This is a genomic window from Coralliovum pocilloporae (genome assembly GCF_030845175.1).
GTDB lineage: Bacteria > Pseudomonadota > Alphaproteobacteria > Rhizobiales > Cohaesibacteraceae > Coralliovum > Coralliovum pocilloporae.
On sequence record NZ_CP132542.1, the window covers coordinates 3377647 to 3435317 of the forward strand.

Annotated in this window: 53 protein-coding genes (1 of these 53 running past the window's edge); 24 read left to right on the plus strand and 29 right to left on the minus strand. The window is 54.6% G+C overall.

Annotation, left to right across the window (positions count from 1 at the left end; genetic code table 11):
• From RA157_RS15285 to RA157_RS15310, 6 genes are all read left to right on the plus strand, one after another.
• Nucleotides 1-608: the 3' portion of a D-alanyl-D-alanine carboxypeptidase family protein gene (locus tag RA157_RS15285; protein ID WP_350333986.1), read on the plus strand. It extends 526 nt beyond the left edge of the window; 608 of the gene's 1134 nt are visible here — the last part of the coding sequence; the start codon falls outside the window, past its left edge; it ends in the stop codon at nt 606-608.
• A gap of 9 nt (nt 609-617) precedes the next feature.
• Nucleotides 618-1328 (plus strand): dTMP kinase, encoded by a 711-nt coding sequence (tmk, locus tag RA157_RS15290; RefSeq protein ID WP_350333987.1) that lies wholly within the window; start codon nt 618-620, stop codon nt 1326-1328.
• Nucleotides 1321-2394, plus strand: a complete 1074-nt coding sequence (locus RA157_RS15295; RefSeq protein ID WP_350333988.1) for a DNA polymerase III subunit delta' — start codon at nt 1321-1323, stop codon at nt 2392-2394. The genes tmk and RA157_RS15295 overlap by 8 nt, the downstream gene beginning before the upstream one ends.
• An 84-nt stretch (nt 2395-2478) precedes the next feature.
• Nucleotides 2479-4029 (plus strand): methionine--tRNA ligase, encoded by a 1551-nt coding sequence (gene metG, locus RA157_RS15300; protein WP_350333989.1) that lies wholly within the window; start codon nt 2479-2481, stop codon nt 4027-4029.
• Nucleotides 4029-4808 carry a TatD family hydrolase gene (locus RA157_RS15305; protein ID WP_350333990.1) on the plus strand — a complete coding sequence of 260 codons (780 nt, stop codon included), beginning with the start codon at nt 4029-4031 and terminating at the stop codon, nt 4806-4808. Before metG ends, RA157_RS15305 begins: the two co-directional genes overlap by 1 nt.
• Nucleotides 4805-5647, plus strand: coding sequence for an MBL fold metallo-hydrolase (locus tag RA157_RS15310; protein WP_350333991.1), 843 nt, complete (start codon nt 4805-4807; stop codon nt 5645-5647). Before RA157_RS15305 ends, RA157_RS15310 begins: the two co-directional genes overlap by 4 nt.
• Here RA157_RS15310 and RA157_RS15315 read toward each other — a convergent pair.
• Both RA157_RS15315 and RA157_RS15320 read right to left on the minus strand, forming a co-directional pair.
• Nucleotides 5644-5961: a bestrophin family protein gene (locus tag RA157_RS15315; protein ID WP_350333992.1), complete on the minus strand. Its 318-nt coding sequence runs from the start codon at nt 5959-5961 to the stop codon at nt 5644-5646. The two genes, RA157_RS15310 and RA157_RS15315, sit on opposite strands and share 4 nt — an antisense overlap.
• Nucleotides 5951-6814, minus strand: a complete 864-nt coding sequence (locus RA157_RS15320) for a bestrophin family protein (RefSeq protein ID WP_350333993.1) — start codon at nt 6812-6814, stop codon at nt 5951-5953. Before RA157_RS15320 ends, RA157_RS15315 begins: the two co-directional genes overlap by 11 nt.
• A gap of 264 nt (nt 6815-7078) precedes the next feature.
• On the opposite strand from RA157_RS15320, the gene RA157_RS15325 reads away from it, so the two are divergent.
• The gene (locus RA157_RS15325; RefSeq protein ID WP_350333994.1) at nt 7079-7975 is read left to right on the plus strand and encodes an alpha/beta fold hydrolase; all 897 of its coding nucleotides are present in this window, start codon (nt 7079-7081) and stop codon (nt 7973-7975) included.
• Nucleotides 7976-8864: 889 nt separating this feature from the next.
• Here RA157_RS15325 and RA157_RS15330 read toward each other — a convergent pair.
• Complete coding sequence (locus RA157_RS15330) at nt 8865-9743, minus strand: DUF1194 domain-containing protein (protein ID WP_350336221.1); 879 nt, start codon at nt 9741-9743, stop codon at nt 8865-8867.
• A gap of 156 nt (nt 9744-9899) precedes the next feature.
• Between RA157_RS15330 and mazG the strand changes: the two genes are divergently transcribed.
• A complete protein-coding gene (mazG, locus tag RA157_RS15335; protein ID WP_350336222.1) occupies nt 9900-10706 on the plus strand; it encodes a nucleoside triphosphate pyrophosphohydrolase in 807 nt (268 codons plus the stop codon).
• Between the two features lies 1 nt (nt 10707).
• On the opposite strand, the gene hflX is transcribed toward mazG, so the two are convergent.
• The 4 genes from hflX to trkA form a co-directional block, all read right to left on the minus strand.
• Nucleotides 10708-12072 carry a GTPase HflX gene (hflX, locus tag RA157_RS15340; protein ID WP_350336223.1) on the minus strand — a complete coding sequence of 455 codons (1365 nt, stop codon included), beginning with the start codon at nt 12070-12072 and terminating at the stop codon, nt 10708-10710.
• Nucleotides 12073-12176: 104 nt separating this feature from the next.
• Nucleotides 12177-12419 carry an RNA chaperone Hfq gene (gene hfq, locus RA157_RS15345; protein WP_350333995.1) on the minus strand — a complete coding sequence of 81 codons (243 nt, stop codon included), beginning with the start codon at nt 12417-12419 and terminating at the stop codon, nt 12177-12179.
• Between the two features lie 296 nt (nt 12420-12715).
• Entirely contained in the window at nt 12716-14125 is a 1410-nt protein-coding gene (locus RA157_RS15350; RefSeq protein ID WP_350333996.1) for a TrkH family potassium uptake protein, read from the minus strand.
• Nucleotides 14126-14195: 70 nt separating this feature from the next.
• Nucleotides 14196-15572 (minus strand): Trk system potassium transporter TrkA, encoded by a 1377-nt coding sequence (gene trkA, locus RA157_RS15355; RefSeq protein WP_350333997.1) that lies wholly within the window; start codon nt 15570-15572, stop codon nt 14196-14198.
• Between the two features lie 111 nt (nt 15573-15683).
• Here trkA and RA157_RS15360 point away from each other — a divergent pair, with 111 nt between their 5' ends.
• Complete coding sequence (locus RA157_RS15360) at nt 15684-16403, plus strand: hypothetical protein (RefSeq protein ID WP_350333998.1); 720 nt, start codon at nt 15684-15686, stop codon at nt 16401-16403.
• Here RA157_RS15360 and ntrX read toward each other — a convergent pair.
• The 5 genes from ntrX to dusB form a co-directional block, all read right to left on the minus strand.
• A complete protein-coding gene (gene ntrX, locus RA157_RS15365) occupies nt 16390-17766 on the minus strand; it encodes a nitrogen assimilation response regulator NtrX (protein ID WP_350333999.1) in 1377 nt (458 codons plus the stop codon). The two genes, RA157_RS15360 and ntrX, sit on opposite strands and share 14 nt — an antisense overlap.
• A 5-nt stretch (nt 17767-17771) precedes the next feature.
• Nucleotides 17772-20036: a sensor histidine kinase NtrY-like gene (locus RA157_RS15370; RefSeq protein WP_350334000.1), complete on the minus strand. Its 2265-nt coding sequence runs from the start codon at nt 20034-20036 to the stop codon at nt 17772-17774.
• Nucleotides 20037-20162: 126 nt separating this feature from the next.
• On the minus strand, nt 20163-21602 hold the full coding sequence (gene ntrC, locus RA157_RS15375; protein WP_350334001.1) for a nitrogen regulation protein NR(I): 1440 nt from the start codon (nt 21600-21602) through the stop codon (nt 20163-20165).
• On the minus strand, nt 21599-22756 hold the full coding sequence (locus tag RA157_RS15380) for a two-component system sensor histidine kinase NtrB (RefSeq protein ID WP_350334002.1): 1158 nt from the start codon (nt 22754-22756) through the stop codon (nt 21599-21601). Before RA157_RS15380 ends, ntrC begins: the two co-directional genes overlap by 4 nt.
• On the minus strand, nt 22753-23754 hold the full coding sequence (gene dusB, locus RA157_RS15385) for a tRNA dihydrouridine synthase DusB (RefSeq protein ID WP_350334003.1): 1002 nt from the start codon (nt 23752-23754) through the stop codon (nt 22753-22755). The genes RA157_RS15380 and dusB overlap by 4 nt, the downstream gene beginning before the upstream one ends.
• Before the next feature lie 166 nt (nt 23755-23920).
• On the opposite strand from dusB, the gene RA157_RS15390 reads away from it, so the two are divergent.
• Entirely contained in the window at nt 23921-25120 is a 1200-nt protein-coding gene (locus RA157_RS15390) for a bifunctional 2-C-methyl-D-erythritol 4-phosphate cytidylyltransferase/2-C-methyl-D-erythritol 2,4-cyclodiphosphate synthase (protein ID WP_350334004.1), read from the plus strand.
• Between the two features lie 115 nt (nt 25121-25235).
• Here RA157_RS15390 and RA157_RS15395 read toward each other — a convergent pair whose 3' ends face one another.
• From RA157_RS15395 to RA157_RS15430, 8 genes are all read right to left on the minus strand, one after another.
• Nucleotides 25236-26306, minus strand: a complete 1071-nt coding sequence (locus RA157_RS15395; RefSeq protein ID WP_350334005.1) for a BMP family ABC transporter substrate-binding protein — start codon at nt 26304-26306, stop codon at nt 25236-25238.
• 68 nt (nt 26307-26374) lie between these two features.
• A complete protein-coding gene (locus RA157_RS15400) occupies nt 26375-27304 on the minus strand; it encodes an ABC transporter permease (protein WP_350334006.1) in 930 nt (309 codons plus the stop codon).
• Nucleotides 27291-28391: an ABC transporter permease gene (locus RA157_RS15405; RefSeq protein ID WP_350334007.1), complete on the minus strand. Its 1101-nt coding sequence runs from the start codon at nt 28389-28391 to the stop codon at nt 27291-27293. The genes RA157_RS15400 and RA157_RS15405 overlap by 14 nt, the downstream gene beginning before the upstream one ends.
• Nucleotides 28381-29919 (minus strand): ABC transporter ATP-binding protein, encoded by a 1539-nt coding sequence (locus RA157_RS15410; RefSeq protein WP_350334008.1) that lies wholly within the window; start codon nt 29917-29919, stop codon nt 28381-28383. The genes RA157_RS15405 and RA157_RS15410 overlap by 11 nt, the downstream gene beginning before the upstream one ends.
• Before the next feature lie 339 nt (nt 29920-30258).
• Complete coding sequence (locus RA157_RS15415) at nt 30259-30855, minus strand: amino acid synthesis family protein (protein ID WP_350334009.1); 597 nt, start codon at nt 30853-30855, stop codon at nt 30259-30261.
• 54 nt (nt 30856-30909) lie between these two features.
• The gene (locus RA157_RS15420; protein ID WP_350334010.1) at nt 30910-31944 is read right to left on the minus strand and encodes an LLM class flavin-dependent oxidoreductase; all 1035 of its coding nucleotides are present in this window, start codon (nt 31942-31944) and stop codon (nt 30910-30912) included.
• 14 nt (nt 31945-31958) lie between these two features.
• Nucleotides 31959-33440 (minus strand): aldehyde dehydrogenase, encoded by a 1482-nt coding sequence (locus RA157_RS15425; RefSeq protein ID WP_350334011.1) that lies wholly within the window; start codon nt 33438-33440, stop codon nt 31959-31961.
• Nucleotides 33433-33969 (minus strand): flavin reductase family protein, encoded by a 537-nt coding sequence (locus RA157_RS15430; protein WP_350334012.1) that lies wholly within the window; start codon nt 33967-33969, stop codon nt 33433-33435. The genes RA157_RS15425 and RA157_RS15430 overlap by 8 nt, the downstream gene beginning before the upstream one ends.
• A gap of 110 nt (nt 33970-34079) precedes the next feature.
• Between RA157_RS15430 and RA157_RS15435 the strand changes: the two genes are divergently transcribed.
• Nucleotides 34080-34934 (plus strand): LysR family transcriptional regulator, encoded by an 855-nt coding sequence (locus RA157_RS15435; protein WP_350334013.1) that lies wholly within the window; start codon nt 34080-34082, stop codon nt 34932-34934.
• 42 nt (nt 34935-34976) lie between these two features.
• Here RA157_RS15435 and RA157_RS15440 read toward each other — a convergent pair whose 3' ends face one another.
• A complete protein-coding gene (locus tag RA157_RS15440; protein WP_350334014.1) occupies nt 34977-35975 on the minus strand; it encodes a GlxA family transcriptional regulator in 999 nt (332 codons plus the stop codon).
• Between the two features lie 109 nt (nt 35976-36084).
• Between RA157_RS15440 and RA157_RS15445 the strand changes: the two genes are divergently transcribed.
• From RA157_RS15445 to RA157_RS15500, 12 genes are all read left to right on the plus strand, one after another.
• Nucleotides 36085-37635: a trimethylamine methyltransferase family protein gene (locus tag RA157_RS15445; protein ID WP_350334015.1), complete on the plus strand. Its 1551-nt coding sequence runs from the start codon at nt 36085-36087 to the stop codon at nt 37633-37635.
• A gap of 29 nt (nt 37636-37664) precedes the next feature.
• Nucleotides 37665-38435 carry an SDR family NAD(P)-dependent oxidoreductase gene (locus RA157_RS15450; RefSeq protein ID WP_350334016.1) on the plus strand — a complete coding sequence of 257 codons (771 nt, stop codon included), beginning with the start codon at nt 37665-37667 and terminating at the stop codon, nt 38433-38435.
• Nucleotides 38436-38458: 23 nt separating this feature from the next.
• Nucleotides 38459-39202: an SDR family NAD(P)-dependent oxidoreductase gene (locus RA157_RS15455; protein WP_350334017.1), complete on the plus strand. Its 744-nt coding sequence runs from the start codon at nt 38459-38461 to the stop codon at nt 39200-39202.
• 34 nt (nt 39203-39236) lie between these two features.
• A complete protein-coding gene (locus RA157_RS15460) occupies nt 39237-40343 on the plus strand; it encodes a mandelate racemase/muconate lactonizing enzyme family protein (RefSeq protein ID WP_350334018.1) in 1107 nt (368 codons plus the stop codon).
• A gap of 92 nt (nt 40344-40435) precedes the next feature.
• The gene (locus RA157_RS15465; RefSeq protein ID WP_350334019.1) at nt 40436-41347 is read left to right on the plus strand and encodes a dihydrodipicolinate synthase family protein; all 912 of its coding nucleotides are present in this window, start codon (nt 40436-40438) and stop codon (nt 41345-41347) included.
• 2 nt (nt 41348-41349) lie between these two features.
• Nucleotides 41350-42867 carry an aldehyde dehydrogenase gene (locus RA157_RS15470; RefSeq protein ID WP_350334020.1) on the plus strand — a complete coding sequence of 506 codons (1518 nt, stop codon included), beginning with the start codon at nt 41350-41352 and terminating at the stop codon, nt 42865-42867.
• Entirely contained in the window at nt 42867-43631 is a 765-nt protein-coding gene (locus RA157_RS15475; RefSeq protein ID WP_350334021.1) for an NAD(P)-binding domain-containing protein, read from the plus strand. Before RA157_RS15470 ends, RA157_RS15475 begins: the two co-directional genes overlap by 1 nt.
• Before the next feature lie 14 nt (nt 43632-43645).
• On the plus strand, nt 43646-44986 hold the full coding sequence (locus tag RA157_RS15480; protein ID WP_350334022.1) for an NAD(P)/FAD-dependent oxidoreductase: 1341 nt from the start codon (nt 43646-43648) through the stop codon (nt 44984-44986).
• A 131-nt stretch (nt 44987-45117) separates the two neighbouring features.
• Nucleotides 45118-45873, plus strand: a complete 756-nt coding sequence (locus tag RA157_RS15485; protein WP_350334023.1) for a DeoR/GlpR family DNA-binding transcription regulator — start codon at nt 45118-45120, stop codon at nt 45871-45873.
• A 116-nt stretch (nt 45874-45989) separates the two neighbouring features.
• The gene (gene rimO, locus RA157_RS15490; protein WP_350334024.1) at nt 45990-47315 is read left to right on the plus strand and encodes a 30S ribosomal protein S12 methylthiotransferase RimO; all 1326 of its coding nucleotides are present in this window, start codon (nt 45990-45992) and stop codon (nt 47313-47315) included.
• Nucleotides 47316-47410: 95 nt separating this feature from the next.
• A complete protein-coding gene (locus RA157_RS15495; protein WP_350334025.1) occupies nt 47411-47908 on the plus strand; it encodes a CinA family protein in 498 nt (165 codons plus the stop codon).
• Between the two features lie 149 nt (nt 47909-48057).
• The gene (locus RA157_RS15500; protein ID WP_350334026.1) at nt 48058-48684 is read left to right on the plus strand and encodes a class I SAM-dependent methyltransferase; all 627 of its coding nucleotides are present in this window, start codon (nt 48058-48060) and stop codon (nt 48682-48684) included.
• A gap of 78 nt (nt 48685-48762) precedes the next feature.
• On the opposite strand, the gene RA157_RS15505 is transcribed toward RA157_RS15500, so the two are convergent.
• The 4 genes from RA157_RS15505 to lpdA all read right to left on the minus strand — a co-directional run bounded on the left by RA157_RS15505 (nt 48763) and on the right by lpdA (nt 51961).
• Nucleotides 48763-49209 (minus strand): type II toxin-antitoxin system RatA family toxin, encoded by a 447-nt coding sequence (locus RA157_RS15505; protein ID WP_350334027.1) that lies wholly within the window; start codon nt 49207-49209, stop codon nt 48763-48765.
• A 13-nt stretch (nt 49210-49222) separates the two neighbouring features.
• Nucleotides 49223-50182: a lipoyl synthase gene (lipA, locus tag RA157_RS15510; RefSeq protein ID WP_350334028.1), complete on the minus strand. Its 960-nt coding sequence runs from the start codon at nt 50180-50182 to the stop codon at nt 49223-49225.
• Nucleotides 50183-50287: 105 nt separating this feature from the next.
• Nucleotides 50288-50527, minus strand: a complete 240-nt coding sequence (locus RA157_RS15515; RefSeq protein ID WP_350334029.1) for a GlsB/YeaQ/YmgE family stress response membrane protein — start codon at nt 50525-50527, stop codon at nt 50288-50290.
• Nucleotides 50528-50566: 39 nt separating this feature from the next.
• Nucleotides 50567-51961, minus strand: a complete 1395-nt coding sequence (gene lpdA / locus RA157_RS15520; protein ID WP_350334030.1) for a dihydrolipoyl dehydrogenase — start codon at nt 51959-51961, stop codon at nt 50567-50569.
• A 91-nt stretch (nt 51962-52052) separates the two neighbouring features.
• On the opposite strand from lpdA, the gene RA157_RS15525 reads away from it, so the two are divergent.
• Nucleotides 52053-53261: an MFS transporter gene (locus RA157_RS15525; protein ID WP_350334031.1), complete on the plus strand. Its 1209-nt coding sequence runs from the start codon at nt 52053-52055 to the stop codon at nt 53259-53261.
• Here RA157_RS15525 and RA157_RS15530 read toward each other — a convergent pair.
• The 4 genes from RA157_RS15530 to RA157_RS15545 form a co-directional block, all read right to left on the minus strand.
• Nucleotides 53258-54598, minus strand: coding sequence for a pyruvate dehydrogenase complex dihydrolipoamide acetyltransferase (locus RA157_RS15530; protein WP_350334032.1), 1341 nt, complete (start codon nt 54596-54598; stop codon nt 53258-53260). The two genes, RA157_RS15525 and RA157_RS15530, sit on opposite strands and share 4 nt — an antisense overlap.
• Nucleotides 54599-54615: 17 nt before the next feature.
• Complete coding sequence (locus tag RA157_RS15535; RefSeq protein WP_350334033.1) at nt 54616-55995, minus strand: pyruvate dehydrogenase complex E1 component subunit beta; 1380 nt, start codon at nt 55993-55995, stop codon at nt 54616-54618.
• A gap of 17 nt (nt 55996-56012) precedes the next feature.
• A complete protein-coding gene (pdhA, locus tag RA157_RS15540) occupies nt 56013-57053 on the minus strand; it encodes a pyruvate dehydrogenase (acetyl-transferring) E1 component subunit alpha (protein WP_350334034.1) in 1041 nt (346 codons plus the stop codon).
• Between the two features lie 190 nt (nt 57054-57243).
• Entirely contained in the window at nt 57244-57558 is a 315-nt protein-coding gene (locus RA157_RS15545; RefSeq protein WP_350334035.1) for an FtsB family cell division protein, read from the minus strand.
• Nucleotides 57559-57671: the final 113 nt, after the last annotated feature.

A 57671-nucleotide genomic window follows, 5' to 3' on the forward strand; every position in this document is an offset into this window, starting at 1 on the left:
AATATCTGATCCGGGAGCATCCCGACTATTACAACATGTTCGGCGAACCCGAATTTACCTGGAACAAGATCAAGCAATATAACCGGAACCCGCTTCTGTCGCTCGGTATTGGTGCAGATGGTCTTAAAACCGGTTTCACCAAGGAGTCAGGCTATGGCCTGACAGGATCCGTTCTCCGCTCCGGCCAGCGGCTTATTCTTGTGGTCAACGGCCTGAAGACGAGAAAGCAACGGGCTGAGGAATCCCAGAAAATTCTCACATGGGGCTTCCGGGCCTTTCGCTCCATAACCCTGTTTGAAGACGGTGAGACTGTTGGCGAAGCCCGCGTTTTTGGTGGTGACAAACGCAAGGTAGCCTTGCGGGCAGAGGGTGCATTGAAACTGCTTGTCCCGCAGGCAGATCGTCACAAATTGCGCGCCAGGATCACATTTGAAGGCCCTGTACCTGCACCCGTTTCAGAGGGTGATCAGATCGGTGCCCTGAAAGTTTGGACCGGGGACAAGCTGGTTCAGGAAACTCCGCTTTATGCTGCCGAAGATATCGGCTCAGGAACGCTTTCCCAAAGAGCGCTTGATGGGTTACAAGAATTGCTTCTTGGATGGATATAGGCCGATTCCATGACAGCAAAGGCGGGGGCCGGATTAACACAAGCGGCCCAACCCTCAACTAGGTCCTCCCGACGGATTGCCCGCGGACAGTTCATTACGTTTGAAGGCGGAGAAGGCGTCGGGAAAAGCACCCAGATCCAGCTTTTGGCAGATCGTCTGCAAAAAGCCGGGATTACTGTGGTGCAGACCAGAGAACCGGGCGGATCACCAGCCGCTGAAGTTGTTCGCGAGGTCCTGCTGAGTGGAGCGGCCCAGCAGTTCGGCGAAGATACAGAAGCTATTCTGTTTGCCGCTGCGCGAGCTGATCACGTCTCAACCCGGATCAAACCGGCCCTGAATGTCGGCTATTGGGTTCTGTGCGATCGGTTCATCGATTCAACCCGCGCCTATCAGGGGGGCGACACCAAACGCAAAGCTCTTCTGGATACGCTTGAGAGAACGGCCATTGACGGGCTCAAACCAAACCTGACCTTCATTCTGGATCTGGACCCGAAGACAGGCCTGAGCCGCGCAGCAAAACGCGCGGATCTTGACCGGTTTGAGCAGGATGACCTCGCAGCTCACGAGGAACGTCGCCGGGTGTTTCTGGCTATTGCAAGGCGCGAGAAACGCCGATGCGTTGTTATCGATGCCGATCAGGAGATCAATAAGATAGCGGACGACATCTGGCAGGTGGTGAAAGATCGCTTCAAGCTGGAAGAGGGGACATCCGATGGCTGATCTCGCCCCTGATGATGACTATGATGCCCTTGAAGACATTCCATCTCCGCGTCACACAATGGCGTTGAAAGGCCATGAGGCCTCTGAGAAAATCTTCCTTGATGCCGTGCAGTCAGGCAAACTGCATCATGCCTGGCTGCTCACTGGCCCGAAAGGCATAGGCAAGGCCACCTTTGCCTATCGCGTGGCGCGGTTTCTGCTGAGTGGCGGCGAAGCAGAGCAGGGCATGTTTGACGACCTGAGCCTTGATGTTGACCAGGATCATCCTTCTGTTCACAAGATCTCAGCCGGTGCGCATCCCAATATTCTGAAACTGTCGAGACGATATGATCCGGAGCGCAAGCGCTTCACAACAACGATCCCCGTTGATGATGTGCGCAAAACCGTCGGTTTTTTCGGCTCAACCGCAGGCGAAGCCGGTTGGCGGATCTGTCTTGTCGATGCAGCCGATGATATGAATGCGGCTGCAGCCAACGCGCTGCTGAAGATACTGGAAGAGCCGCCGAAGCAATCAATCTTCCTCATCACCAGTCATGCACCGGGGCGCCTTTTGCCCACCATACGCTCCCGCTGCCGCCGTCTGCCATTCTCATCTCTGGATGATGACACCTTGAAATCCATCCTCGCAGATCTCGGGGCTCTGGACGGTGAAGACGACGACCATATTGCGGAAGCTATTGCCGCTGCTGATGGCAGTGTGAGAAAGGCAATTCTGTTTCTGAAGAATAACGGACCGGCTCTTGCACAATCCCTCTCGGTCATCATGCGGGCGCTACCAAACCCGCCCATTGACGCCGTACACCGCCTGGGTGATCTGGTCTCGGCCAGAGGCGCGGAAGAATCCTACGCCATTCTGATCGATCTGATCCTGCATCGCCTCAGCCATATGGTTCATGCAGGAAGCTCGGATCAGCCCGTTTCTGCGCTTGCCTCTTGGGCAGGGGTATGGGAAAAGACCACCCGTTCCGTCGCGCAGGCTGAAGCGCTGAATCTGGACAAGAAAGCCGTTATCCTGGGAATAATCAGAGACTTTCAGGATGCGTCCCGTTCCCTGTCCTCAGCGTAATGCTTCCGGAACATGGCCGTTTCATAACAGAAGCCCGGAAACCGGGCTGGTCTTGTGACCAAAAACCAAAAGAGTTCGTTTCGGATGTCGGAAAAGACCTTCTATATCACGACTGCGATTTCCTATCCCAATGGCGCACCGCATATCGGGCATGCCTATGAGGTGATTGCGACAGATGCAATCGCACGCTTCAAGAGATTGGATGGTTATCGTGTCCACTTCCTGACCGGAACTGATGAGCACGGCCAGAAGATGCACCAGACAGCCACCCAGCGAGGACTGACCGCGCGAGAATTTGCTGACGAACAGGCTCCGCTGTTCAAGGCCATGGTCAAGGCAGTCGGTGCATCAAATGATGATTTCATCCGGACAACGGAAGAGCGTCACTACAAGGCTTCTGCTGATATCTGGCAGCGTATGGCCGATAACGGCGATATTTATCTGGACAAATATGCTGGCTGGTACTCTGTCCGTGACGAGGCTTTTTATGCCGAGTCAGAGACTGAAGTCCGGGATGATGGCGTCCGCTATGGCCCACAGGGCTCTCCGGTTGAGTGGGTTGAGGAGGAAAGTTACTTCTTCCGTCTGTCCGCTTATCAGGACAAGCTCATGGAGCATTATGCCAACCATCCTGATTTTATCGGTCCGAGCGAACGTCGGAATGAGGTGGCCAGCTTTGTTAAGGGCGGCCTGAAGGACCTGTCCATTTCCCGTACCACATTTGACTGGGGCATTCCGGTTCCCGGTGACGAAAAACATGTGATGTATGTGTGGGTTGATGCGCTCACCAACTATCTGACGGCCACCGGTTATCCAGATCAGGAGAGCGATGGGTACAAGACCTTCTGGCCTGCCGATGTTCACGTCATTGGAAAAGACATTGTTCGCTTCCATGCCGTTTACTGGCCGGCTTTCCTGATGTCTGCCAACCTGCCTCTGCCCAAAAGGGTCTTCGGGCACGGCTTCCTGTTCAATCGCGGTGAGAAGATGTCCAAATCCGTGGGCAACGTGATCGACCCCCATGCGCTGATTGAAGAATACGGGCTCGATCAGGTCCGCTACTTCTTCCTGCGCGAGGTCCCGTTCGGTCAGGACGGCAATTACAGCCACGAAGCTATTGTCAACCGCACCAATGCAGACCTTGCCAACGATCTCGGCAATCTCGCACAGCGCTCTCTGTCCATGATTGCCAAGAATCTCGGCGGGGAGATGCCGGAACTCACCAGTCTTTCAGAGGCAGATCAGGCTATCCTGGCTGCAGCAGATGCTATCCTGCCGAAATGCCGTGAGGCTCTCGAAAGCCAGGCGCTTCATCATGCCTTGTCAGCCATCTGGTCTGTTGTTGCTGAAGCGAACCGCTATTTCGCTGGCGAGGAGCCATGGGCTCTGAAAAAGACCGACCCTGAGCGCATGGCGACTGTTCTGGGTGTCACTGCTGAGGTGGTCCGCAAGGTTGGCATTCTGGCACAGCCCTACATTCCGGGCTCATCCTCCCGGCTTCTCGATTGCCTCGCTGTTGGCGAAGATCAGCGCAGTTTTGCTCATCTTGATGAGACCGGTCGCGTTCCGGCCGGAACCGTTCTGCCCAAACCAAGCCCCGTTTTCCCGCGTTACGTGGAGAAAGAGACCGACTGATGCTGGTGGACAGCCATTGCCATCTGGACTTCCCGGATTTTGAATTCGAGTTGCCGGACATCATCGCACGCGCCGAAGACACAGGCATCAGGCGCATGGTGACCATTTCAACGCGGGTCAAGCAGTTTGACCGTATCCGTGCCATCGCGGAGCGGTTTGATCCGGTCTATTGTTCAGTCGGGACCCATCCACACAATGCTGATGAAGAGCTGGACATTGAAACCAGCGACCTGATCCGCCTGGCTGAACACCCGAAGGTGGTTGCCATCGGCGAAGCTGGTCTGGACTATTTCTACGACAAGTCTCCACGGGATGCTCAGGCAACCGGTTTCAGACGCCATATCGCAGCCGCTCGGGAAACCGGCCTGCCACTGGTCATTCATTCCCGCGATGCAGATGATGACATGATTGCCATTCTGGAAGACGAAACAGAGAAGGGGGCCTTTCCCGCTATTCTCCATTGTTTCTCATCCGGCAGGCGTCTGGCAGAGCGCGGTGTGGCGCTGGGTCTCTATGTCTCATTCTCCGGTATCCTGACGTTCAAGAAGTCAGAAGATATCAGATCCATTGCGGCAGACGTTCCAATGGACCGGTTGCTTGTAGAGACCGACGCCCCTTATCTGGCACCACCTCCCCATCGTGGCAAGCGCAACGAACCATCATATGTTGCGCATACGGCCAGGGTTCTTGCTGAGGTGAAAGGCGTGTCCGAAGAGGAAATCGCCCAACAGACGACCGAAAACTTCTTCAGACTTTTCAAAAAGGTCAGTTGTCCATGACACCTGAGGATCTGAAGCCGAAAAATCCGGGCCCTGATGAACTCAGGGTCACTATTCTTGGCTGCGGCTCTTCTCCGGGTGTTCCACGCCTTGGCAACGACTGGGGTGCCTGTGATCCCACAAACCCCAGAAACCGCCGTCGTCGCTGTGCACTCCTTGTTGAACGGTTCAGCACAGCCGGACGAACAGCCGTTCTCGTGGATACAGGACCAGACCTGCGCGAGCAATTGCTGACCACTGATCTGACTTGGCTGGATGGTGTTCTCTATACCCATGCTCATGCGGATCATCTTCACGGCATTGATGATCTCAGAACCTTTGCCATTCTCAACAGACGACGTGTGGACACCTATGCAGATGCGGCAACTGCAGAACGTATCTTCGCAGCTTTCGGCTATTGCTATGAGACGCCGGAAGGCAGCAGCTATCCACCCATTCTGACACACCATCAATTGACCGCCGGCAAGATGGTGACCATTGAGGGAGAGGGGGGCCCTATCCCCGTTCTGCCATTTGAACAGGTTCACGGCAGCATCATGTCACTCGGGTTCCGGTTTGGTGATCTCGCCTATTCAAGCGATATCAGTGATCTACCGGAAACATCATTTGATGCCGTCAGCAACCTGAATACCTGGATTGTCGATGCACTCCGGGATACTCCGCATCCAAGTCATTTCAGTGCAGATGAAGCTGTTGAATGGGCCAAACGGTTTCGCCCCAGTCACACCGTCCTGACACACATGCATATCGATCTGGACTACGCGACACTGCAGGCCAGACTACCCGATACCATAGAGCCGGCCTATGACGGCATGGTCCTGAAAGCATCACTCCGTTAGCGAAGCACATAATCATCCGGCAGAAGCGGTTCGGGAGCGGGATCACCCAGTGTTTCTGCCACTGAAATCTCGATTGTCCTGCACATGGCATCAAGCGGCAGTCCGTTCTCCACATTTGCAAACGGGTGCTCAAGTTCGTTGGTAACAGTCTGAAGACCAAAGAAAACATAAGCAACCACAGCTGCAAACAAGGGTGCAAACCAGCCCGTGGTCTCGATAAGCGCGAAAGGTAATAACGCGCAGTAGAGATAGGTGGTCCGTCGTACCAGAGGCGAATAGACGAACGGCAGAGGCGTGTTAGGGTCAAAACTCATTGCTCACGTCCATTCTGCGATAGTCATTTTTTCGTCCGGCGCGGCGGAGGTCCGCAGGAAACCTTCTGGTTTTCAAGGACCTCCAACAAAGCCGAGCGGTAAAATGGCCCCGCCCGTCGGGTTCATCAGGGAAGCGCAGCCTGACCACAAACAACAGCTTGAATAGGGTCCACCTGTCCTGCGCTCTTGTTTCTGCCCATTCTGTACTTCCCTGATGAACAGAATGGGCATGAGCAATGAGTCTTGGCCCTAAAATCCGTTCACATCCGGCCTGGGACATACCGATCGCTGACAATGTCTGCGCCATAGCCAATTGTCCGTATCCGCTGATCAGTTTCTGCTCACGCGCCCGCCGGAGGCGGCGGCCGATTGTCCGGAGCGCGGCGTCTGCAGCATTCCCTTGCTGTAGAAGGACCTCACCATCAGCTTCAGAAACCCATTTCACCACATCAGCCTTGACGGGGCAGGCTCGCAGGTAGCCACGGTGCAGATGTGCAAAGGCAGCTGAATGGGTCAGAACAAATCGTCTGGTATCATCATCACTGACAAACAGATCAAGCTGTCGGCCGAGCGTCCGGATATCACCAATCAGGGCGCCCCACAGTTTCCGCGCCTCCCACCAACGGTCATAGGCCGCATTATTGCGGAACCCCAGGAAAAGAGAGAGCGCCACACCAAAAACCCCCATTGCAGCTATCGAAATTCGGGGCAAGGAAACGAGCAGGCTATCAACCACAATGACGATGGTAGACAGAAGGGCAATGCCAAGGATCTTGCCGCCGATACGCGGCACGACCGAGCCTTTCATGACAAAGAAAAGTTCAAGAGATGACGGCTGCTTCATGACGATCATGGCGATCATCCTTCAGTTCCAGAAGAACCCGGACGGATTCAGACTTGCAGAGGCGGCTCGAGATGAGTATCGCCGACACAACGGATTGAAACTATGTTGAAAAAGCCGCTTTGTGATGCGTTCTCGACAAGCCACGCGAAACGCTCCCAGCGCAGGTTTGCTGCAGCTCTTGAAAGCGGATGGCCCTGGGTGTCCGTTCTCAGCCGAACTGGTCTATAGTGTCCTATCTGGCATAGGGATGATCAGCGAGGCTGCTATCGGGTTATGAGAAAGCACATCAAGACGGACAGACTGGATATTGCCTACCACGATACCGGACCTGAGAATGGGCCCGCTGTCATTCTGCTGCATGGCTTTCCTTATGATGCAAGCGCCTACTTTCAAGTGGCAGAAGCGCTTTCTGACGAGGGCCTCCGATGTATCATCCCGTATCTGCGCGGCTTCGGTGAAACGCGATTTCTGACAGCCAATATCATGCGCTCCGGACAACAGGCAGCAATTGCTCAGGATCTTCTGGATCTGATGAACACCTTGTCCATTAATCGTGCAGTCCTCGCAGGCTATGACTGGGGTGGCCGTGCTGCCTGCATAGTCTCCGCACTTTGGCCAGAACGCGTAACAGGCCTCGTGAGTTGCGGAGAAGGATACAATATCCAGAACATTCCAGCGGCGTCAGAACCAGCGTTTCCAGACGAAGAGCATCTGCTCTGGTATATCCACTATATGAACACCGAACGCGGTAGAAAGGGCCTGACGGCACATCGTGAGGCGTTTTGTCGAAAGCTATGGGTGCTCTGGTCGCCCAGTTGGGCTTTTGATGATGCGACATTCGCCAGAGCAGCTTTGTCCTTCGACAATCCGGATTTCATCGACATCGTCATTCATTCATATCGCCATCGGCTTGGAAATGCTCCAGGCGATCCGATTTACGCTGAGTTAGAACAGCAGCTGGCGAGGCAACCCAAGATCACCGTGCCAACCATCATTCTGCAGGGTCAGGATGATGGGGTCGACCCGCCATCTGCAAGCGCCATCAACAAAGCTCAATTCACATCTCTTATTCAAAGCGAGATTGTCCCAGGCACAGGCCATAATCTGCCGCAGGAGAGCCCGAAGAGCTTTGTGGAGGCCATTCTGACCATTCACCGACAGCACCTTTAGATTAAAGTGTAAAGCTCTTTTAGAACAGTAATCTGAGAAAGTTTCTTAAATGAATATCGCTATGTATGGAAATTGATTTTAAAATAAAAGTTCCATAATATATATTATGCGATAAATAGATGTAATCTCCCATGATACGCCAGATATCCAAAGGCATGCCTTCCCATACCCCGCCTCACTCAGACTAATCTCCAAATCAGCACTACTAGACCCACGCCGGAATGTAGTCCGGCACCAAGGCACATAAAGAAGCCTCAAATTTTGCAGGATGAGAACAACCCGGCAGCACAGATGCCTCAGACCCTGCTGCACCGCTACACATGACTGGATATCCAAACATCATCAGTTTGGGTAACGTCAAAGGTATAGACTGAGCAAGAGACAGACCCCATTTCAACAACCAAACAGCGCTATCACGCCACAAAACACATCATCCACAATATGAGATAACTCTGGCAGCCAACACGAATTCCACACGAGTCAAAACCGACCGTTCATCGGGTTCACTCATTATACGCAATTTCCTCGCTACAGCGTGCTTCTGAAAAGTTGATAGACTTTTCAGACAAAAGCTCACGCAAAAACAAACTCTTAAAGCACCGCCACCAATTCAGGTTAAAGGTCTGGTGTTTTAACAAAGGTTTGGGAGAAATACGGCTGGCTCTCAAAGGAATGCAGTGAAACCACGCAGTACAGTTACTCTCGCATGCCTGAAGCAATTTCTGTGACTGCCTTGTACAAAGACTGATCCACTTCACTGACAATCCATATCCACGCTAAAGGCTCTTTTCTTTTGCAATCGTACTGCACTCAAGCAGCTTCGAGAAAACATCAGAAATACACCATAACACACTGATAAATAAAAACATTAATTAGTTAAATCAATGCATTAATAATTGGACTTAAGCGAAGCAACTACAGGGGTTAATTCCCTCAGAAGTTTCCGTCTGATTGCTTGAGGATAATCGCTGAACCGGTTCGCTGTCACGATGAAAGCACCCTGCCCGCCAATCACATGGTCTCTGTAATAGCTTTGGAGTTCAGGTTCCTTTTCCAGAATGACCAGCCCATTGATCGTCACATTCTGACTGACCAGCATATCCCGGATCGGACGCGGCTGTTGCCCTTCATTGCTGGGGCCATCGCCTGAGACATCAATGATACGGCGCTGACAGACAGCTGGCGCACGGGCTTCCGGCCTGCCGATAAACGCCAACGCCTCACCAATGGCCGTAGAATAGATACCGTAGTGGCGTATCTGCCTGCGAATAGTGTCGGCCAAAGCCAGCATAGTGTCTGCATTGTGAACACGGGTCCACGGCACAGAAAACGTCTGATGAGCGTCGCCACTCCATTGGACCACACTGATCCACACATCATCCGGAGCATGAAGCATGATCGCCTGGATGATATCCGGTGATGAGAGAGCATCGGCCAGACCATCCACCTGCAGCCTGTATTGTGAGGCGTTGATACTTCCGGACACATCAATCGCCAGGGTCAACTCTATCGCACACCCTCGCGCCTGCTGAGCGCTTGCTGATGAAACAATAAAGCCCTCTTTTGCGCCCAAAGCCAGCAACAGCAACCCAGCTATGACTATGCTACTCTGTTTCTGCCGTATCAGCATCCTGTTCAGGACAGCCTGAAAGCACCCATAGAGGACAGACAAACCCCATTGAGAGATAACAAGCCCTGCAAGGCTCCCTCCTCTCTCTATAGACTGACCTGGCTTAAGGGTATCAGAATAGCGCATTCTAGGGAGCATGCCCCAGTTCGCATCAAGACGCCAGCCGCCAATACCCTCCAGGAGCCCGATAAGAAGCCTGCTTCTCTTCAAATGTTCGTTTGACACCGCACGGGCATCATGATCATGACTATGCCAGACAGATATGCACCCGGCCTCTATTCCATGGAATTCAAGATGAAACCATCACGTGATATCGCCCGACTGCTGGAGATCATGAAGGCCCTGCGGACGCCTGTGACCGGCTGCCCCTGGGATCTGGAACAGACCTTTGAGACCATTGCCCCCTACACGATTGAAGAAGCCTATGAAGTGGCTGACGCCATCCAGAGAGACGATCTCATAGATCTCGAGGACGAGTTGGGCGACCTGCTTTTGCAGGTCGTCTATCACGCTCAGATGGCGGAAGAACAGGGCCAGTTCGATTTTGGCGATGTGGTCATGGCAATCACAAAGAAGATGATCAGGCGCCACCCGCACGTGTTTGAGAATGAAAGAAGCGATATTAAAGGCATAAAAACCCGCTGGGAAGATATCAAAGCCATAGAAAAGCAAGAAAAACAGCAGCGAAAAAATCAGATTAACAAACCAGAAGAAAATGCTGAAGTTAAAGGATTACTTGAAGACATTCCGAATAATTTTCCGGCTAATATGGAAGCGCAGAAACTCCAGAAACGCGCAGGAACAGTTGGCTTCGACTGGAACGACCTCAGTCTGGTTCTGGATAAGATGGAAGAAGAAATAGCCGAAATCCGGGAAGCTTTGACCACGACCCCCGAAACGGTAAAGGAAGAGGTCGGCGACCTGATGTTCTGCGCAGTCAATGTTGCGCGCCACGCAGGGGTGGAAGCCGAAGACGCCTTGAGGGGGTGTAATAATAAATTTAGAAAGAGATTCAATTACATAGAAAGAAATATTAACTCCATAAATGATGCAACGCTTGAAGAGATGGAAGATTTATGGAAAAATTCAAAAAATCAATAAGTTATATAAATTTTTTAAATTTATATATAAATTCTTTTTGCCGCTTGGAGGAAACCCTCACATCAAACAGGATTGCATGATCATCATCGGCCCTGTCGAGAACCTCACAGTTCTGATAGAGCCATGCCATATCTGCACCATTCTCAGTCGGCAAGGAAACTTTGTAGATCGGCCGATGAGCATTCAACCGTTCTTCAATAACATCCAGAACCTTGTCCAGCCCCTGACCGGTCAGGGCCGAAACAGGCAAAGCTCTGAACGACGCATTCCGATTCATTGGCTTATCAAGGCCTGTGCCTTGAGGCTCACTGTGCAGCGGATCAAAACCTGATGGGCCGCTCTCGCCAGGCTGAACATCCTGACTGATCACGCCCCCCTGCTCTGCATCCCGATCTTCCGGAGCGCGTCTTTGATCCTCGGAAGACAGGAGGTCAATCTTGTTCCAGATCTCCAGAATAGTCTCTGGAGTGGACTTGATGCCCAGATCCTCAAGAACCTGTTTCACATCGTCCGCCTGAAGATTGCTATCTTCATGAGCAATGTCCCGCACATGAAGAACAAGATCAGCCTCGATCACCTCTTCAAGAGTTGCCCGAAAGGCAGCAATCAGATGCGTCGGCAGATCAGAGATGAACCCGACCGTGTCACTGAGAATGATATCAGTCCCGTTAGGCAGAGTTACCGATCGCAAAGTCGGATCCAGTGTCGCAAACAGAAGGTCCTTTGCAAGGACATCAGCTTCCGTCATCTTGTTGAACAAGGTCGACTTGCCCGCATTGGTATAGCCGACCAGGGCAACAACAGGCCGGGGCACCTTCTTCCTTTTGGCACGATGCAGGTGGCGGGTTTTGCGAACCTTCTCGATCTCTTTCTCAAGGCGCCCTATTTTCTCCTGCAGCTGGCGCCTGTCGGCCTCAATCTGCGTCTCACCAGGACCACCAAGGAAACCGACACCACCGCGCTGCCGCTCCAGATGGGTCCAGCTTCGAACAAGGCGGCCCTTCTGATAATTCAGATGGGCGAGCTCCACCTGCAGCCTACCTTCCTTGGTCTGCGCACGGTCGCCAAAGATTTCGAGAATGAGCGCTGTGCGGTCCAGAACCTTTGCCTTCCAGGCCCGTTCCAGATTCCGTTGCTGCACCGGTGTCAGAGCGTGGTCGACTATCACAAGTTCCGTCTCCAGCGCTTCCACGGCCTGCTGGATTTCGTCCACCTTACCACGCCCAAGCAATGTAGAGGGACGCGGGTCACGGACCGGCACAAGAACCACATCTTCGATTGAAAGGTGAATGGCTGCCGCAAGCCCGGTAATTTCCTCACATCGGGCAGCATCAGAACGCGCCTGACTAGATTGGCCAGGCGGCATAACCGGAACAACGATTATCGCTTTTGTTGTCTTGGACTGACGGTCAACTCCCGTCAGCCTCTGCACATCACGTTGCTTTTCAGTCAATCAACACCGACCAGGGATTAGCTCCCGTCAACCTCGGGATCAAACAACTGAACAGGCTGTCCAGGCATGATCGTCGAAATTGCATGTTTGTAGACGAGCTGGGAATGACCGTCCCGTCGAAGAAGAACGCAGAAATTATCAAACCAGGTTACAACGCCCTGAAGCTTGACACCATTGACCAGAAAAATTGTCAGCGGCGTTTTGTTTTTGCGAACATTATTGAGAAACGTGTCTTGAAGGTTTTGCGCACGATCCGCCATGTCTTGCCTTTTATTTTAATCCAATTATTGCGAATGAGACAAGGAACGGCCTCCGGTCCCTATCCATCCGATTCCCCAAACCCCGCTTGAATCACGGTCTTACAAGAGCTTGCAGAGCCCTTCAGCATATTAGAATTTCGAGAACTATTGCAACTCCCCAATTGATCGATCTGTCTACAAGAGCCTGAAAAACAATTCAATGGGGAAATAAGTCACATAAAGTGGTTCCGGAAAACGGCCACCCTACCAGGGTTGAACTCCCCTCTCCCTGTAGGGCCAAAATTCATTGCTGACCATCAGATCCTGGGAATTTTGACCTGTCCCAGAATTCCAAAAATCAGAACCACATCCAACCGCCCCGCAACCATCAGGGCTGACAGGGCCATCTTCCCTTCATGGCTGAGCTCACTGTAAGACGGCCAGTCCGCCGCCTGTATCCATCCGCTTGAATAGATCTGCCCGATCAGAGACAGATTGCTGATGGCCGCCGTCAATGCAGCAGGCATTGGCACCTGATCAACCATGGACAGAATGGCGGCAGTTGCAGCGACTAAGAGGACAGACAGGCAGAACGCGGTCCAAATCGCTTTCATCAACTGCATATCATAGGGCTGGCTGCCAAAACGGGAGGGCCTGATACTATGTGGATGAACCAGGCGCTCTACCTCACGCAGAGACTGAACCAGCATGCCACCGATACGATAAAGTTTCAAACCGCCTGCAGCTGAAAACGTGGTTCCGCCCATAAAACAGATCATCAGAAGAAGCGGCAAAGGCAGGACCGTCATACCGGCGGAGCGTGCATCAAAACCGGTACTGGTTACAATGGAGATTCCGGTGGTCACGCCTTCAGCAAGTGCCACAAACGGATGAAGCACCAGCGAACTGCCAGCCAGCTGATAGAAGGTGACAGCAAACAGCAGCCCAAGCCCCAGACCGAGAAGAAGCACCAGATAGCTCTCGCGATGTTCCATAATCAGCTGAATACGGCGGGACAGGATCATCCGGTGCCACAACAGACTGGTCGCCCCCATCAGCATGAACACTGACAGCACCAGCGAGACGCCTGTATTGCCGTAGACATCAAGGGTACCGTCCCTCGGCATGAAGCCGCCGGTCGACACCGTTGCGAAAGCCAGGCAAATGGCATCGAACGGGTCAATGCCCGATGCATAAAGCAGGATAGCACAGACCAGAGTAATCAGACTGTATCCGGCAACGATCTGCCGGATCACATGCACCGCATGCAGACTTTCTCTGTCAGCATGACGCGGGTCGATCAGACGGATATGCCGAGATGGCAACCCGCCCAGGCCACCCGGGGCAAGGATAAACAGGATTGTCACCAGGGTCAGCAGGCCTCCGAACCACTGAATTTCCGACCGCCAGAACACGAGAGACTTCGGCAAGGCATCAATGGATTGTGTCAGCGTGGCACCGCTTGTGGTCAGGCCCGACGTTGCTTCAAACAAAGCATCAACCGGCTGATATCCCCCTACAATCACAAAGGGCATGGACGCATAGAACGGCAGGATAAGCCATGTCAGCAGACAGAGGATAAAGCCCTGATATCGGTTCAGCTGCCGCTCATGACCGCGGATTGCCTGAAACACCATCGCAGACATAAAGGTGCCCAGGACCGACAGCATGATGAAGTCGACCATGGCCTGTCCCTCATCAAAGGACCAGGCGACAGCGGCAGGCATCACGGCACTCAACGACAGAGTGCCAAAAATAAATGAGATATAATAGAGGGTTCCGAACATCTGGTCAGGCTCAGAAGAACTCGATACTGACGCGGAACATGTGCTCGACCTTCCTGACCTGTTCCTTCAGCGCAAAGATAATCACCCGGTCATCAGGCTGAATAACCGTCTCACCCTGCGGTCTGATAAACTTGCCTTTCCGATAAATCGCACCGATGCGCACACCGGACGGCAGGTCAACAAGACGTAACTCCTTGCCCACCAGTGGAGAGGTTTCAAGCGCCTCTGCCTCAATCACTTCTGCAGCGCCATTCTGCACTGAGTGAACACCACGGATACGCCCTCTGCGAATGTGCCGGAGAATACGGGAAATTGTCACAGCGCGCGGATTAACGTGCGCATCAATCCCGAGAGTATGGGTAAAGGCCGGGTAGCTCGTATCATTCAGCAGGCTGAGATTTCGTCCGCACCCCAGCCGCTTGGCCATGACGCAGCCAAGGATATTGACCTTGTCATCATTGGTGAGTGCCACCAGCGTATCCGCATTGGGGACATCCGCCTCCCGCAGCAATTCCTGGTCAAGCGCACTGCCGTGCAGAACGATCGTATTCGGCAGGCTGTCAGCAATTTCGATTGCCCGTTCTCTTGAGGACTCGACAATACGAACGCGGACATTGGCATTCATCTCTTCCAGCCTGCGCGCCACATACCAGCCGATATTACCGCCACCCGCAATGACCACTCGTCTGGTTTCCGTCTCCTCGCGCCCGAAAATACCCAGCGCTCTTCGAACATGATCCTTTGATGCGATGAGATAAATCAGATCACCCGCCAGCATCTGGTCATCGGAATGGGGAACAAAAAGGGTCTCTTCCCTATGGATACCAACGACCACTGCCTGAAGGTCCGGGAAAAGGTCCGTAAGCTGATTGAGCGGCGTATCCACCACCGGACAGTCTTCATCACAGGTGAGCGCGACCATCGCCACGCCGCCATCAGCAAATTCGACTGTATCCACAGCCCCGGGCAGTGCAAGCCGCCGCAGAACCATGTCACCCACTTCGATTTCGGGCGAGATGATCACATCAATGGGCATGTTATCGCGGGAAAACAGATCCCGCCAATGAGGCGCCAGATAACTTTGCGCCCTGACGCGAGCCACCTTGGTCGGGACGTTGAACAGGGAATGCGCTACCTGACAGGCGACCATGTTCACTTCGTCATACAGCGTGACGGCAATGATCATGTCGGCTTCATCCGCACCGGCCTGAGCCAGAACGTCCGGATGTGCCCCATGCCCCACGTAACCGCGCACGTCCAGCGTATCCCGAATAGCACTGACCAGTTGCGGCGAGCTATCGATAACCGTGACATCGTTCTGCTCTGCAGCAAGCTGCTCGGCAATGCCGTAACCCACCTGCCCTGCGCCGCAAATCAACACTTTCATGGAAGCGATCTCTTTTCAGTACTATATCAGTCAGATAGGTTCGAACGACATTCTGCGGGAACCGGAATTTACACGAGTTGAGCTGATTAGGCCAGATATCAGGGAAATGCAATGATTCAGGACAAACCGGCCAACCCGTGTATCAGAACCAAAATCAACCGCTGGCATAGCCCGCTGTCTGATCAGGTTTTCTATCTTCTGGAAAATCTGCGCACCCGGATGATCAAGACTGAGGATTTCCAGACCAGGCTACATCAGCTGCTTTTCAATACCGATATCGAAGCGGAATTCTCCGAGGCCATGGAAGAAGCCTCAACAGCAGATGATCAGGTCTGGCTGCTGAGACGGCATGTGGACGGGTGTCGTTACACAGTCATTGTCTATCGTGTTGATGAAGGCGAAGTTCACCCGCCCCATCAGCATCACAATCTGATCTCAACACAGATCATCCTGCGCGGTCAGATCCACTTGCGTGAGTATGATCGTCTGGCGCGCACATCCAATGGCATCCAGTTGCGCCTTGCACGCGATGCAGTTCTTGGAGAGGGAGAGACATTTCAGGCCAGCGAATGGTCACGCAACGCCCATTGGTTCTGCGCTCACAATGGCCCGGCGCTTGTCTTCAACATCAACGCGCGAGGCTATGAGGCTGAGACCTTTGATCCAACAGACGATGGTTCGTTCGGACGTCGTTATCTGGATCCGACGCAGTTCAGCGAGAGGGGTCACATTAATGCGGAAGAACTGGACAGGGAGGACGCGGAGAACCGCTTCCAGGGGAAACTTCTGTCAGATTTCCCCATACCGGACCATGCTTTTATGAACCGGTGATTGCCAGGCTCTTCAGCTTGCGATGCAGCGCAGAGCGTTCCATACCGATAAAGCTCGCAGTCTTGGAAATATTTCCGCTAAAGCGGCTGATCTGGGCAGACAGATATTCCCGTTCAAAGACCTCACGCGCCTCACGCAAGGGCAGTGACAGGAACATCTCTCCGCCACTTCCGCCCGGCATATTGGGTAACATGGCGCCTACCTCTGCGGGCAGCATGTCGGTCGTCAGTTCTGTATCCGGGTCACCCTGCGCCAGGATAAGCAGACGCTCCACATTATTGCGCAGCTGACGCAGATTGCCAGGCCAGTCATGAGCCTGAAGAACCAGCATCACCTCATCACTGAGTGTCCGCTTTGGCACTCCGATATTGCGCGAGATCTGTTCAAGATAGTGATTGATGAGGTCGGGGATATCATCACGACGCTCGGCCAGCCCGGGTACACGCAGTGGCACTACGCTCAACCGATGAAACAGATCCTCCCGGAATGTCTGCTCTTCAATCGCCGCTTCGAGATCGCGAGCAGTCGACGAGATAATCCGCACGTCAACACGAACCAGCGTCGATCCGCCCACACGCTCAAAAGCCTGTTCAGTGAGAACCCGCAGAATCCGGCTCTGCGTCTCGCCAGGCATGTCGGCCACCTCATCAAGATAGAGCGTGCCACCATGCGCCTCTTCAAGAGCTCCGGTTTTGCGGCCACCATCGGGCCCGCCCTCGACGCCGAACAGCTCGTGTTCCATCCGTTCCGGCGTAATCGCGGCGGAATTGATGGCAACAAACGGACCGTTCTTGCGATCTGAGAGTCTGTGAATAGTCCGCGCGACCAACTCCTTGCCGGAGCCGGAAGGGCCAGTGATCATGATCCGGCTGTTGGTCGGGGCAAGGCGGGAAATCTGGGTACGAAGCTGGTTTATCGCAGAAGACGAGCCGATAATTTCCGTCTCAATATCGGAAGACCGTTCCTTAAGCTCCCTGACCTCCCGTTTGAGATGGGAGGTTTCAAGAGCCCGCTCCGCAATCAGGATAAGCCGGTCCGCATTGAACGGCTTTTCGATATAGTCATAAGCGCCGCGCTTGATCGCAGAAACGGCTGTTTCAATATTGCCGTGGCCTGAGATCACCACCACCGGCAGGTCCGGGCAGTCCCGGTGTATGGCGTCCAGCACTTCAAGCCCATCCATCCGGCTCCCCTGTAGCCAGATATCGAGAAAGACCAGAGAAGGCTGACGATCATTGATGGCGCGCAGGGCTGCATCGCTGTTGGCTGCCGTGCGGGTACTGTAACCCTCATCATCCAGAATGCCGGATACGAGTTCCCGGATATCAGCTTCATCATCAACAATCAGAATATCAGACGCCACTTTACTCAGTCTCCATCAGAGGAAGTTTCAACGCCTTCCCCATTCCCATCATCAGGTACTGTCATCTGCTTCGGCAGGGTCAGGCGAACAAGTGCACCTCGCCCGCCGTCAGCAACAGCGGGAGCATCAAGCAACTCAATACTTCCGCCGTGTTCATCAAGAATTTTGGCAACAATTGCCAGGCCAAGACCGGTCCCTTTCTCGCGGGTGGTCATATAGGGCTCCAGAAGCCTGTGTCTGTTTTCCTGCGGCAGGCCAATGCCGTTATCGATGATATCGATCCGGATTGTATCCGCATCGCCCGTATCAAGCGTCACATCAATCCGTCCCTGCCCCCGTTCATCAGACGGCACGGCCAAAACCGCCTCGCTGGCATTTTTTAGAAGATTGGTCAGGGTCTGCGACATAAGCCTCGGATCAAAGTCAGCCAGAACCGTCTCATCCGGCATATGCGCAGCAATCTTGATGTCTGGCGTTCCCACATCCATCAGGAAAACGCTCTGCCGAACCACATCACTCAGATCCTGCCGGGTGATGGTCGGCTTCGGCATGCGGGCAAACGACGAGAATTCGTCCACCATGCGTCCGATGTCCCCGACCTGACGAATGATAGTGTCCGTGCACTGGTCAAAAATCTCCCGATCTTCCGTCAGCTTGCGACCATAACGACGCTTGAGCCGTTCGGCAGAAAGCTGAATCGGCGTCAGAGGATTCTTGATTTCATGGGCAATTCGGCGCGCCACATCAGCCCACGCTGAACTGCGCTGCGCTGTAACCAGATCCGAGATATCATCAATTGTCAGAACATAACCGTGCTCCGACTGATCGGACAACTCAGATGTAATCCGGACAGCAACAGTTCGCTCTGTTCCCCCGCTGGACAGAACAAACTGACCCTGAACCATCCGATAACGATCGGTCAGGGCTGACGCCACAAGTTCGGATAATTCAGGGACAATGCTGTCGATAGACTGCCCGAGAATTTCCTGCTCACTGACGCTGAGCAAATCTTCCGCGATACGATTGACCAGTGTAATCCGGGCCTCTGGATCGAGACCGATCACGCCCGCTGACAGACCGGACAAGACCGCTTCAGTAAACCGGCGACGCTGATCAATCTGCGAGCTCGCCTCGAGAATCTCCTCACGCTGCCCGCGGAGCTGTTCCGTCATATTGTTGAATGTCTGGCTCAGATGGGACAAGTCACCTGCGGTTCCATCATCATCCACACGCGCTGTCAGATCACCACGGGATACCTTGTCAGACGCAGAAATAAGGCGGCGCACCGGAGAAACCAGTCCGTTGGCAAAACCAATACCAAGCCAGATTGCCATCATCAGAACAATCAGGGCAATACCGGAATAGAGGATGGCAAAGGCAATTTGAACCCCGTAGCGATTGGCCTCAAGCCTATGATATTCCAGTGCATTTTCTTCCGTTAAGCGGAGATAACGCACCACCTTCGGATCAAGCGCCCGCGCCACATAGACATAACCATTGTCAAAACTGGTAAGCTTCATGATACCGCCAACCAGATTGGCCTGTCCGGGCGCGATCAGAATAGCAGACCCGCCTTCAGCATCCGCCAGGGCACTATCAGGTGGAGAGGGTATATTGTTTGAAGACTGCGAAAATGACTCCGCCACCACACTGCCATCCCGACGGACAATACGGATAGTCGGCAGGCCTCGAACGCTGGCCTGCACATTCAGCAGGCGCTGATAACGGTCAGGTTGCCGAAGATAAAGCGAGTAAGCCCGGTCCAGATCACGGGATATGGCAATCAGATCGGCACGCAAGGTCTTTGCATGTTCCTGAACATAGGCCGATGCCACTGTGCGGGACGTCGCAATAATCGACTTTGTCCGCTTGGAGAACCACTGATCAAGCCCTCCACTCAGCGTCAGCGTCGCAAGAACAGCAACAATGATGGCCGGTAATGCAGCCGCAATCGAAAACAGCGACACAATACGGATATGGAGCTGGGCACCCGCAGCCCGATGTTTACGCGCCCGCCATAATCCCAGAATCTCAAGAAGGATTGTCGAAGACAAGATCGCTAACAGAATGCCGTTCACTACAATCGCCGCGAAATTGACCTGTTCTGTCGGCTCAATCGGCGTCAATCCCATGAGGATGACAAACGAGACAATTACCGAAAAAAGCAATAACAGGATCGTGGCAAAACCGATAACACGTGCCCCACGCGCATAGTTCTGACGCGGGATGAAACGCGGAAGGTTGATACGATGTCCAGCGAGTTCGATCATTCAGGCTTCTGACATTGAGTGGAAACGAGTCACTGACCACACTGTGCCGTGACAGGTGCAGCCTTTCAACAACAATGTGGCAAAAATGCTACGCCTGTCAGTTCAACCTGTTGATCGCACGTGTCTCTATGTGCGCATCACCGGAATATCAAGCTCACGGATTTTCTTCCTGAGCGTGTTTCGATTAAGCCCCAGCAGCTCTGCCGCCTTGATCTGGTTTCCATTGGTCGCAGCAAGGGTTATCGAAATCAGTGGTGCTTCCATTTCATGCAGAACACGCAGATAAAGCCCAGGTGGCGGCAGATCTGAACCAAACTCCTTGAAATAGCCGGTCAGATAAGATTCGACCCGCTGTTTCAGGGGAGCCTGCGGATCACTATCCGCCTGCTCGGCAAACTGCTCGCTGGCAAGGTCAAGCTCAGCGTCAATCACCGCTTTGGTAATCACATCCTGCGGATAGAGCGCCGACAATCGCTTTGTCAGGTTTTCGAGCTCACGCACATTCCCGGGCCAGCGATGGTTCTGAAGCCTGTCGAGACCGGCCTGTTCAATGGACTTGGCAGGCTGACCCGCCTGCTCTTCAAGACGGAAAAAGTGACGCGCAAGGTCCGGAATATCCTCCCTCCGCTCCCTGAGTGGTGGCAGGCGCAGTGGAACGACACTCAGGCGGAAATAGAGGTCTTCTCGAAACAGGCCCTGCTGAATAAGCTGCTTAAGGTCTTTGTTGGTCGCTGCAACAATCCGCACATCTGTCTTGATAGGCGTCCGCCCGCCAACCGTGGTGTACTCACCCTGTTGCAGAACACGTAGCAGGCGTGTCTGTGCATCCATCGGCATGTCACCGATTTCGTCCAGAAAGAGCGTGCCCCCTTCAGCCTGTTCAAAATGCCCGATGCCCCGCGCCTGGGCACCGGTAAAGGCCCCCTTCTCATGACCAAAAAGCTCGGACTCGATCAGGTCCTTGGGGATTGCGGCCATGTTGATGGCGACAAACTTGCCATTCTTGCGCTTGCCGTAATCATGAAGTGCGCGCGCCACCAGTTCCTTACCGGTACCTGACTCCCCTACAATCAACGCGGTCAGGTCAGTCTGCATAAGGCGCGCGAGAATGCGGTAGATCTCCTGCATGGCCGGAGACCGGCCAATCAACGGGATTGAATCACTGCCTTCCAGGTCTTTCGGGGGCTCAACACCGGAACGCGGCTCGGATAGAGCCCGGCCGATAACGGAAATCAGTTCCTTCAGGTCAAACGGTTTCGGCAGATATTCATAGGCCCCGGTTTCAGACGCCTTGATCGCCGTCATGAATGTGTTCTGCGCGCTCATCACGATAATCGGAAGGTCCGGCCTGATCCGTTTCATACGCGGCAGAAGATCAAAGGCATTCTCATCGGGCATGACCACATCTGTAACGACCAGATCCCCCTCACCCTCGCTCACCCAGCGCCAGAGTGTCGTCGCATTGCTGGTCAACCGGACCGTATAGCCTGCGCGCGACAGAGCCTGATTGAGAACAGTGCGGATCGCCGCATCATCATCCGCAACAAGGATTGTTTGATTGCTCATGCGCCTGCCCCCTTATCGCCCTGTGGCACTACCTTGTTGTTGAACTTCGGCAGCATCACCCTGAAATTTGTTCGTCGTGGCGCTGAGTCACATTCAATAACGCCCCCATGCGTCCCGACGATCTTGGCCACAAGCGCCAAACCAAGCCCTGTTCCATTGACCTTTGATGTTACAAACGGATCGAACAGATCAACCTTGATGTCTTCTGGAACGCCCGGACCATTATCCCTTACGGAAATTTCAAGCGGCAGGTTCACACTATTTTCAGCTCCAGGCACCGTTAGTCGGATACCTGGCTTGAAACCGGTCGCCAGCACAATCTCGGGATCAGGAGTATCAGACAGAGATTCACAGGCATTTTTCACCAGATTGAGAAAGATCTGGATAAGCTGATCCCGGTTTCCATAAACGTCAGGCAGGGACGGATCATAATCCTCAACGAAGCGTATGGACTGGCCGAAACCGCTTTGCGCCAGCCGCTTCACATGATCCAGAACCACATGGATGTTGACCGGCTCCCGGTCAATCGGTCGTTCATCTGAGAACACTTCCATGCGGTCCACCAGTTTGACGATCCGATCCGCCTCATCAGTAATGAGCTGCGTCAGCGCCTTGTCATCCGCCTCCACAACACTTTCAAGCAACTGCGCTGCCCCACGAATACCCGACAGCGGGTTTTTGATTTCGTGGGCCAGCATGGCGGCAAGACCTGTTACCGTACGTGCAGCGCCGCGATAACTGAGCTGCCGTTCGATCTTGTCTGTCATGGTCCGTTCCTGCAGGACCAGCACAATATGGCCCGGAGCTTCTGGTACGGGAGCCGCGTAGACATCAACAACACGGTGATCACCATTTCGGGGCGTGCCGATATCAATACGATATTCATTGATTGGGGCAGATCGCTCGAACACCTGACCGGTCAGAGCCAGAACCGGGCTCGCAAAAGGCAGAAAGTCAGACAGATTATTGCGACACAGAATTGTACGGCTGGCATGAAAGAAGAACTCCGCCGCCGTATTGGCTGACTGGATATAGTTATGACGATCCAGAAGCAGAACCGGATGCGGCAGGGCATTCATCATCAGATTCTCGGCCAGATCAGGCACAGGAGCCCTCGCCTCCACCTCACTGTCGTGGCCAGTCACATCACTCATGCCGCTTGCCTTTTCGGGGATTGCTGGAAGAACAGGTCGAGCCCTTTTCTCACCTTATCAGCATCCGACGAGGTAAGAATCTGGCGTCTCAGCTCCTTGAGACTCTCATCCGGCTCAGGACACTGATGGGTCATATACCAATCGAGATGCTTACGGGCCGCCCGCACTGCGTAATTGACAGGCGCGCTGCTGTGATACGCGAGAATGGCAGCATAGTGTTCCAAGACCAGTGCCAGCAGTTCCTCATCATAAGGCTCTGCCAGACGCTCACCGGTCGCGAGATAATGCGCCACATGGCCAGGCAACCAGGGCCTGCCATAAGCACCGCGCCCCACCATCACACCATCCGCACTGGACTTGGACAGCATATCCTCGACTTCCGCACAGTCATTCAGGTCGCCGTTGGCAATCAGCGGAATGGAAATGGCATTCCTGACGGCACGAATGGCGGACCAGTCTGCCTGTCCCTTGTAGAACTGCTGCCGCGTGCGGCCATGCACTGTAATCAGCTGCGCACCAAGACTCTCAGCCTCTCTGGCCAGGTCCGGCGCATTCAGGCTGTCGTGGTCCCAGCCAAGGCGCATCTTGACCGTTACGGGTACAGAAGACGCCTTCACGGTAGCTTCAATCAGGCTGCAGGCGCGCTCCGGATCTTTCATCAGCGCGGAGCCGGAATATCCGCCAGTGACCTTCTTGGCCGGGCATCCCATATTGATGTCTATGATATCCGCGCCGGCTTCCTGCGCCAGCTCGGCTCCTCGTTCCATCCATTCAGGTTCCCGCCCGGCAAGCTGAACCACATGGGGCCAGATCCCCTTGCCTTCTGCACGCATGACCGTTTCAGGGTGCCCGATGGCCAACTCATGGCTGGCGACCATTTCAGACACGACCATCCCCGCGCCATAACGCATGGCCAGGCGGCGGAATGGCAGGTCGGTCACCCCGGACATGGGGGCCAGGGCCACGGAATTACGAAGAGTGATGGAACCAATCTGCATGAGATATGATATCGCGATTAAAAAATATGCACAAAACATATATGCCTATAATTTATTCAATTACAAGCAATGAACCAAGACCAAACCGGTTTTCCCACGATCGTCTTGCACGTTCGCAACGATACGGCTAACCAAAGCCTCAGCATTGTGGAAGTGGATAATCTGAATGACCAAGGTCTCGGCCATCATTGTCGCCAGCGGACGCGGAACGCGTTTTGCACCTGGGCAAACCAACGCCCGCCCAAAGCAGTATCACGTTATAAACGGTTCTCCGGTTCTGTCCTGGACAATCAGACGCTTTATGGAACACAGCGGTATTGACGAAATTCAGGTTGTGATCAACTCTGATGACACAGAACTCTATGAAGAGGCTATTTCCTCGCTGCCCGGAACCAAGCTGAAGCCTCCCGTCTTTGGCGGCGCTACACGACAGGATTCTGTTCGGTCCGGTCTTGAAGCGCTGACAGATGCTGGTTCAGATGATCTGGTCCTTATCCATGATGCAGCCAGGCCACTTGTCAGCTCTGATATTATTGATGCTGTTCTGAAAGGACTTTCAGACCATGACGCCGTAACAGCGGCTGTTCCCGTTGCAGATACCATGCGACACGGGACAGATGACGGCGTCCTGACTGATGCGGTTGACCGAAACGGCCTGTGGGTTGTCCAGACCCCCCAGGCATTCCGGCACAGCTCCATTCTCGAAGCACACAGAAAAGCGGCTGGAGAAGGTCGCCATGATTTCACGGATGACACTCTGGTCTATCAGTGGTTCGGCAAATCCGTGGCGGTCGTCAACGGAGCGCGCACCAATCTCAAAATCACGCGGGAAGAGGACATGGCAATGGTTGCCTATCATCTGTCAGGTACGCCAATGGAGACGCGGGTCGGCACCGGATATGATGTGCATGCCTTCGATGATGGCGATGCCGTTATCCTGGGCGGTATCAGCATTCCTCACGACAGAAAACTGAAGGGCCATTCAGATGCTGATGTGGGCCTGCACGCTCTGACTGATGCCATTCTGGGCGCTCTGGGTGACGGAGATATCGGCACCCATTTCCCGCCCAGTGATCCACAATGGAAGGGTGCAGCATCCGATCAGTTTCTGATTGATGCGGTACGTCGCGTCTCCGCACTCGGAGGCCGGATCATCCATCTGGATCTGACTCTTATCTGTGAAGCTCCGAAAATCGGACCACACAGAGATGCCATGCGAGAGCAGATTGCCGGGATCTGCAGCCTGCCGGTTCATCGGATCAGCGTCAAGGCAACAACCAGCGAGCGGCTGGGCTTCACCGGACGGCGCGAAGGCATTGCCGCTATCGGCACAGCGACACTGTCCCTGCCCCAGCAGGATGACTGAAACGCAAAACGGGGTGCAAAAAGCCCCCCGTTTCAACATGTCTAAAACCACTTAAAGCACCAGACCTTTAACCTGAATTGGCAGTGATGCTTTAAGAGTTTATGTCTCCGCGAACTTACTGCGGCAGCTGTCCGTCAATCCCTTTGACATACCAGTTCATGCCGAGCAGCGTGCCATCATCAAGGCTCTCACCTTCACCGATAACCTGGGTGCCGTCCTGCTTGAAGATCGGGCCCTTGAACGGGTGCAGTTCACCGGATTCAATTTTGGCGGCCGTGTCTTTTGCTGCAGCGGCAACATCTTCCGGCAGGTTCGTGTAGGCAGCCATGTCAACCATGTCGTCCTTGAAACCACCCCAGACATCTTCCGAAGCCCAGTTGCCATCAAGCACAGCTTTCGTCCGAGCAACATAGTAGTCGTTCCAGTTGTCGATAATGGCTGTCAGCTGGGCTTTCGGTGCAAACTTGATCATGTCAGACGCCTGACCGAACGCATAAACGCCACGCTCTTCAGCCACCTGAAGCGGAGCCGGAGAATCCGTGTGCTGGGTGATAATGTCCGCGCCCTGGTCAATCAGCGCCTTGGCGGCATCAGCTTCCTTGCCCGGGTCAAACCAGGAGTTCACCCAGATAACTTTGACTTTCATGTCCGGATTGACGGACTGGGCGCCCAGCATGAAGGCGTTGATGCCACGCACAACTTCCGGGATCGGGAAAGACGCGATATAGCCGATTGTGTTGGTTTTAGACATCTTGCCGGCAATTTCGCCAAGCACATAACGGCCCTCATAAAAGCGCGACGAATAGGTCGAAACGTTCTTGGCGCGCTTGTAGCCGGTCGCATGCTCGAACTTCACTTTCGGGAACTTCTTGGCCACTTTGATGGTCGGGTTCATGAAGCCGAAGGAGGTGGTGAAAATCAGGTCATGGCCTTCACGGGCAAGACGCTCGATTGCACGCTCAGCATCCGGGCCTTCAGAGACATTCTCAACAAAGGAGGTCTCGACCTTGTCGCCAAACTTCTTCTCGATCGCGAGACGGCCCTCATTGTGCTGGTAGGTCCAGCCATGATCACCGACGGGGCCAACATAGATAAAGCCAATCTTGAGCTTGTCTGCAGCAAGAGAGGCAGACGCACCAAGCCCCAAAGCCAGGGCTGCGGCCGCAATGCCGAGAATTTTACGCATAGAGAACATCCTCCATCTGTTTCATTCAGCCCTTAGGGGCTCTGATTGATTTCCGGGCAGCTGAGCAATCAGCGGTCCGGTACGAAAGGTTGGCCAAGACAGGCCGGAGTATTGGTCCGGGCAACGGCACGATTCCTGGATATGACCACGAGAACCACAATCGTTGCAAGATACGGCAGGCTGGACAGGAATTGCGACGGGATCGGCCAGCCCGCTGCCTGAACATGAATCTGCAGAATACCAACCGCACCGAAGAGATAAGCACCAAGCAGCAGACGGCCAGGCAGCCAGCTTGAAAAGACCACCAGCGCCAGAGCAATCCATCCGCGTCCGGCAGTCATGTCTTCCACCCAGAGCGATGTATAGGCCAGAGACAGATATCCGCCGGCCAGTCCTGCACAGCCGCCGCCAAACATCACAGCAAGATAACGAACGCGGATAACAGAATAACCGAGCGCATGCGCGGATGTGTGGTTCTCTCCCACAGCCCTGACAATAAGGCCAATTCGGGTGCGAAACAGCACATAGGCCACCAGTGCCACGAGCGCAAAGGACACATAGACCAGGATATCCTGGCCAAACAGAATGGGCCCAATAAACGGAATATCAGACAGAAACGGGATATCGAGTTTCTGCAGCTTGACGCCGGGCGTCCCGACAAAGCTGCTCCCCAGCATCCCAGCCAGACCGAGCCCCAGCAAAGTCAGCGACAGGCCGGTCGCCACCTGATTGGTGACAAGAGACAAGGTCAGGAAGCCGAAAAGAATGGACAGCAATACACCTGCCAGAATGGCCGCCAGGATACCTATATACGGGTTTCCGGTCTGAAGTGTTGCAGCAAAGCCTGAAACGGCTCCCACAATCATCATGCCCTCGACCCCGAGGTTCAGAACCCCGGCACGCTCCGCCACCAGTTCGCCGACAGCTGCAATCAGAAGCGGCGTGGAGGCGGTGATCAGTGTCAGGATAATTGCCTGAATGACATCAAGACTGGCCATTGGTGCCTCCTGAAACAACCTGAGCCACCGAATTACGAACCAGCTTGATCCGGTAAAGGATCAGCGTGTCGCAGGCGAGAACAAAGAACAGCAGAACGCCCTGGAAAACCCTTGTGGTCTTGTCGGATATGCCGAGAGAAACCTGCGCTGCTTCTCCCCCCAGATAAGACAAAGCCAGAAGGAGCCCGGCCAGCAATGTGCCTATCGGGTTCAGGCGTCCGAGAAAGGCCACGATAATTGCCGTAAAACCATAGCCGGGAGAAATCACCGGCCTCAACTGACCAATAGAACCCGCAACTTCTGAAATCCCGGCAATACCTGCCAGTGCGCCAGAAATACAGAAAGCAAAGAGAACCATCCGCTTCTGGCTGAACCCGGCAAACCGGCCAGCACGTGGTGCCGATCCGATCACCTTGATCTCAAAGCCTTTCAGTGTCCCGGCAAGAAGAACGCCCAGAACGACAACGGCAACAACCGCAAAAACCGCTCCCCAATGCATACGCCCATCAGCAAGAGCTGGCAGGACGGCTGAATCAGAGAACAGTCGCGATTCCGGGAAATTGTAACCATCAGGATCTCGCCAGGGTCCGCGAACAAGCCAGTCAAGCGCCAGCCCGGCAACGTAGACAAGCATCAGGCTGGTCAGGATTTCATTGGCACCAAAGCGGTTCTTCAACAGAGCCGGTATAGCCGCATAGGCCATCCCGCCCAATGCTCCCATAAGGATCATCAGCGGCAGAATATATGGTCCTTCAAGATCATAGAACATGACAGGGAGAATGGACCCGGTGATCGCACCGACGGTAAACTGGCCTTCCGCTCCGATATTCCAGGTATTGGACAGGTAGCAGATACAGAGCCCACAGGCGATCAGGATCAACGGCGTTGCCTTCACCACCAGTTCCTCAAGCGACCAGAGCTCTGTAAGCGGGTCAATGAAGTAGAGATAGAGCGCCTTGCCCGGATTGATACCGAGCAAAGAGAACAGAATTGCTCCGAACAGCAATGTCAGAACAATCGCGATCAGAGGCGAGATCACCGTCATCAGACTGGAGTGCTGAGCCCGCTTTTCCAGTTCAAGCCGCATCAGTGGCACCTCCCTCTGATTCAATACCGCCCATCAGAAGGCCGATCTTTTCACGTGTGGCGTCATTGCGTGTCATATCCTCTGACAGCAGGCCGTCATGGATGACAGCAATACGATCTGCGATCTCAAAAATCTCATCCAGATCCTGCGAGATGACGATGACTGCAGAACCGGAACGAGCCAGATCAAGCAGCGCCTGGCGGATAAGAGCCGCAGCTCCGGCATCCACACCCCAGGTCGGCTGACTGACAATCAGCACGCCTGGCGCATGATCGATCTCGCGTCCAACGACAAATTTCTGCAGATTGCCGCCTGACAGAGACCGCGCTTCCGGGTCTGGCGTGCCTTTTCTCACATCATAGAGGCGACAGACACGATCCGAGATCATCTCCGCATTGCCGCGAGACAGAAAGCCACTCCGCGTGATTCCGTCATCTTCATTGCCATGACGTGTCAGGACAATATTTTCCGACAGCTTCAAGCCAGGAATAGCCCCGTGCCCCAGACGTTCTTCAGGAACAAAGGCACCACCAAGTCGACGGCGTGTTTCAATGCCCGAATTGCCGACAGCATTGCCATCAATCTTCACGGCATTGTTGTCATCAATACAGGCCTCGCCTGAAAGCGCGTCAAACAGTTCGGACTGACCATTTCCGGCAATGCCTGCGATAGCAAAAACTTCACCCGATTTGACGGCCATGGAAATGTTCTTCAGCTCTATGGAGAACGGACCATCCTGCGGCAGGCAAAGTGAGCTTGTCTCAAACCGCGTTACAGGTGCCTCAAACTCATAAGGAGATGCTGAAATCGTGTGGATCTCCGCTCCCACCATCATGCGTGCCAGACTGGCCGGCGTCTCCTGAGACGGATCGCAATCTGAAATAAACTGCCCATGGCGAAGGATCGTTGCCTTCTGACACAGACGTTCCACTTCCTCCAACCGATGACTGATATAGAGAATTGCGCGTTTTTCTTCTGCCAGCCGCTCAAGTGTTTCAAACAGCTGGTCAGCTTCCTGAGGTGTCAGGACAGACGTCGGTTCGTCCATGATGATGAGGGACGGATTCTGCAAAAGACAGCGGACAATCTCGACCCTCTGGCGCTCCCCGACAGAGAGATCGGCGATACGGCTGCTGGCTCTAAGCGGCAAACCATAACTCTCGGATACAGATTCAATCGACTCGCTCAGCTCTCGCAAGGAAACCGCTTTGGGAAGCGCGAGCGCTATATTCTCCGCGACAGTCAGGGAGTCGAACAGGGAAAAATGCTGAAACACCATCCCGATGCCCAATTCACGGGCAGCTGCGGGATTGGGAATGACGACCTTCTCATCCTTCCAGTACAGCGAGCCGGAATCCGGCTGCAGCGCACCATAGATGATTTTCACAAGAGTTGACTTGCCAGCTCCATTCTCTCCAAGAAGTGCGTGAATTTCACCAGGCTCGATAGAGAGATCAACAGACTGATTGGCAACGGTATCGCCAAACGTCTTGGTGATCTGTTTAGCCCGCAGAAGCGTTTCCGGCATACCCCCTCCCAAGGACAAGGTCTAACTGCCTTGCTCCCGTTTTTGGTCTACCGCCCATAGACTGGGCAGGCTTTTCTTTTAGTTTTAACCATTGTTGCCGAAGTCGCATACCAGCTTTATCCATTATTTCAGAAAGCAGCCTTTTCCATTTCAAGAAAATCAGCCGGTTTCTGCTGTTTTGTTTCCCTTTCTCAATCTGGTTCAATCTGGGGAAAACGAAGAAGGCACGGCCTTACGACCATGCCTTCTGCTCATTCCTGGGAAACGCCAGCCCGGATCTGCAAATCGGCTAGATTCACGATCCATATCGAATCATGATCCACAGCCTAGCCCAAACACCTAAACCCCGGCGGGATTGTCCACATCGTACCCCATCTCGCGAAGATCCTCATACCGGTCACCTATCCGGTGATGAGGATGGCCGCCAAGCGATGCACCGAGGGCCACAACAATCTCATCATCCGCTGGTGCGTCCTGAACGGCTGTATGGATCGTCTGATAATGTGACCGTCGGCCACCGTCATCCTTGTCCATAAGCGGGATCATCAGGGAACATCCGGCGGCACCACGGGAATTTGTGAACGCAAGATAGGACTTGGCATTCACGGCGTCGCGATATTGATTGCCGAACCAGAGCGTATGGGTCAAAGCTTGAGCATGCTCCAGCTCGCCGCCCATTCCGACAATCGAGGCCTTGCCGTATCCCTCAACCGTGCCACCTGTCACATCCAGGATCATCTCGGTCAAAAGCTTGCCAAGAACCGGCCCTGCTTCTCTGATTTCCGGGCGCAGGTTCTCAACAAAACCACGGCCATACCAGGGGTTTTTGACAATCGCCATCGCCGCGATCAGTTTGGTTGGAACAGCAACGGGTTTACCACCCTCAATATGGGTCGTCTGGATCGTCAGAAGCGTCCTGCGAATTTCAACAGGCATAATCACTCTTTCTTTTTATGGATGTCTATAAGGTTGGCTTCAGGGCGCAGGCGCTTAGGAGAACTCCGGCATCACCTTGTCAATAAAGGTTCGCAGAGACCGCTTCTGCTCTTCCATCCCCAGCCCCATGCTAGCGTAGTAGATGAACGCATCCACCCCGATGGCCTGATAACGTTTCAGCTTGGCAATCACCTGATCTGGGTCACCAAACATCAGATTCTGTTCGAGCATTTCAGGGTCGACCCGGACATTGCCGTCCAGTTTCTCCAATGGCACCTTTTCCGGAAAGCCATTGGTGACATCGCCTGCTTTCATCATCAGGTTTCCAAACATGGCCAAGACCTGACGCGCCGCATCCAAGGCCGCCTGACGGTCCGCCTCTGTCTCATAGACAGCGGTATGGCGCATCATGGCCCAAGTGCCTTCATAAGGCTTGCCGCTCCTGGTAATCGAGTCATTGAGCCGCTGCCGATATTCTTCAGCCTCTGAAAACGGCAGGGTGAGTGGCCAGCTCATAATGTTGCAGTCATTCTCTACGGCATAATCAAATGTAATCGGCGCACGGGCGGCAACCCAGACAGGCACGTCCTCCTGAACCGGTTTCGGGCAGGATGTCGCTTTCGGGAACTGCCAGTATTCACCATCATGCTCCACATCCCCTTGCCAGAGCTTCCTGACAAGCGGTAGCATTTCCTGCATGTAACGCCAGCCATCTTTCTGGTCGAGGCCGGGCTTCATCCGGTCGAATTCCCGCTGATAGGCTCCTGAGCCAAGCCCGAATTCAAGACGCCCATGGCTCATCAGGTCCAGCATGGCCGCTTCGCCAGCTAGGTTGATAGGATGCCAATAGGCCGCATTGGCCACCCCTGCCCCGAGCCGGATAGTCTTTGTATTCGCTGCCCACCAGGTCATGATCTGGAACGGGTTCGGCGCAATCGTCATCTCAATGGCATGATGCTCCGCAGCCCAGGCAATCTCAAAACCGACCTCATCCGCCATCTGCACCATCTCAAGAGTATGGTCACGCACAGCGGCCATATCCTGGCTGTCATCCATCCGTTCAAGATTGATAGCAATGTGAAACTTCATAGCGCAATCTCCACTCAGCGCGAGACAAACTGACTGCCAAGAGGCGTATCAGAGGTGTTCATCCAGACCGTCTTCGGTCTGGTGTAGTCGTAAACCGCCTGAAACCCGCTTTCGCGGCCATAACCCGAATGTTTCATGCCCCCAAAGGCTGCAACAGGTGAAATCACGCGATAAGTGTTGACCCAGACGATCCCCGCCTTCACCGCATCAGACATCCGAAGAGAACGGGCGCTGTCCCGGGTGAATATACCCGCAGCCAAGCCATATTTCGTCTCATTGGCCAAAGCCACGGCTTCTTCTTCGGTCCTGAACCGCAGCACGCTGACAACGGGGCCAAACAGCTCCGTATCCACAATGCGTAAATCCGGGCTCGGACAATCAATAATGGTCGGCTCATAGAAGAACGCACTGCCCGCATCAGCTCTCTTGCCACCGCAAACAAGCCTGCCGCCTTCAGACAAAGCATGCGCCACTTCCCGCTCGACGGTTTCCATCTGCCCGGATGTACAAAGCGGCCCCATGTCAGTCTCTTCCGCCATCGGGTCACCAATGCGGACACTTGCGGCGACAGCCGCCATCTTTTCAAGAAACGTATCGGCTATATCCTCGTGGAGGATCAGTCTCGACCCGGCGACGCAACTCTGGCCGGATGCACCGAAGATACCGCCAACAGCTCCGTTCACGGCGCTTTCAACATCAGCGTCATCGAACACAATAACCGGTGACTTTCCACCAAGTTCGAGAGAAACTTCGGCAAAGTTCTCGGCAGAATTATAAAGGACATGCCGAGCTGCAGATGGACCACCTGTGAAGGCCACACGCGCCACCAGCGGGTGACTGGTCAGGGCCTTGCCGCATGGATCTCCGTGTCCGGTGACAATATTGACCACGCCATCGGGAATTCCGGCCTCAGCAATCAGCTTGCCAAATTCCAGCATGGCCGCAGATGCATGTTCCGAAGCCTTGAGCACCACCGCATTCCCCGCCGCCAGCGCAGGCCCGATTTTAACGGCAGACAAAAACAGCTGGGAATTCCACGGCACCACAGCCGCGATCACACCAATAGGCTCCCGCTTTGTGAAAACAAACAGGTCGGGCTTGTCAATCGGCAGGGTTTCACCATGGATCTTGTCGGCGCACCCCGCATAAAACTGATAGAATTCCGAGATATATTTCGCCTGCCAGCGGGTTTCCTTGAACATCTTGCCGGTATCGAGCGTCTCAATCCGCCCGAGATCTTCTGAATGATCAACCAGCAGGTCTGCAAGACGACGAAGACAACGGCCCCGCTCTGTGGGTGACATACTCTTCCAGGGACCGGATGACATAGCTCTGTCAGCAGCCCTGACCGCACGGTCCACGTCTTCAGCGGTCGCCTCTGGTATCCGGGCCCAGTTCTCGCCGGTTGCCGGGTTGATACTGTCAAACAGAGCGCCATCAGAGGCCTGCACCCAGGCCCCATCAATCAGCATGTCATAGGTCTTGAGCTCAGTCATCGCTGGCCTGTTCCTCTTTAGCCTGCTCCACAGGCATCACTCGACGATAAGCCCCGTCAAAATAAGCCAACGGGTCCACAGAAGCATCACGCACCCCGTCCACACGACCAAACACAACCAGATGGCTACCCGCATCGAGAACACGGTCTACAGAGCAGATAAACACGGTTGCATGGTCAATGGCCGGTGGTTGGCCTGAACAGGAAACACCGCTAAACCGGTCTGAAACACGATCATCATCAAGACCTGCAAACCGGTTGGCGATGGCACTGGCCGTCTCCGGCAGAATATTGACGTTGAATACGCCGTTCTGCTCCACGGCTCTCGCCACGGACGGCTCTTTGTGCAGGCAGACCAGAACCATCGGCGGGTCAGCAGAGACAGACGAGAACGCACTGACGGTTGCGCCAAAGCGCCCTGACGGGCCATCTGTCGTGACCACAGTCACCGATGAGATCACCCGGCGCATGGCCTTGATGAAATCCGCTCTCAATACCGTCTCACCGGACGGCTCCACATGAATTGTCATTGCGACCCCTCCACTGGACAATGAACAGCATCAGTGTGGCAAACCTTGATCGATTTGAAAATTGAATTATTTTTAGAATTTAATGCACAAATATCGAATTGATACCAACCATGAACATCACTTCGCTTCAGACCTTCATCGCCATTGTAGAAACGGGTTCGCTCGTCCGCGCTTCCGAGCGCCTCAATGTGACACAATCAACCGTCACGGCCCGCTTGAAAACCTTGGAGCAGGATCTTGGGCAGACTGTGCTCAACCGGCAGAAATCCGGCATCACGCTCACACCGGCGGGAACCAAATTGCTCCGCTATGCCCGGGTCATGACGGGCCTGTGGCGTCAGGCCAAACTTGAGGCAGGTCTTCCGGCAGGCACACATTCAGTGTGTAATTTCGGATGCCATCGGGAGCTCTGGTACGGTCCGGGGAAACAATTCTTTGACCTTGCTGCAGAACGACATCCGGACATGGCACTATCGGTCTATCAGGGCAATGGCCATGATCTGGAAGACTGGCTCGCATCAGGTCATGTGGATGTGATCATGACCTATGAACCGGTCGCCCGCAGCCGCCAGTCCATCCACCCCCTGCCAGCGCAGGAACTGGTTCTCTATTCAGATCAAGAGGGAGCCCGGATCGTTGGCGAGACAGAATATGTCTTTGTTGATCACGGCGAGGATTACAGACGCTGGCATGGAGAGATCTATTTCGATGCAGGCACATCCCGCGCTACATTTGACAGCTCACTATGGGCGATCGACTATTTGCTGAAAAACGGCGGGTCAGCCTATCTGCCAGCACTCATCGTAGATCAACATCCCGCGCGCAGCAGACTTCATCAGGTCAATAATGCAGAGCGCTACAGAAGGACTGCCTATCTGGTTGCCAGCGAAACAGCCGTTGCCAACTGGCCCTGGTTCACCCCGTTTCTTGAAGAATTGCAACGGAATCGTACTCACGGGTTTTAGAGCTCATGTGACTGAGGTTTTCCACGGCCTGGCAAAAACCAGTCAACCCTGGAAAGATCCGGCCAGTTTATGATCTGTCTCCACATGCAGGCTCACCACGTGACGTGTCCTCTCGTAACGCGGGGTGACGCCATAGTGCTGTCGGTAACATTTGGTGAAATGCGATGCAGACTGAAACCCGCAGTTAAGAGCAATGACACCTATAGAATCTGACGTTGATTGAAGGGATTGCTTTGCCATTTTTAAGCGCAGTTCCCTGTAATATTTCATCGGCGAGCTGTTAAACTGCTGTCGAAACAGACGTTCCAGCTTTCTGGATGAAACATTCAACCGCCTCGAAAGATCCTGCGTCGAAAGCGGTTCTCTGACATGCTGGTGCATCAGCGCAAGCGCATCATCCAGGCATGGCATATACTCATCATGACTGACATTGGGCTGGTACCCCTGAAATTCGGCATTTGCATTCATCAGGCAGATATCCTGCACCTGAACGAGTACCGAGCGCTCTACATGCCGACCAAGATAGGCCAGCATCATTTCGAGCGCTGCGATACCTCCTGCAGAGGTCAAAACCCTGTCGTCAATTTCAAAGCGGCGCCCCGTCGGCGACAGTTGAGGAAAGTCAGTAGCAATCTCATCCAGGAGCCACCACGGCGCTGTTATGCAATGGCCATTGAGAAGACCGGCCTCAGCCAGCACCGACACGCCACCGCCGATACCACCAATAGCTCCACCGCGCATAAATCTGCCTGAGAGCGAGGCCCAGGTTTCAGATGCCCACACGGTCCGGTCAGATTCGGAATCAGAGCCAACGACAAGTGTCAGACCGGGGTCAAATGAACATGGCTCCTCGGTTTCGACCGCCAGTGTAAGGCGATCATAGATTCGGAGAGGATCGTCATTCGCGGTTCGTATTGTCCAAGAGAAAACCGGCCGCTCGAGAATGCGGTTACAGAGTCGCAGAGGCTCAATCACCAAAGACAGATCAAAAAGGGTCGCAGATCCAACAAGGATAAGCTCCACACCAAGCGGCCCGCTCATAATCCTGTATACTCCTCTGGGCAAATACCAGTCCAAGACAACAAAGGGGATTTACAAATGGTCCACTTTGCCATAATCGTACACATATTGTATAACAGGATTGTTGGTAATGACCAAGGCTGAATTGAAATCCCGTCGTGGCGGCCGGGCCGCACGGAAAGCGGTTCGGACGAGCCGTCCGATTGAAATGCTGCCAGCGCTCAAACGCGGCATCCCCTACACCGAGCCCATGGATCAGGAGCAGATCGAGAAAATCGATGATGCCTCCATGTCGATTCTCGAAGAAGTCGGCGTTATCTTCCGCGATCCGATTGCGCTTGATGACTGGAAAAAGGCTGGTGCCGATGTTCAGGGTGAGCTGGTCAAGTTCGACCGCGCCATGATCCGCGAGCTGATTTCGTCCATTCCATCACAGATCTCCTATTACGCCCGCAACCCGGCAAACAATGTGGAGATCGGTGACGGGAAGTCGATCTTCGTACCGATGACCGGAGCACCATTCCTGCGCGATCTGGAAGACAAGCGTCGCTGGCCGACGCTAGATGACCTCGGCATGTTCCACAAACTGGCACATATGTCTCCGGCCCTGCACTCCTCCGCTCACCATATTGTTGAGCCGATGGACCATCCGGTGCCGCATCGCCATCTGCGCATCACTTACTCGTCCATGAAACACTCGGACAAGATCTTCATGGGTATGACAACGTCGGGCAAGAACGGCGAAGATGTCATGGATATGTGCGAGATCCTGTTCGGCAAGGATTTCCTTGAAAACCACGCTGTAACCACAGGGAACATCAACGGCAATTCCCCGCTGGTCTGGGATGAGACCATGCTGGGTGCCATGCGCGCCTTTGTAAAACGTCGTCAGCCTGTACTCTGCTCGCCGTTTGTTCTGGGTGGTGCTAATACACCAGCCTCAACGGTTCCTGCGGTCGCTCAGTTGAACGCCGAAGCCCTGTCCGGCCTCGCCTATACTCAGATCATCCGCAAAGGTGCCCCGGCGATCTATGGCCATTACCTCTCAACCGTTTCCATGCAGTCTGGCGCACCGATGGCCGGAACGCCTGAGATCTCGCTGATGAATTTCATGATCGGCCAGATGGCACGGTTCTATGGTGTGCCCTGGCGCACATCAAACACACTGGGTGGCGCCAAAACCTTCGACGCCCAGTCCGGTTATGAGAGTGCAACAACTCTGATGGCGGTCCTCGGTGCAGGTGCAAACTACATCTGGCACTCTGCAGGCTGGAGCGAGGCCGGGATGCACTGCTCTGTTGCCAAGTTCGTTGTGGACGCTGAACAATGCGCTATGGGTCACCGCATGGCCTCTGGACCGCGCTGGGATGATTTTGACGAAGCGCTGGCCGCTGTCCGTGATGTTGGCCCGGGTGGACACTATCTCGGTCATCCACACACTCAGGAGAATTTCGAGCGGGCCTTCTTCATGCCACAGCTGTTCGACAACAACTCGATTGAGCAATGGATCGCAGAAGGCAGCAAGGAAATCACTGAACGTGCCCTGGCGCACGCACAGAAGCTGCTTCGCGAATATGAAGAACCCAAGCTGGATGAAGCCAAGAACGAAGAACTGATGGATTACATCTTGCGTCGTGAGCGTGAAATCCCGGAAAATGCAGGACTGAACGAAGAGTACTAGGCCTACCTCGAAGAAGAAGTGAAGACCGAATGACAAAGCGATTTGATGGCAAAGTGGCCCTGATTACCGGGGCCGGTGGTGGGATCGGACATTCGGTCGTCACAAAACTGGTTGAAGGCGGAGCCAGGGTTGCTCTCGCAGATGTCTCAGCTGAATCAGCTGAACGCATGAGTGCCGAGATACAGGCAGGTGGCGGCCAGGCAATCGCTCTCCCTGGCGACCTGACAGACGGCGATTATTGTGACAGTCTCCCCGGTCTGGTGGTCGAAGCACTTGGCGGGCTTGATATTCTTATCAACAATGCCGGGCTGATGCGCCGTGGTCCTGTAACCGAAGCCAGCGATGAAGACTTTGCTCTTTCCATGGCCGTCAATGTGGAAGCGCCATTCCGCCTCGTGCGGGCTGCCATTCCTCTGATGGAAAAAGCTGGCGGCGGTACCATCGTCAATACAGCCTCCTGCTGGGGGCTATATCCCGGCCCTGATCATCTGGTTTACTGCACCACAAAGGCAGCCATTGCTGCCATGACCCGCTGTCTGGGTCGTGACCATGCCCACCAGAATATCCGCGTCAATGCGGTCTGTCCCAACGAGGTCAACACACCGATGTTGCGAACCGGGTTTTCCATTCGGGGGCTTGATCCTGATACGGCTATTGCAGACCTGAACGCAACGGTTCCCCTGGGCCGGATTGCCGAGCCGGAAGATATTGCAGACGTTATTGCCTTCCTGGCCTCTGACGACTCCCGTTATATGTGCGGGGCACTGCTTGAAGTAAACGGGGCAAAACCGGTCTTCTGATCACAAATCCAAGGAACAGATCCATGCGGTTCAAGAACAAGGTTGTACTTGTCACAGGGGGCGGCCGCGGTATCGGTCGTGCTATTTCCGAGCGGTTCCTGGCGGAAGGCGCTGACGTTATCACTGCCCAGAGATCTGCGTCTGACATTGAGGGTTCAACCCATCTTACAGCTGACTTTTCCGATATCGACAGCTGCCTGAACACGGTGCACGAAGCGGTCAGCCGCTTTGGTCGGCTCGATGTTCTCGTCAACAATGCCGGCATGATGGAAGAAGCCAGCGTGGATGCTATGTCTGTAGAAGCATGGGATCGCATGATGGCGGTCAATCTCCGTGCTCCATTTCTTCTGGCAAAAGAAGCCATACCCATCATGCGGAAGCAGGAAACAGGCGGCGCAATTGTCAATATCGGCTCAATTGAAGGCCTGGGCTCAAACCCGGGTCATGCGGCCTATTGCGCGTCCAAAGCCGGCCTCCATGGTTTGACGCGCGCTATTGCAGTTGATGAAGGTGTACACAACATCCGCTGCAATGCAGTCGCACCCGGCTGGATTGATACGGATCTCAACATGGATTTCATTGACTCCATGCCTGACCCCAACGCCTTCCGGCGCGACATTGGCCGTATTCATCCAATTGGTCGAACCGGCAAACCGGAAGAAGTCGCAGCGCTGGTTGCCTGGTTGGCATCAGATGATGCAGCTTTTGTGACAGGTCAGGTTTATACGGTTGATGGCGGACGAATGGCAAAGCTCAGCCTGCCCTGACCCTGCCCGGTGAAAGACTTGAGGAACATGCCGCATGCGTATTGTATCTATTGATGTTTTCCAGAAAGACCTGCCCGTCAAGAACGGACCATATACGATGGCTTCAACGCAGATTCATGCGCTTGATTCAACGGTCGTCCGGATCAGGACAGATAGCGGTCTGGTCGGTTTCGGCGAAACCTGCCCGGTCGGCCCGGTCTATCAACCCAGTCACGCCCTCGGTGCACGCGCCGCCCTCGCTCAGATGGCTCCGAACCTGATCGGCCTGAACGCGCTGGCACTTGATCGAGCCTACGCTGCGATGAATGCGAGCCTGAACGGTCACGCCTATGCCAAGGCCGCAATCGATATGGCGTTGTGGGATCTGCAGGGCAAACATTTTGGTGTTCGTGTCTGCGACCTTCTGGGCGGAGCCGTTACGGAGCGCGTTCCATCCTACTATGCCACCGGCGTCGACGAACCGGACGTGATCGCAAACCTGGCCGAGAAGAAAGCCGCTGAAGGCTATCCTCGTCTGCAGGTGAAGGTCGGTGGCCGCCCCGTCGAAATCGACATTGAGACGGTCCGGAAAGTCTGGGAACGTGTGGGCGGCAAGGTCCGCCTTGCCGTTGACGGGAACCGTGGCTGGACAACCCGTGACGCTCAATTGTTCTCCTCGGCCTGTCGGGATATTCCCTGCATTCTGGAACAACCCTGCAACAGCCTTGAGGAAGTTGCAGCCCTTCGCGGGCTGGTCAGCCATCCGATTTTCCTTGATGAAAGCTCGGAAAATCTGGGCATTGTCATCAAGGCTGCCGGGCAGCGCCTGTGCGATGGGTTCGGGATGAAGGTGACCCGCATTGGCGGCCTTACCCAGATGCGCACCTTCCGGGATATCTGCAGAGTGTCCTCCCTGCCCCACACATGCGATGATTCATGGGGCGGAGACATAATCGCTGCTGCCTGCACCCATATCGGAGCAACCGTAGAGCCTCACCTGCTGGAAGGTGTCTGGCTGGCTCAGCCCTACATCGAGGGTCACTACGACGAGGAAAATCCGGTGGTCATCGAAAACGGCTATATCCCGGTCCCGAAAGGCCTGGGCCTTGGTGTGAATCCTACCGAAGAAAACCTTGGAACGCTGGCAGCCTGTTATGGTTAGATGAATCTGATTGGATGAATCATGCTCGCCTTGATGATTGCAAGACGAGTATTAGTTTGCTACAAGAGGCAAAATGTATACAGAGAGTGCACATGAAATTTGAAGGTATCTATACCCCGATCATCACGCCTCACGGCGATGACGGGAGCATCGATCGGGACGCCTTCGCGGCGATGATCGAACATCTGATTGAGTCCGGCATTCACGGAATTATCGTCGGTGGATCTACTGGTGAGTACTACGCACAGACATCAGAAGAGCGTATCGAACTGATGGGCTTTGCCAAAGAGCTCATTAAAGGTCGCCTGCCCCTTATTATCGGTACTGGCGCGATCCGCACTGAAGAATCTATCATGTATGCAGAGGCAGCCAGGGATATTGGCGCGGACGCCCTTCTGGTGGCCACCCCGCCCTATGCCGTACCTACAGAGCGCGAAAATGCCATGCATGCACTCGCTGTGGACCGGGCCGCCAACCTGCCCATCATGCTCTACAATTACCCCGGGCGCATGGGCGTTTCCATGGGTGAAGAATATCTGGACCGCGTCGGGCGCTCCAAGAATGTGGTGGCGATTAAGGAAAGCTCCGGCGACATCAATCGCGTCCACCTTCTGGCACGTGATTACCCGCACATCCAGATGTCCTGCGGCATGGATGATCAGGCTCTTGAATTCTTTGCCTGGGGCTCACGCAGCTGGGTTTGTGCCGGTTCCAACTTCCTGCCGAAAGAGCACGTGGCCCTGTATGAAGCCTGTGCGGTTCAGGACAATTTCCGTAAAGGACGCCGCATCATGTCTGCGATGATGCCGCTCATGCGGGTTCTGGAACAGGGCGGCAAGTTCATTCAATGCGTCAAGCATGGCTGTGAGATGAGCGGCCTTTATGCGGGCCCTCCACGTGCGCCGCTTCGGCCGCTGAACAAAGATGACAAACGTGCGCTTGAGCAGGTTGTCCGCACTCTGAAAACCACTATTGCGGCCATTGAAGCCGAAAGCGAGGGCTGATCATGACCGACCTTTTGACCCGCGAGGAATACGCCTCCATCGCTGCAGGCCTGACACTGCCCGTCAACAGCTTCGTTGATGGTTCATTCCGCCCAGCGCAGTCCGGCAAGACATTTGCTTCTGTAAACCCGGCAACCGGGGACGAACTGGCTGAGATCGCAGCCTGCGATTCGTCAGATGTGGATTTCGCCGTTCAGAAAGCTCGTGAATCCTTTGACGACGGTCGCTGGCGCTGTTTGCACCCGTCCGAACGGAAAGATGTCCTGATCCGTCTCTGCAAGCTGATCACCCGCAACCGGCGCGAACTGGCCGTGCTGGAATCACTGGACAGCGGCAAGCCTATCCAGGATTGCGAAACGATCGACATTCCGGAAGTCATTCACACAATCAAATGGCATGCGGAAGCCATCGACAAGCTCTATGATCAGACCGCTCCGGCGGGTGATGATGCGGTCGCCATGATCGTTCGCGAGCCGATCGGCGTCGTTGCCTGCGTCCTGCCCTGGAACTTCCCGCTGCTGATGATGGCCTGGAAAATCGGCCCGGCACTGGCCGCCGGCTGTTCCGTCATCGTCAAACCTGCAGAACAGACCTCCCTGACCGCCCTTCGCCTGGCCGAATTGGCCATGGAAGCGGGTATCCCGCGCGGTGTCCTGAACGTTGTCACCGGGCACGGCCCCGACGTTGGGCAACCGCTCGGCCTCCATATGGATGTGGACATGGTCAGTTTTACCGGCTCGACCGAGACCGGACGCCGTTTCCTTCGCTATGCAGCTGATTCCAACCTCAAGAAGGTTGTTCTGGAGTGTGGCGGCAAGAATCCTTGCGTGGTTCTGGACGATGCGGAAGATCTTGATCTTGTTGCAGAACAGGTTGTCAGTGGCGCCTTCTGGAACATGGGAGAAAACTGCTCAGCCGCTTCCCGCCTGATTGTTCATGAAAACATCAAGGAAGAGCTTCTTAAGCGCGTTGTGGCCCATGCTCGCGAATGGCGTATGGGTGATCCTCTTGATCCGGCCAACCGCATGGGCGCGCTCGTCGATCAGGAGCATTTCACCAAGGTCTGTTCCTATCTTGAAAAAGGCCCGTCTGAAGGGGCGGAAGTGGTTCTCGGCGGCTCATCCGTTGATGGCGCATATGTGGAACCGACCATTTTCGACAATGTTGGCAGCGATGCTGCTGTCCTTCGAGAAGAGATCTTTGGTCCGGTTCTGTCTGTGGTCACCGTCAAGAGCTTTGACGAAGCCATTCAGATCGCCAATGACACAGAATACGGCCTTGCCGCCTCTGTCTTTACGGCAAACGCCAAACGCGCCCTGCGGGCTGCCCGCTCAATCCGGGCAGGCACCGTAACAGTCAATTGCTTTGGTGAGGGTGACATCTCAACCCCGTTTGGCGGTTACAAACAGTCCGGCTTTGGTGGTCGTGACAATTCAATCCACGCTCATGACCAGTACACGGAAATGAAAACCATCTGGATTGACCTGTCAGACCGGGCCACAGACGAGGCCGTCAGCTAATGGCAAGGATCGGGTTTATCGGCACCGGAGAGATCGCATCCTGCATGGTAAGCGGCCTCTCCGGCAAGGGACACGACATCAGAATTTCGGAGCGAAACAAAGACCGTGCCGCCACACTGGCAGCCGAGTTCTCAGACGTAAGCACTCACGATAATCAGTCCGTTCTTGATCAGTCAGACATCGTCTGGCTGACCGTAACCGCCGATACAGCCCGATCTCTTCTGCCTGATTTGAACTTTCGTCCGGATCACCGTGTCATCTCTGCAATGATGGGATTGTTTCACGCTGAACTGCAAGACCTGTGTGCCCCTGCGACAGATATTGCCATCACCATTCCGATGCCATTCATCGCAACAGGCAACAGCCCCCTGCCCGTTTATCCGGCGAGTTCAGCGCTTGAAGAGATTTTTGGTGACACAGACACCGTAATACCGCTGACCAGTGAAACCGCATTGAACGCCCACTTCGCGGCAACGGCCCTGTCGTCGCCTCTCTTCGCTCAACTTGCGGCAACATCGGAATGGCTTGGTGAACTGACCGGCAACAGGCAGGACGCCGAGACCTATGTCGCCACACTGTTTGGCGGTTACCTGTCCTCTGTTCCCAATGATGGACAATCCAGGTTTTCAGAACAATTGCAGGCCCTTTCAACAGAGGGCGGCCTGAATGCTACCTTGCTCGCTCATATGAAGGAGCAAGGCCTTGTAACTGCGCTTAAATCCGGCCTGGACGGATTTCGGCAGCGGTTGAATCTCCCGGAATAAACAAAGCAGACATCATGGCGCGTTCGGTTACAAAACTTCCCAAAGACCCTGGGCCTTCCGGATGGAACGCCATTCTGCCAGATTATGAGGCTCCACGCGTTCTCAAGGAGCACCGGACGGCAGACTGGCTCATCATTGGTGGCGGTTTTGCAGGCCTGTCAGCAGCACGCCGCCTAACTCAACTGCGTCCTGATGACAATGTTGCACTTGTTGAGGCTGGTCGCGTCGGCAACGGACCCGCCGGTCGCAATTCCGGCTTCATGATCGATCTGCCGCATGACCTGTCATCTGACAACTATTCCGGCAGTGAGCAGGATCAGGACCGCAAGCAGACAGAGATGAACCGCACGGCCATCCAGTTTGCACGTGAAGCAGCCGAGGAATACGGCCTCGGCTCCGATGTCCTTAATCCCTGTGGCAAGATCAACGGAGCCGCTACCGAGAAAGGTGTCAGGCATAATCTGGCCTATGCGGAAAAACTGGCCAATGTGGGAGAAGCATCCGAGCTTCTTGATGCCAGAGATATGAAGGATCTCACCGGTATCGACTATTATCTAGGTGGCCTCTACACCCCCGGCACTGCCATGCTGCAACCGGCTGCTTATGTAAGGGGACTGGCAACAGCCCTGCAGCAAAAGATAGATCTCTATGAACAGACCCCGGCGGTTTCCTTCAAGCGGGTTGGCTCGGTCTGGCATGTGGGAACGCCGGAAGGATCAATTGAAGCCCCTACAGTCATCATGGCGGTCAATGGGCATATCCAGAGCTTTGGCTATTACCCGAAGCAGTTGATGCACGTGTTTACCTATGCCTCCATGACCCGCGCATTGACTGAAGACGAAATCAACAGGCTCGGCGGCCATCGCCAGTGGCATATCACACCTGCAGACCCCATGGGCGCAACCATTCGCCGGATTTCCGGCACTGGCGGAGATCGTATCATTGTCAGAACCCGCTTCACCTATGATCCGTCCATGGAAGTGAGCGATGACCGTCTCACCAGCGTCGGCAAGGCCCAACAGAAGAGCTTTGACGCCCGATTCCCGATGCTTGCGGGAATGGACATGGACTATGTCTGGGGCGGACGCTTATGTGTGAGCTGGAACGGTGTTCCGGCTTTTGGCCCGCTCGATGACGGGCTTATCTCTGCCTGCTGTCAGAACGGTCTTGGCGCGGCCAAGGGAACCTTGTCCGGCATGCTCGCCGCAGAATTGGCCACCAAGTCAAACAATCCGATGATAGCTGAAATGATGGCCCAGCCCGCCCCAAAGAAGCTGCCGCCAGAGCCTCTCACCTGGTTTGGCGCCAACATGACAATGCGCTGGCGTGAATGGAAGGCAGGCAAAGAGGCCTAGGTGTGGTTCCCACGTGGGCGCAACACGCTTTAACCAGCGGGAATTACAGAGCGTGCGGGGCTTTCCTCTCAAAACCAATCGGTCTATCGTCCGGTCAGAGCGTATCCTGCCTATCAGAACATGAGAATCGCATGCTTCCACGACATCAACACATTCTGGATCTGGCCCGGGCCGAGGGTCAGGTTCTTGTTGATGCCCTGGCTGAACAGTTCAACGTTTCCCCTCAGACAATCCGCAAGGATCTGAATGAACTCTGCGACAAACAGCTCCTGTTCAGAACCCATGGCGGGGCCATTCTCTCCTCACACACGGAAAATCTGGAATATGCTCGGCGTGGACAGATTGCAGCGCCTGAGAAACAGGCCATCGCCCGCATTGTCGCTGACCTGATCCCTCAGCGAGCATCTCTCTTCATCAATATAGGCACAACCACCGAAGCAGTCAGTCAGGCTTTGCTGGAGCATGAACGGCTGATGGTCATCACCAACAATATCAATGTGGCCAATATCATGCGTCCGCATGAGCATGTGGAAGTGATGATCGCCTGTGGTCTGGTTCGCGGGTCAGATGGTGGCATCGTTGGAGAGGCCGCGGTTGATTTTATCAGGCAGTTCAAAACCGATTATGCCATTATCAGCGCGTCGGCTGTCGATCAGGACGGCACGTTGATGGACTACGATTATCGCGAAGTCAAAGTCTCCCAGGCCATCATCCAGAATGCACGCAATGTCATTCTTGTGGCCGATTCAAGCAAGTTCGAGCGTTCCGCTCCCGTACGGATTTGCGCCCTTGAAGAGATCGACACCTTCGTGACCGGAGATGGGGTACCGAAGGGAATCGAGACGCTGTGCGCCACGCATAACGTGACACTTATCAAGGCCACTTGAGTCTCCTAATTCCCAAGCCTGCGCTTGACTTTCCATAGTACCGGCGGCAAGACAGGTCGTCTCCGGGGCAGTACCATCCCGGACCAGTTCATCCTCAGAGAAAAGCCGGATATCTTATGTCAAACTCCGCTCCCCGCGTCTCCTATGTCAGTCTTGGCTGCCCGAAAGCTCTGGTGGACTCAGAGCGGATCATTACCCACCTGCGGGCAGAAGGGTATGAGATCACCATGGAGCACAAGGGCTCCGATGTGGTGATCGTCAATACCTGCGGATTTCTCGACAGCGCTCAAGCCGAGTCTCTCAGTGCTATCGGTGAAGCGTTGAATGAAAACGGCAAGGTGGTTGTAACCGGCTGCATGGGGGCCGAGCCTGAGAAAATTCTCGCGCCCTACCCCAATGTCCTGTCCGTCTCCGGCCCGCAACAATATGAAACCGTAATCGACGCGGTTCATCGTGCGGTCCCCCCGGCACATGACCGGTTCACGGATCTGGTCCCGCCGGAAGGCATCAAGCTCACCCCGCGCCATTACGCCTATCTGAAGATTTCGGAAGGCTGTTCCAATCGCTGCACCTTCTGCATCATCCCGCAATTGCGCGGGGATCTGGTATCGCGCCCGGCCAATGAAGTGCTGCGGGAAGCAGAGCGACTGGTCAATGCAGGTGTGAAGGAACTGCTGGTCATTTCACAGGACACCAGCGCCTACGGGCTCGACATGAAATATGCCGAGAGCCCTTGGAAAGACCGCTCCGTCCGCTCCAAGTTCCTGGATCTCTGCACAGAACTGGGCGAACTGGGGGCCTGGGTGCGCCTTCACTATGTTTATCCTTATCCTCATGTGGATGAAGTCATTCCCCTGATGGCCGAGCGCAAGGTTCTGCCCTATCTGGATATCCCGTTCCAGCATGCATCCCCTGCAGTGCTCAAGAACATGCGCCGCCCGGCCCATCAAATCAAAACTCTCGACCGGATTAACGCATGGCGTGGCATCTGCCCGGATCTGGCCATTCGCTCCACCTTCATCGTCGGCTTCCCTGGTGAGACCGATGAGGATTTCGAGTTTCTTCTCGACTGGCTGCGGGAAGCCCGTCTTGAGCGTGTCGGCTGCTTCCAGTACGAGCCGGTGGATGGGGCCAAATCGAATGGCATTGCGGACGAAGTGCCAGACGACGTGAAAGAGGACCGCTGGCACCGCTTCATGCAGGTACAGCAGGAAATCAGCGCAGACATCCTGCAGAAGAAGATCGGCCGTGATGTAAAAGCCATCATCGACGAAGTTGATGAACATGGCCCGGTTGGCCGCACAGAATGGGATGCACCGGAAATTGACGGCATGATCCATCTGTCCGGTGATGAAGCCGTCAAACCCGGCGACATCGTCACAGCAACGATCACCCATGCAGATGAGTACGACTTTGTCGGCACCATCAAATCGGTCGACTGACATCGCGGAGCCCGAGTTGATTTGCCTCATGTGAGAACGTGTGCAGGCGCGCTACCCTCACAACATCCTGAGACACAGCGGATATGGAGGTCGTGATGGCTGCACAATCGACTGACGGGCTTTTAAGGCAGATTATCGAGCTGGCGAAAGAGAAAGGCCTGCGCATTGCGACCGCCGAAAGCTGCACAGGTGGCATGATCGCAGCACGGCTGACTGATATCCCCGGCTCATCTTCTGTCTTTGAGCGAGGCTTCGTCACCTATTCCAATGAAGCCAAGATCGAAATGCTGGGTGTTCGCACCGCTGTTCTGCTGGAACACGGAGCCGTCAGCGCCCCCGTCTCCAAAGCCATGGCGGAAGGCGCCCTGTCATCCAGCAATGCAGATCTGTCTGTGGCCGTAACAGGTATTGCAGGTCCAGGCGGGGAAACAGACGGGAAGCCCGTTGGCCTCGTCCATCTTGCAACAGCCAATCGCAACGGACCATTACTACACCGGGAAATGCGCTATGGTGATCTGGGCCGCGCAGGCATCAGAGAGGCAACCGTTCTGACCGGCCTCGAAATGCTGTTTGAGCAGCTAAAAACAGATTAAGTTAGTGCATTCAGGCCTCATGCTGCGACTTCGCACGAAACCCAAGTTGTTCGCACCTATGTGAGATCGGTTGTCTCAACACAAAAGCTGATTGTGCTGCGGAGAATTGAAACATCGATATGACCAACCTATAATTCAGGTGGGACTAGATGGCTCCAGGCTTATCCGGAATGAATGAAACTGATGCACAAACTCTGGAATTCTATGACTCTGATGCATCAGCTTATGCAGAACGACAGCCTCACAAGAAAGATGAGGAAGCGCTCAACCAGTTCATGGAGCACTTGCCAGAAGGAAGTGCTGTTTGCGACCTTGGATGCGGCAACGGATGGGCCTCTGCTAAACTCATAGAACATGGTTTTCAGGTGACGGCGGTTGACGGATCAGCGGGGCTGGCGTTGGAAGCAAACCGAAATTATGGCGTGTCAGTCAACGTCATGACATTTGAAGATTTCAAATACCATGCGACGTTCCACGGATTATGGGCATGTTGGTCGTTATATCACTCGCCCCGTGCAAATTTTCCAAAGCTTCTGAAAAGAGTTTCTGACAGTGTCATTCCAGGCGGAGTATTGTTCATTTCTGTCAAAGGTGGGACAGGTGAGAGTCGGGATTCCTTTGGTCGATTCTATTCCTATTTCGAATGGAATGAGCTGAAGGATATCATAGAAACTACTGTAGATGGGATAATCATCAACCAAGACAGTTGGTCAGACAAGTGTTTCGAGGGCAAGAATACGCTGCTTCATCAGGTTCTCATACGAAAGTCAGGTTAGCCCACTCGCTGCAACGCACCTGCCTCAGAAATCCCACTGCTTTCGGAGCAAAGCACGGTAATATGAAGAGCTCCGATATCAGCCGTAAACCAGCCCGGCCCGTTGCTCAAATGCATCGGAGAATTTGCGGAACGCCTTGTCGAACATGGCGCCCATAAGAATACCCAGAGCTTTGCTGCGAAATTCATAGTCAATGTAGAAATCCACGTGGCAGCCGCCCTCGGTTTCGAGAAAGGTCCAGCGGTTTTCCAGATGTTCAAACGGCCCGTCCAGATACTCGGCTACGATCAGCTTTTGCGCCGGATCAAGCGTTACTTTTGATGTAAACGTTTCCCGCACCAGCTTGTAAGCCACGGTCATGTTGGCAATCAGAATTTCCCGTCCATCATCCTGCACCTTGCGGCCGCGTACCTGCAAGCGATCGCACAGTGGTACAAATTCCGGATAGCGTTCGACATCCGCAACCAAACGAAACATCTCGTCCGGCGTATGACGCACCAGCTTACGCGACTGAAACTTCGGCATTGGGCTCTTAACCTCAGGAGACCTTCGTGGCTCGCGCGGCCTGAAGCTTCTTGAAATCATCTCCGGCATGGTGAGATGATCGTGTCAGAGGGCTTGCAGAAACCAGCAGGAAACCCTTTGCATAAGCAATGGTTTCGAGGGATTTGAATTCTTCCGGCGGCACAAAACGGATAACCGCATGGTGTTTACGGGTCGGCTGCAGATATTGGCCAACCGTAAGGAAATCCACGTTCGCGGTTCTCAGATCATCCATCAGCTGAAGAATTTCGTTCCGCTCTTCACCAAGACCGACCATGATGCCCGACTTGGTGAACATATCCGGATCCAGCTCCTTCACCCGCTGCAACAGGCGAATGGAATGGAAATAGCGCGCACCAGGGCGCACTGTCAGATAGTTCGATGGAACCGTCTCAAGATTGTGGTTGAAGACATCCGGTTTGGCATCAACAACGATCTCGAGCGCCCCCTCCTTGCGGAGGAAATCAGGCGTCAGAACTTCAATGGTTGTTTCCGGCGACTTGTTGCGGATGGCACGGATCACATTGGCAAAATGCGTTGCACCGCCATCATCCAGATCATCACGGTCAACAGACGTGATCACCACATGCTGTAGGCCCATGGACGCGACGGCCTCCGCAATTCCTTCAGGCTCGTTCTGGTCAACCGGCCCAGGCATACCAGTCCGCACGTTGCAGAAGGCGCAGGCACGGGTGCAGGTATCACCCAGAATCATGAAACTCGCATGCTTCTTCGACCAGCATTCTCCAATATTCGGACAGCCAGCCTCTTCACATACCGTTACAAGATTGTTGTTGCGAACAATCTTGGTCGTTTCCTTAAACACCTGAGACCCTGGAGCCTTGACCCTGATCCAGGCCGGTTTACGCTGGATGGGATTGTCAGGCCGGTGAGCCTTTTCCGGATGACGCGGGCGCTTCTGCTCCCCGGAAACCGTGTCGACAATCGTAACCATCAGGCAAACTCCATCAAGGATCCGCACAGGATATTGCCACGCGCATAAAGGCGGCAAATCCGGCTTTGGTCAAAGAAAGACAATGCCCGGCACTGCCTTTCACTCTTACTTCTTTACGGCGCGATAGACCACAAGGACCAATATTGCACCACCACTGGCAACAATCAGCTGGTCAATAAATCCACCAACCAGATGAAGGCCCAGCCTGCTGGCGATAAATCCGCCAACAAAAGCCCCCACCAGTCCCACAACCAGGTTGGTGAGAAGTCCGTGATCCGACTTCGTAACCTTTTCCGCAATGTACCCGGCAAGAATGCCGATCACGATCCAGGCTATGAATCCCATAGCGTGTCTCCTGTAATTTGTACGTACCCCCTGTACAAATTACGTATGTATCACTCTATCATAGGCATCCAAAACACTTTCGTGCATCATTTCAGACAGGGTCGGATGCGGGAACACCGTATGCATCAGCTCTTCTTCAGTGGTTTCAAGCCCCATGGCCACCACAAACCCCTGTATAAGCTCGGTCACTTCAGCGCCAATCATGTGAGCACCGATCAGCTGCCCGGTCTTGGCGTTGAACACGGTCTTGATAAGACCTTCCGGCTCTCCAAGGGCAATTGCCTTGCCGTTACCTGAGAACGGGAAGCGACCGACACGAACCTCAATGCCGCGTTCCTTCGCAGCCTTTTCCGTCAGACCAACGGACGCGACCTGCGGGTGACAGTAGGTGCAGCCCGGGATCTGTTCCTTGTCCATTGGGTGCGCATTGAGCCCCGCAATTTTCTCGATGCAGATGACACCCTCATGCTCGGCCTTGTGAGCCAGCATCGGCGGGCCAGCCACATCACCAATCGCGTAGAGGCCGGGTACATTGGTCCGACCATAGCCATCTGTGACAATGCAGCCGCGATCGGTTTTCACCCCAAGTGTCTCAAGGCCGATATTCTCGACATTTCCAACCACACCGACAGCGGAAATAACGCGATCAACGGTGACTTCCGTCACCTTGCCTTTCGCATCTTCAATGCTGGCAGTCACATTGTTCGCGCCTTTTTTCAAAGCCGTTACCTTGGATTTGGTCTTGATGGTCAGTCCCAGCTTCTTGAACTGCTTTTCAGCTATCTTGGCAATCTCGGGATCTTCCACCGGCATCACCTGGTCCATAACCTCAACCACGGTCACATCCGCTCCAAGCGCATTGTAGAAGCTGGCAAACTCGATACCGATTGCACCGGACCCAACGACCAGGAGAGATTTCGGCATCGCGTCAGGGACGAGTGCCTCGAAATAGGTCCAGACCAGTTTTCCATCCGGCTCGAGGCCCGGCAATGCACGAGGACGGGCACCTGTCGCAACAATCGTGTGCTTGGCGGTGTAGTCACCGGCATTCTCTCCGGCAACCTTGATCTTGCCAGGCGCGGTCAAGGTCGCTTCGCCCTTGATCACAGTGACTTTATTTTTCTTCAGCAGGAAACCGACGCCATTATTCAGGCGCTTGGATACGCCACGGGAGCGCTCTACAACAGCCTTCAGATCAAAACTCACCTTGTCGACAGAGAGGCCATAATCACCGGCATGCTGCATATAATGGTAGATCTCTGCAGAACGCAAAAGAGCCTTTGTCGGAATACAACCCCAGTTGAGGCAGATGCCACCAAGCTCATTCTTCTCGATGATCGCTGTCTTAAAGCCCAGTTGCGCAGAGCGAATGGCCGTCACATAACCGCCCGGTCCCGAACCGATGATGATGACATCAAATGCTGTATCCGCCATTTTCATTCCTTTGTCTTGCTAGACCGTGCAGTGCGTGGCAGGTTGCCTCGATCCTTTATGAAGCGCGTGCGCTCCACCCCATTGAAGTTTCATGATGCTCGATAAAACAAAAGCCCTTGTACTCCTGTGCGTCGCCCAGGTGGCTGTTGTCTCTCTGTGGTTTTCCGCCTCCGCGGTCGCTCCGGACCTGCAGCGGGAATTTGCGATTTCGCCGGACCGGATGGCCCTGCTGACCTCTGCCGTACAGGTCGGCTTTGTCGTCGGCAGTCTTATCAGCGCCATTGCCGGGCTTGCAGACAGAATGGACCCGCGTCGCTTTTTCATGATTTCGGCGCTCGTAGGTGCCAGCGCCAATGCCGCATTCCTTCTGGTGGAACCCGGCTCGTGGAGCTCCATAACGCTGCGCTTCATGACCGGTGCCATTATGGCAGGCACGTATCCTGTCGGAATGAAGCTGGCTGTGAGCTGGTCGAACAAGTCGGATGCGGGTCTCCTGGTCGGCACCCTTGTGGGCGCTCTGACACTCGGCTCCGCCATGCCACATCTGTTTGCTTTCTTCGGTGGTCTCGACTGGCGCGTCGTGCTGCTTGCAGCTTCGGCCTTTGCCGTATCCGGTGCCGTTATTATCAACTGGGTTCAGCCCGGCCCCGGCCTCAAGCGTGCTGCCCGTTTCAACCCGCAGACCATTCTTCGTGCCTGGCGCCATAAGCCGACCCGCCTCGCCAATTTCGGCTATTTCGGCCATATGTGGGAACTCTATGCCATGTGGGGCTGGATCGGCGTCTTTCTGATTGCCAGCTTTGAAGCATCCGGCCTCGGCGATCCGTACGGTGCTGGCAAGATTGGAGCCTTCTTCGCTGTTGCCATAGGAACTGTCGGAGCGGTCTACGGAGGTTGGATTGCGGACCGGATCGGCAGAACAATGCTGACCATGCTGGCGATGACCATCAGCGGTCTCTGTGCCCTGCTGATCGGCTTTACATTCGGTGGCCCGGTCTGGCTGATGGTCCTGATTATCGGCATATGGGGCATCAGTGTGATCGCCGACAGCGCCCAGTTCTCCACCAGCGTTTCTGAGCTGGCTCAACCGGATACAATCGGCACCATGCTGACCGTGCAAACCGCTACCGGGTTCGCTCTGACGCTCATCACTGTGCAAGGCATGCCCCATTGGGTATCTCTTGTCGGTTGGCAATGGGCCTTTGCCCCTCTGGCAATCGGCCCCTTCCTTGGCGTTTATGCCATGTATCGCCTCCGGCTGAGACCGGAGGCAACACAGCTTGCCAATGGGAAACGCTAGACCAGCATTCCCATCGGGTTTTCGATATAGGCCTTGAAGGCCTGGAGAACCTGGGCTCCGAGCGCACCGTCAACCGCACGATGGTCAGTGGAAAGCGTCACGCTCATCACTGTTGCCGCTGCCAGAGCACCGTCTTTGACAACAGCCCGCTGTTCACCGGCACCCACCGCGAGAATGGTTGCATGCGGCGGGTTGATCACCGCCGAAAACTCTTTGACCCCAAACATGCCCAGATTGGACACAGCCGACGTGCCACCCTGATATTCCTGCGGCTGAAGTTTTCTGTCGCGGGCACGGCCTGCCAGATCCTTCATTTCATTGGCAATCGTAGAGAGCGTCTTCTGCTCCGCCTTGCGAATGATTGGCGTAATCAGGCCGCCGGGAATAGACACTGCCACACCGATATCGGCATGTTTGTGGATCAGCATTTCGCCATCTGTCCAGCTTGCATTCGCATCCGGGACATCCCGCAAGGCAAGCGCATGCGCCTTGATCACCATGTCATTGACAGAAATCTTGTAAGCTGGCTTGCCGTCCTTGTCCTTCGGAGCAGCATCATTCAGCTGCATGCGAAGAGCCAGAAGCGCATCAAGCTCACACTCGACAGTCAGATAGAAGTGCGGCACGGTCTGCTTGGCTTCCGTCAGACGCTTGGCGATGGTCTTCCGCATGCCATCATGCGGCACAGCCTCATAACTGCCCTCTTCAAACAAGGCCTTGACCTTATCATCGGACGGTCCGGCTGGAGCTGGGGCCGCCGCAGCAGCAGGTGCCGCTGCAGGAGCGGCTTCGGCTTTCGAACCGGCTTTTCCGACACCAGTCTCAAGCGCGTTTTCGATATCGCGTTTGACGATGCGGCCACGCGGTCCTGTTCCTGACAGAAGAGACAGGTCAAGGCCATTCAGCCCGGCAAGACGACGGGCCAGCGGAGACGCAAAAATGCGTTCACCACCGGATGCTGCGGGCGCTGCTGGCGCAGGTTGAGCTGCTGCAGGTGCAGCGGCCACAGCAAGTGCTGGAGCTTCAGCAGCCGGAGCAGCCGCGGGTGCTGCAGGAGCCGGAGCCGCAGCCCCGTCAAGAGCAGACGCGTCTTCGCCATCTTCAAGCAGAAGGGCAATCGTGGTGTTGACGGCAACATCCGCTGTTCCGTCTGCCACCAGGATCTTGCCGATGACACCTTCATCGACGGCTTCCACTTCCATGGTCGCCTTATCAGTCTCAATCTCGCAAAGCACATCGCCGGAGGAGACTTCATCGCCTTCTTTGACAAGCCATTTGGCCAGATTTCCGGATTCCATCGTTGGTGACAGGGCCGGCATCAGAATATTGATTGGCATCTTTCTTCCCCCAATGCTCAGGCGTATGTCACAGCTTTGACAGCGTCGATGACCTCACCCACATTTGGCAGGGCCAGCTTTTCCAGATTGGCCGCATAAGGCATCGGCACATCCTTGCCGGTGACGCGCACAACAGGCGCATCCAGATAGTCAAATGCTTCTTCCATCAGGCGCATGCCGATTTCAGAGGAAATCGAGCACTGTGGCCACCCCTCTTCCACCGTCACGCAGCGACCGGTCTTGATAACAGAGCGGGTCACTGTCTCCATATCCAGCGGACGCAGGGTTCGAAGATCGATGACCTCGGCCTCAATACCCATACCTGCCAGTTCTTCTGCAGCCTGGGTGGCATAGGTCATGCCAATGCCGAATGAGACAATGGTCACATCATTGCCCGGGCGAACAACCTTGGCCTTGCCAATCGGCACCGTGAAGTCATCCAGAGCCGGAACATCAAAGCTCTGACCGTAGAGAATTTCGTTCTCAAGGAAGACCACCGGGTTCGGGCTGCGGATCGCTGACTTCAGCAGGCCTTTGGCATCTGCTGCAGACCAGGGCTGAATAACCGTCAGACCCGGAACAGCGCTGTACCAGGCTGAATAGTCCTGGCTGTGCTGGGCCGCAACACGCGCAGCCGCACCATTGGCACCGCGGAAGACAATCGGACAGCCAACCTGACCGCCGGACATATAAAGCGTCTTGGCAGCGGAGTTGATGATGTGGTCAATCGCCTGCATGGCGAAGTTGAATGTCATGAACTCAACAATCGGACGCAGGCCGGTAAATGCGGCACCGGCACCAAGACCGGCAAAGCCATGCTCGGTGATTGGTGTATCAATCACCCGACGCTCGCCAAACTCGTCCAGAAGGCCCTGGGTGATCTTGTAAGCACCCTGATATTCAGCAACTTCCTCACCCATGACGAAGACATCGCCATCCCGGCGCATCTCTTCAGCCATGGCATCGCGCAGCGCTTCACGCACTGTCGTCGACACCATTTCCGTGCCTGCCGGAACTTCAGGGTCTGCTTCCACAGGTGCGGCCACAGGAGCCGCAGGGACCGGAGCAGCAGCAGGAGCCTCGACCGGTGCCGCAGCCGCTTCAGGAGCAGCGGCAGGCTGAGCAGGAGCTGCATCCATCGCAGAAGCGTCTTCACCGTCTTCAAGCAGGATAGCAATTGCGGTGTTCACCTTTACGGCTTCCGTACCCGCATCAATCAGGATCTTGCCGATGGTGCCTTCATCAACGGCTTCCACTTCCATGGTTGCCTTGTCGGTTTCGATCTCGGCGATCACATCACCTGAGGAGACTTCATCCCCCTCTTTCACGAGCCACTTGGCGAGATTGCCCTCTTCCATGGTCGGAGAGAGCGCTGGCATCAAAATTTCAATTGGCATCGAAGCACTCCTTCCAATCAGCGGGTAATATCAGTCCAGAGCTCGGATACATCCGGCTCGGGATCTGTCTGGGCAAATTCTGCGGCTTCAGAAACGACCTGGCGCACTTCCTTGTCGATGGCTTTCAGATCGTCTTCCGTCACCCATTTCTTGTCCAGCATGCGCTGACGGACCTGCTCAATCGGGTCATGCTCGTTGCGCATTTTCTGCACTTCATCCTTGGACCGGTATTTCGCCGGGTCGGACATGGAGTGACCGCGATAGCGATAAGTGATCATCTCAAGAATATAAGGACCATCACCGGCCCGGCAGTGTGCCATGGCCCGGTCTGCTGCATCCTTGACGGCGCGCACATCCATCCCGTCGACCTGCTCACCCGGGATTCCAAAGGAGGCACCGCGCTGGGAAAGGTCTGTTGTTGAGGAGTGACGCTCAACTGACGTGCCCATGCCGTATTTATTGTTCTCAATGACGTAGATGACCGGCAGGTGCCAGAGCTTCGCCATATTGAAGCTCTCGTAAACCTGTCCCTGGTTGGACGCACCGTCACCGAAATAGGTCAGGCTGACATTGTTATTGCCGCGATATTTGTTGGCAAAGCCAAGGCCTGTGCCAAGAGACACCTGGGCACCCACAATACCGTGGCCACCGTAGAAGTGCTTTTCGACGCTGAACATGTGCATCGAACCGCCCTTGCCTTTTGAGAGGCCACCGGCACGCCCGGTCAACTCAGCCATCACACCTTTCGGGTCCATACCGCAGACGAGCATATGTCCATGGTCACGGTAACCGGTAATAACCTGGTCCCCTTCAATGGAGGCCATCTGCATGCCGACAACAACAGCTTCCTGACCGATATAGAGGTGGCAGAAGCCGCCGATGTAACCCATGCCATACAACTGCCCCGCCTTTTCCTCAAAACGCCGGATCAGAAGCATGTCGCGATAAGCGCGCATATCTTCTTCCTGATTGAACTCAGGCGTTTTGGACGTTGTTTTGGAAGAGCGGGACTTGGAAGCAGTGGATCGTTTGGGTGTTCGGGATTGTGTGGCAGCCATATGGGCACTCCGAGCGTTTCCTGATCGCGATGCAGTTAACCTAAAGGAAGACGCGGAGACTGCCAAGCCGTATCTCACTGAGAAAAAAGGCTATAGACGTATGTTTTAGAACAATTTTTGAAAATAAACTTAAATCAAGCTAATTTATATAATTAACTTAATTCAGGGTGATTTATAGAATCTCTGGTCGTTATTCGTGCGGCAGCACAACAATATCATTGACGTGCACATAATTCAGATTACGCCGGGCAAGCTCATCAATCAAATCCCGGTCCAGGCTTTCCGGCTTGAGCAGAGACACGCGATGTTCGATTCGCAGCTTCTCTGACTGCAGAGCAGCAAGTTCTGCCTCAAGAGACGCAATCCTAACGGCCATACGCTTCTTCGCATAAACACCGTAGTCACCATTGAGAGCATGAAAAGCAAAATAGGAAAGACAGAGTACGCATAGAAGCGGAACATACAGTTTCGCAACAACCCGGCGCTTTCTCTGCCGCGTACTCATAACAAGCCGTACTCCAACACAATTCGGCGAATTGTGACGGTACTCACTACACACCCGCCACACTCTTATGACTACGGCGCTAAGGTTAAGAAGAGGTTTGCAAGCAGGCGGGT

Coding starts and splice junctions, on each gene's coding strand:
- RA157_RS15425 (WP_350334011.1), bottom strand. CDS start 33,440: ATGACTGAGCTCAAGACCTATGACATGCTGATTGATGGGGCCTGGGTG.
- RA157_RS15460 (WP_350334018.1), top strand. CDS start 39,237: ATGCGTATTGTATCTATTGATGTTTTCCAGAAAGACCTGCCCGTCAAG.
- RA157_RS15445 (WP_350334015.1), top strand. CDS start 36,085: ATGACCAAGGCTGAATTGAAATCCCGTCGTGGCGGCCGGGCCGCACGG.
- hflX (WP_350336223.1), bottom strand. CDS start 12,072: ATGCCGCCTGGCCAATCTAGTCAGGCGCGTTCTGATGCTGCCCGATGT.
- RA157_RS15530 (WP_350334032.1), bottom strand. CDS start 54,598: ATGCCAATCAATATTCTGATGCCGGCCCTGTCACCAACGATGGAATCC.
- metG (WP_350333989.1), top strand. CDS start 2,479: ATGTCGGAAAAGACCTTCTATATCACGACTGCGATTTCCTATCCCAAT.
- pdhA (WP_350334034.1), bottom strand. CDS start 57,053: ATGGCTGCCACACAATCCCGAACACCCAAACGATCCACTGCTTCCAAG.
- RA157_RS15500 (WP_350334026.1), top strand. CDS start 48,058: ATGGCTCCAGGCTTATCCGGAATGAATGAAACTGATGCACAAACTCTG.
- RA157_RS15390 (WP_350334004.1), top strand. CDS start 23,921: ATGACCAAGGTCTCGGCCATCATTGTCGCCAGCGGACGCGGAACGCGT.
- mazG (WP_350336222.1), top strand. CDS start 9,900: ATGAAACCATCACGTGATATCGCCCGACTGCTGGAGATCATGAAGGCC.
- trkA (WP_350333997.1), bottom strand. CDS start 15,572: ATGAAAGTGTTGATTTGCGGCGCAGGGCAGGTGGGTTACGGCATTGCC.
- RA157_RS15305 (WP_350333990.1), top strand. CDS start 4,029: ATGCTGGTGGACAGCCATTGCCATCTGGACTTCCCGGATTTTGAATTC.
- RA157_RS15535 (WP_350334033.1), bottom strand. CDS start 55,995: ATGCCAATTGAAATTTTGATGCCAGCGCTCTCTCCGACCATGGAAGAG.
- RA157_RS15350 (WP_350333996.1), bottom strand. CDS start 14,125: ATGCCTGCCGCTGTCGCCTGGTCCTTTGATGAGGGACAGGCCATGGTC.
- lpdA (WP_350334030.1), bottom strand. CDS start 51,961: ATGGCGGATACAGCATTTGATGTCATCATCATCGGTTCGGGACCGGGC.
- RA157_RS15485 (WP_350334023.1), top strand. CDS start 45,118: ATGCTTCCACGACATCAACACATTCTGGATCTGGCCCGGGCCGAGGGT.
- RA157_RS15400 (WP_350334006.1), bottom strand. CDS start 27,304: ATGGCCAGTCTTGATGTCATTCAGGCAATTATCCTGACACTGATCACC.
- lipA (WP_350334028.1), bottom strand. CDS start 50,182: ATGGTTACGATTGTCGACACGGTTTCCGGGGAGCAGAAGCGCCCGCGT.
- RA157_RS15410 (WP_350334008.1), bottom strand. CDS start 29,919: ATGCCGGAAACGCTTCTGCGGGCTAAACAGATCACCAAGACGTTTGGC.
- RA157_RS15320 (WP_350333993.1), bottom strand. CDS start 6,814: ATGATCGTCATGAAGCAGCCGTCATCTCTTGAACTTTTCTTTGTCATG.
- RA157_RS15515 (WP_350334029.1), bottom strand. CDS start 50,527: ATGGGATTCATAGCCTGGATCGTGATCGGCATTCTTGCCGGGTACATT.
- RA157_RS15440 (WP_350334014.1), bottom strand. CDS start 35,975: ATGAGCGGGCCGCTTGGTGTGGAGCTTATCCTTGTTGGATCTGCGACC.
- RA157_RS15525 (WP_350334031.1), top strand. CDS start 52,053: ATGATGCTCGATAAAACAAAAGCCCTTGTACTCCTGTGCGTCGCCCAG.
- RA157_RS15325 (WP_350333994.1), top strand. CDS start 7,079: ATGAGAAAGCACATCAAGACGGACAGACTGGATATTGCCTACCACGAT.
- RA157_RS15295 (WP_350333988.1), top strand. CDS start 1,321: ATGGCTGATCTCGCCCCTGATGATGACTATGATGCCCTTGAAGACATT.
- RA157_RS15435 (WP_350334013.1), top strand. CDS start 34,080: ATGAACATCACTTCGCTTCAGACCTTCATCGCCATTGTAGAAACGGGT.
- RA157_RS15380 (WP_350334002.1), bottom strand. CDS start 22,756: ATGAGTGATGTGACTGGCCACGACAGTGAGGTGGAGGCGAGGGCTCCT.
- RA157_RS15360 (WP_350333998.1), top strand. CDS start 15,684: ATGATTCAGGACAAACCGGCCAACCCGTGTATCAGAACCAAAATCAAC.
- RA157_RS15405 (WP_350334007.1), bottom strand. CDS start 28,391: ATGCGGCTTGAACTGGAAAAGCGGGCTCAGCACTCCAGTCTGATGACG.
- RA157_RS15495 (WP_350334025.1), top strand. CDS start 47,411: ATGGCTGCACAATCGACTGACGGGCTTTTAAGGCAGATTATCGAGCTG.
- RA157_RS15395 (WP_350334005.1), bottom strand. CDS start 26,306: ATGCGTAAAATTCTCGGCATTGCGGCCGCAGCCCTGGCTTTGGGGCTT.
- dusB (WP_350334003.1), bottom strand. CDS start 23,754: ATGCAGATTGGTTCCATCACTCTTCGTAATTCCGTGGCCCTGGCCCCC.
- RA157_RS15420 (WP_350334010.1), bottom strand. CDS start 31,944: ATGAAGTTTCACATTGCTATCAATCTTGAACGGATGGATGACAGCCAG.
- RA157_RS15310 (WP_350333991.1), top strand. CDS start 4,805: ATGACACCTGAGGATCTGAAGCCGAAAAATCCGGGCCCTGATGAACTC.
- RA157_RS15415 (WP_350334009.1), bottom strand. CDS start 30,855: ATGCCTGTTGAAATTCGCAGGACGCTTCTGACGATCCAGACGACCCAT.
- RA157_RS15330 (WP_350336221.1), bottom strand. CDS start 9,743: ATGCTCCCTAGAATGCGCTATTCTGATACCCTTAAGCCAGGTCAGTCT.
- RA157_RS15450 (WP_350334016.1), top strand. CDS start 37,665: ATGACAAAGCGATTTGATGGCAAAGTGGCCCTGATTACCGGGGCCGGT.
- RA157_RS15505 (WP_350334027.1), bottom strand. CDS start 49,209: ATGCCGAAGTTTCAGTCGCGTAAGCTGGTGCGTCATACGCCGGACGAG.
- RA157_RS15475 (WP_350334021.1), top strand. CDS start 42,867: ATGGCAAGGATCGGGTTTATCGGCACCGGAGAGATCGCATCCTGCATG.
- RA157_RS15545 (WP_350334035.1), bottom strand. CDS start 57,558: ATGAGTACGCGGCAGAGAAAGCGCCGGGTTGTTGCGAAACTGTATGTT.
- RA157_RS15430 (WP_350334012.1), bottom strand. CDS start 33,969: ATGACAATTCATGTGGAGCCGTCCGGTGAGACGGTATTGAGAGCGGAT.
- tmk (WP_350333987.1), top strand. CDS start 618: ATGACAGCAAAGGCGGGGGCCGGATTAACACAAGCGGCCCAACCCTCA.
- rimO (WP_350334024.1), top strand. CDS start 45,990: ATGTCAAACTCCGCTCCCCGCGTCTCCTATGTCAGTCTTGGCTGCCCG.
- RA157_RS15465 (WP_350334019.1), top strand. CDS start 40,436: ATGAAATTTGAAGGTATCTATACCCCGATCATCACGCCTCACGGCGAT.
- RA157_RS15470 (WP_350334020.1), top strand. CDS start 41,350: ATGACCGACCTTTTGACCCGCGAGGAATACGCCTCCATCGCTGCAGGC.
- ntrC (WP_350334001.1), bottom strand. CDS start 21,602: ATGAGCAATCAAACAATCCTTGTTGCGGATGATGATGCGGCGATCCGC.
- hfq (WP_350333995.1), bottom strand. CDS start 12,419: ATGGCGGATCGTGCGCAAAACCTTCAAGACACGTTTCTCAATAATGTT.
- RA157_RS15315 (WP_350333992.1), bottom strand. CDS start 5,961: ATGAGTTTTGACCCTAACACGCCTCTGCCGTTCGTCTATTCGCCTCTG.
- RA157_RS15370 (WP_350334000.1), bottom strand. CDS start 20,036: ATGATCGAACTCGCTGGACATCGTATCAACCTTCCGCGTTTCATCCCG.
- RA157_RS15455 (WP_350334017.1), top strand. CDS start 38,459: ATGCGGTTCAAGAACAAGGTTGTACTTGTCACAGGGGGCGGCCGCGGT.
- RA157_RS15480 (WP_350334022.1), top strand. CDS start 43,646: ATGGCGCGTTCGGTTACAAAACTTCCCAAAGACCCTGGGCCTTCCGGA.